Origin of the sequence: Nocardioides palaemonis, from assembly GCF_018275325.1 — a bacterium.
GTDB lineage: Bacteria > Actinomycetota > Actinomycetes > Propionibacteriales > Nocardioidaceae > Nocardioides > Nocardioides palaemonis.
In genome coordinates, this window is record NZ_JAGVQR010000001.1 from 281,274 (window position 1) to 335,847 (window position 54,574).

The 54,574-nt window shown below is 71.9% G+C and carries 56 protein-coding genes (2 of these 56 only partly in view); 29 read left to right on the top strand and 27 right to left on the bottom strand.

Annotated elements, in window-relative coordinates; all coding sequences use genetic code 11:
• The 4 genes from pstC to KDN32_RS01370 all read left to right on the top strand — a co-directional run.
• Positions 1-554: the 3' portion of a phosphate ABC transporter permease subunit PstC gene (gene pstC / locus KDN32_RS01355; protein WP_211730329.1), read on the top strand. It extends 385 nt beyond the left edge of the window; 554 of the gene's 939 nt are visible here — the last part of the coding sequence; its start codon lies off the left edge, out of view; its stop codon occupies positions 552-554.
• Positions 555-624: 70 nt separating this feature from the next.
• On the top strand, positions 625-1,713 hold the full coding sequence (pstA, locus tag KDN32_RS01360; protein ID WP_211730330.1) for a phosphate ABC transporter permease PstA: 1,089 nt from the start codon (positions 625-627) through the stop codon (positions 1,711-1,713).
• Positions 1,714-1,747: 34 nt separating this feature from the next.
• Positions 1,748-2,527, top strand: a complete 780-nt coding sequence (pstB, locus tag KDN32_RS01365) for a phosphate ABC transporter ATP-binding protein PstB (protein WP_211730331.1) — start codon at positions 1,748-1,750, stop codon at positions 2,525-2,527.
• Positions 2,528-2,885: 358 nt separating this feature from the next.
• Positions 2,886-3,971, top strand: a complete 1,086-nt coding sequence (locus KDN32_RS01370; protein WP_211730332.1) for a hypothetical protein — start codon at positions 2,886-2,888, stop codon at positions 3,969-3,971.
• 132 nt (positions 3,972-4,103) lie between these two features.
• Here KDN32_RS01370 and KDN32_RS01375 read toward each other — a convergent pair whose 3' ends face one another.
• From KDN32_RS01375 to KDN32_RS01390, 4 genes are all read right to left on the bottom strand, one after another.
• The gene (locus KDN32_RS01375) at positions 4,104-5,099 is read right to left on the bottom strand and encodes an inorganic phosphate transporter (RefSeq protein ID WP_211730333.1); all 996 of its coding nucleotides are present in this window, start codon (positions 5,097-5,099) and stop codon (positions 4,104-4,106) included.
• Between the two features lie 49 nt (positions 5,100-5,148).
• Positions 5,149-5,766 carry a DUF47 domain-containing protein gene (locus tag KDN32_RS01380; RefSeq protein WP_211730334.1) on the bottom strand — a complete coding sequence of 206 codons (618 nt, stop codon included), beginning with the start codon at positions 5,764-5,766 and terminating at the stop codon, positions 5,149-5,151.
• A 110-nt stretch (positions 5,767-5,876) separates the two neighbouring features.
• On the bottom strand, positions 5,877-8,054 hold the full coding sequence (locus KDN32_RS01385; protein WP_211730335.1) for an RNA degradosome polyphosphate kinase: 2,178 nt from the start codon (positions 8,052-8,054) through the stop codon (positions 5,877-5,879).
• Between the two features lie 45 nt (positions 8,055-8,099).
• Positions 8,100-8,462, bottom strand: coding sequence for a DsrE family protein (locus tag KDN32_RS01390; RefSeq protein ID WP_211730336.1), 363 nt, complete (start codon positions 8,460-8,462; stop codon positions 8,100-8,102).
• A gap of 23 nt (positions 8,463-8,485) precedes the next feature.
• On the opposite strand from KDN32_RS01390, the gene KDN32_RS01395 reads away from it, so the two are divergent.
• From KDN32_RS01395 to ygfZ, 3 genes are read left to right on the top strand one after another with little or no spacing between them, the layout of a single operon-like run.
• The gene (locus tag KDN32_RS01395; RefSeq protein WP_211730337.1) at positions 8,486-8,980 is read left to right on the top strand and encodes a heme-binding beta-barrel domain-containing protein; all 495 of its coding nucleotides are present in this window, start codon (positions 8,486-8,488) and stop codon (positions 8,978-8,980) included.
• The gene (locus KDN32_RS01400) at positions 8,980-9,414 is read left to right on the top strand and encodes a Fur family transcriptional regulator (RefSeq protein WP_211730338.1); all 435 of its coding nucleotides are present in this window, start codon (positions 8,980-8,982) and stop codon (positions 9,412-9,414) included. The genes KDN32_RS01395 and KDN32_RS01400 overlap by 1 nt, the downstream gene beginning before the upstream one ends.
• Before the next feature lie 9 nt (positions 9,415-9,423).
• Positions 9,424-10,377 carry a CAF17-like 4Fe-4S cluster assembly/insertion protein YgfZ gene (gene ygfZ / locus KDN32_RS01405; RefSeq protein ID WP_211730339.1) on the top strand — a complete coding sequence of 318 codons (954 nt, stop codon included), beginning with the start codon at positions 9,424-9,426 and terminating at the stop codon, positions 10,375-10,377.
• Between the two features lie 129 nt (positions 10,378-10,506).
• Here ygfZ and mshD read toward each other — a convergent pair whose 3' ends face one another.
• From mshD to KDN32_RS01420, 3 genes are all read right to left on the bottom strand, one after another.
• Complete coding sequence (mshD, locus tag KDN32_RS01410) at positions 10,507-11,313, bottom strand: mycothiol synthase (protein WP_211730340.1); 807 nt, start codon at positions 11,311-11,313, stop codon at positions 10,507-10,509.
• Positions 11,314-11,370: 57 nt separating this feature from the next.
• Complete coding sequence (locus tag KDN32_RS01415) at positions 11,371-12,333, bottom strand: hypothetical protein (RefSeq protein WP_211730341.1); 963 nt, start codon at positions 12,331-12,333, stop codon at positions 11,371-11,373.
• Positions 12,334-12,447: 114 nt separating this feature from the next.
• Positions 12,448-13,170 (bottom strand): winged helix-turn-helix transcriptional regulator, encoded by a 723-nt coding sequence (locus KDN32_RS01420; protein ID WP_211730342.1) that lies wholly within the window; start codon positions 13,168-13,170, stop codon positions 12,448-12,450.
• Positions 13,171-13,215: 45 nt separating this feature from the next.
• Here KDN32_RS01420 and KDN32_RS01425 point away from each other — a divergent pair, with 45 nt between their 5' ends.
• Entirely contained in the window at positions 13,216-13,512 is a 297-nt protein-coding gene (locus KDN32_RS01425; RefSeq protein ID WP_211730343.1) for a MoaD/ThiS family protein, read from the top strand.
• 226 nt (positions 13,513-13,738) lie between these two features.
• Complete coding sequence (locus tag KDN32_RS01430) at positions 13,739-15,895, top strand: carboxypeptidase-like regulatory domain-containing protein (protein WP_211730344.1); 2,157 nt, start codon at positions 13,739-13,741, stop codon at positions 15,893-15,895.
• 97 nt (positions 15,896-15,992) lie between these two features.
• Here the strand turns inward: KDN32_RS01430 and KDN32_RS01435 are convergent, their stop codons facing one another.
• Positions 15,993-16,418: an Hsp20/alpha crystallin family protein gene (locus KDN32_RS01435; RefSeq protein ID WP_211730345.1), complete on the bottom strand. Its 426-nt coding sequence runs from the start codon at positions 16,416-16,418 to the stop codon at positions 15,993-15,995.
• A gap of 134 nt (positions 16,419-16,552) precedes the next feature.
• On the opposite strand from KDN32_RS01435, the gene KDN32_RS01440 reads away from it, so the two are divergent.
• From KDN32_RS01440 to KDN32_RS01470, 7 genes are all read left to right on the top strand, one after another.
• Positions 16,553-16,831: a MerR family transcriptional regulator gene (locus KDN32_RS01440; RefSeq protein ID WP_307853608.1), complete on the top strand. Its 279-nt coding sequence runs from the start codon at positions 16,553-16,555 to the stop codon at positions 16,829-16,831.
• A 45-nt stretch (positions 16,832-16,876) separates the two neighbouring features.
• Positions 16,877-17,338, top strand: coding sequence for a TlpA family protein disulfide reductase (locus KDN32_RS01445; RefSeq protein WP_211730346.1), 462 nt, complete (start codon positions 16,877-16,879; stop codon positions 17,336-17,338).
• A 256-nt stretch (positions 17,339-17,594) separates the two neighbouring features.
• Positions 17,595-18,068 carry a DUF4395 domain-containing protein gene (locus KDN32_RS01450; RefSeq protein ID WP_211730347.1) on the top strand — a complete coding sequence of 158 codons (474 nt, stop codon included), beginning with the start codon at positions 17,595-17,597 and terminating at the stop codon, positions 18,066-18,068.
• A 70-nt stretch (positions 18,069-18,138) separates the two neighbouring features.
• Positions 18,139-18,987 carry a sulfurtransferase gene (locus KDN32_RS01455; protein ID WP_211730348.1) on the top strand — a complete coding sequence of 283 codons (849 nt, stop codon included), beginning with the start codon at positions 18,139-18,141 and terminating at the stop codon, positions 18,985-18,987.
• Positions 18,987-19,289, top strand: coding sequence for a DUF1416 domain-containing protein (locus KDN32_RS01460; RefSeq protein ID WP_211730349.1), 303 nt, complete (start codon positions 18,987-18,989; stop codon positions 19,287-19,289). Before KDN32_RS01455 ends, KDN32_RS01460 begins: the two co-directional genes overlap by 1 nt.
• A 154-nt stretch (positions 19,290-19,443) precedes the next feature.
• Entirely contained in the window at positions 19,444-20,916 is a 1,473-nt protein-coding gene (locus KDN32_RS01465; protein ID WP_211730350.1) for a sensor histidine kinase, read from the top strand.
• Positions 20,917-21,077: 161 nt separating this feature from the next.
• Entirely contained in the window at positions 21,078-22,541 is a 1,464-nt protein-coding gene (locus KDN32_RS01470) for a sensor histidine kinase (protein ID WP_211730351.1), read from the top strand.
• A 75-nt stretch (positions 22,542-22,616) separates the two neighbouring features.
• Here the strand turns inward: KDN32_RS01470 and KDN32_RS01475 are convergent, their stop codons facing one another.
• Both KDN32_RS01475 and cysD read right to left on the bottom strand, forming a co-directional pair.
• Entirely contained in the window at positions 22,617-23,888 is a 1,272-nt protein-coding gene (locus tag KDN32_RS01475) for a sulfate adenylyltransferase subunit 1 (RefSeq protein WP_249216330.1), read from the bottom strand.
• Entirely contained in the window at positions 23,888-24,802 is a 915-nt protein-coding gene (gene cysD, locus KDN32_RS01480; protein ID WP_211730352.1) for a sulfate adenylyltransferase subunit CysD, read from the bottom strand. Before cysD ends, KDN32_RS01475 begins: the two co-directional genes overlap by 1 nt.
• Positions 24,803-24,977: 175 nt before the next feature.
• On the opposite strand from cysD, the gene KDN32_RS01485 reads away from it, so the two are divergent.
• Positions 24,978-26,114, top strand: coding sequence for a glycoside hydrolase family 16 protein (locus KDN32_RS01485; protein ID WP_211730353.1), 1,137 nt, complete (start codon positions 24,978-24,980; stop codon positions 26,112-26,114).
• Here the strand turns inward: KDN32_RS01485 and dtd are convergent.
• Complete coding sequence (dtd, locus tag KDN32_RS01490; RefSeq protein WP_211730354.1) at positions 26,111-26,539, bottom strand: D-aminoacyl-tRNA deacylase; 429 nt, start codon at positions 26,537-26,539, stop codon at positions 26,111-26,113. The genes KDN32_RS01485 and dtd overlap by 4 nt on opposite strands.
• A gap of 17 nt (positions 26,540-26,556) precedes the next feature.
• Between dtd and KDN32_RS01495 the strand changes: the two genes are divergently transcribed.
• Entirely contained in the window at positions 26,557-27,381 is an 825-nt protein-coding gene (locus KDN32_RS01495; protein ID WP_211730355.1) for a beta-keto acid cleavage family enzyme, read from the top strand.
• A 210-nt stretch (positions 27,382-27,591) separates the two neighbouring features.
• On the opposite strand, the gene KDN32_RS01500 is transcribed toward KDN32_RS01495, so the two are convergent.
• Genes KDN32_RS01500 through cysC form a run of 3 tightly spaced genes read right to left on the bottom strand, consistent with a single transcriptional unit; the run spans position 27,592 to position 30,355 of the window.
• Entirely contained in the window at positions 27,592-28,599 is a 1,008-nt protein-coding gene (locus KDN32_RS01500; RefSeq protein WP_249216331.1) for a sulfite exporter TauE/SafE family protein, read from the bottom strand.
• Positions 28,599-29,135 carry an arsenate reductase/protein-tyrosine-phosphatase family protein gene (locus tag KDN32_RS01505; protein WP_211730356.1) on the bottom strand — a complete coding sequence of 179 codons (537 nt, stop codon included), beginning with the start codon at positions 29,133-29,135 and terminating at the stop codon, positions 28,599-28,601. The genes KDN32_RS01500 and KDN32_RS01505 overlap by 1 nt, the downstream gene beginning before the upstream one ends.
• The gene (gene cysC, locus KDN32_RS23125; RefSeq protein WP_211730357.1) at positions 29,132-30,355 is read right to left on the bottom strand and encodes an adenylyl-sulfate kinase; all 1,224 of its coding nucleotides are present in this window, start codon (positions 30,353-30,355) and stop codon (positions 29,132-29,134) included. Before cysC ends, KDN32_RS01505 begins: the two co-directional genes overlap by 4 nt.
• Positions 30,356-30,395: 40 nt before the next feature.
• On the opposite strand from cysC, the gene KDN32_RS01515 reads away from it, so the two are divergent.
• The 4 genes from KDN32_RS01515 to KDN32_RS01530 all read left to right on the top strand — a co-directional run bounded on the left by KDN32_RS01515 (position 30,396) and on the right by KDN32_RS01530 (position 33,084).
• The gene (locus KDN32_RS01515) at positions 30,396-31,376 is read left to right on the top strand and encodes an asparaginase (protein WP_211730358.1); all 981 of its coding nucleotides are present in this window, start codon (positions 30,396-30,398) and stop codon (positions 31,374-31,376) included.
• A 101-nt stretch (positions 31,377-31,477) separates the two neighbouring features.
• Positions 31,478-31,861 (top strand): helix-turn-helix domain-containing protein, encoded by a 384-nt coding sequence (locus tag KDN32_RS01520; RefSeq protein WP_211730359.1) that lies wholly within the window; start codon positions 31,478-31,480, stop codon positions 31,859-31,861.
• A 47-nt stretch (positions 31,862-31,908) separates the two neighbouring features.
• Positions 31,909-32,667 (top strand): hypothetical protein, encoded by a 759-nt coding sequence (locus tag KDN32_RS01525; RefSeq protein ID WP_211730360.1) that lies wholly within the window; start codon positions 31,909-31,911, stop codon positions 32,665-32,667.
• Positions 32,668-32,790: 123 nt separating this feature from the next.
• Positions 32,791-33,084, top strand: coding sequence for a DUF2516 family protein (locus KDN32_RS01530; RefSeq protein WP_211730361.1), 294 nt, complete (start codon positions 32,791-32,793; stop codon positions 33,082-33,084).
• Positions 33,085-33,208: 124 nt separating this feature from the next.
• Here KDN32_RS01530 and KDN32_RS01535 read toward each other — a convergent pair whose 3' ends face one another.
• Genes KDN32_RS01535 through KDN32_RS22075 form a run of 3 tightly spaced genes read right to left on the bottom strand, consistent with a single transcriptional unit; the run spans position 33,209 to position 37,572 of the window.
• Positions 33,209-34,609, bottom strand: coding sequence for a sugar nucleotide-binding protein (locus KDN32_RS01535; RefSeq protein WP_211730362.1), 1,401 nt, complete (start codon positions 34,607-34,609; stop codon positions 33,209-33,211).
• Positions 34,610-34,661: 52 nt separating this feature from the next.
• A complete protein-coding gene (gene rfbB, locus KDN32_RS01540) occupies positions 34,662-35,660 on the bottom strand; it encodes a dTDP-glucose 4,6-dehydratase (protein ID WP_211730363.1) in 999 nt (332 codons plus the stop codon).
• Positions 35,661-35,670: 10 nt separating this feature from the next.
• A complete protein-coding gene (locus KDN32_RS22075; protein WP_211730364.1) occupies positions 35,671-37,572 on the bottom strand; it encodes a DUF4012 domain-containing protein in 1,902 nt (633 codons plus the stop codon).
• Positions 37,573-37,635: 63 nt separating this feature from the next.
• On the opposite strand from KDN32_RS22075, the gene rfbA reads away from it, so the two are divergent.
• A complete protein-coding gene (gene rfbA / locus KDN32_RS01550; protein ID WP_211730365.1) occupies positions 37,636-38,502 on the top strand; it encodes a glucose-1-phosphate thymidylyltransferase RfbA in 867 nt (288 codons plus the stop codon).
• A 251-nt stretch (positions 38,503-38,753) separates the two neighbouring features.
• Here rfbA and KDN32_RS01555 read toward each other — a convergent pair whose 3' ends face one another.
• Both KDN32_RS01555 and gmd read right to left on the bottom strand, forming a co-directional pair.
• Entirely contained in the window at positions 38,754-39,704 is a 951-nt protein-coding gene (locus KDN32_RS01555; RefSeq protein ID WP_211730366.1) for a GDP-mannose 4,6-dehydratase, read from the bottom strand.
• Positions 39,701-40,681: a GDP-mannose 4,6-dehydratase gene (gene gmd, locus KDN32_RS01560; protein ID WP_211730367.1), complete on the bottom strand. Its 981-nt coding sequence runs from the start codon at positions 40,679-40,681 to the stop codon at positions 39,701-39,703. The genes KDN32_RS01555 and gmd overlap by 4 nt, the downstream gene beginning before the upstream one ends.
• Before the next feature lie 43 nt (positions 40,682-40,724).
• Between gmd and galE the strand changes: the two genes are divergently transcribed.
• The 3 genes from galE to KDN32_RS01575 all read left to right on the top strand — a co-directional run bounded on the left by galE (position 40,725) and on the right by KDN32_RS01575 (position 43,570).
• Positions 40,725-41,738, top strand: coding sequence for a UDP-glucose 4-epimerase GalE (galE, locus tag KDN32_RS01565; RefSeq protein ID WP_211730368.1), 1,014 nt, complete (start codon positions 40,725-40,727; stop codon positions 41,736-41,738).
• Entirely contained in the window at positions 41,738-42,556 is an 819-nt protein-coding gene (locus KDN32_RS01570) for an N-acetylmuramoyl-L-alanine amidase (protein ID WP_249216332.1), read from the top strand. Before galE ends, KDN32_RS01570 begins: the two co-directional genes overlap by 1 nt.
• 141 nt (positions 42,557-42,697) lie before the next feature.
• The gene (locus tag KDN32_RS01575; RefSeq protein WP_211730369.1) at positions 42,698-43,570 is read left to right on the top strand and encodes a hypothetical protein; all 873 of its coding nucleotides are present in this window, start codon (positions 42,698-42,700) and stop codon (positions 43,568-43,570) included.
• A gap of 60 nt (positions 43,571-43,630) precedes the next feature.
• Here the strand turns inward: KDN32_RS01575 and KDN32_RS01580 are convergent, their stop codons facing one another.
• Positions 43,631-44,533 (bottom strand): dihydropteroate synthase, encoded by a 903-nt coding sequence (locus tag KDN32_RS01580; RefSeq protein ID WP_211730370.1) that lies wholly within the window; start codon positions 44,531-44,533, stop codon positions 43,631-43,633.
• A gap of 30 nt (positions 44,534-44,563) precedes the next feature.
• On the opposite strand from KDN32_RS01580, the gene KDN32_RS01585 reads away from it, so the two are divergent.
• Positions 44,564-45,238 (top strand): dihydrofolate reductase family protein, encoded by a 675-nt coding sequence (locus tag KDN32_RS01585; protein WP_307853609.1) that lies wholly within the window; start codon positions 44,564-44,566, stop codon positions 45,236-45,238.
• 6 nt (positions 45,239-45,244) lie between these two features.
• Here KDN32_RS01585 and KDN32_RS01590 read toward each other — a convergent pair whose 3' ends face one another.
• From KDN32_RS01590 to KDN32_RS01605, 4 genes are all read right to left on the bottom strand, one after another.
• Positions 45,245-47,152 (bottom strand): pectate lyase-like domain-containing protein, encoded by a 1,908-nt coding sequence (locus KDN32_RS01590; protein ID WP_211730371.1) that lies wholly within the window; start codon positions 47,150-47,152, stop codon positions 45,245-45,247.
• A gap of 90 nt (positions 47,153-47,242) precedes the next feature.
• The gene (locus KDN32_RS01595; RefSeq protein ID WP_211730372.1) at positions 47,243-47,776 is read right to left on the bottom strand and encodes a type 1 glutamine amidotransferase domain-containing protein; all 534 of its coding nucleotides are present in this window, start codon (positions 47,774-47,776) and stop codon (positions 47,243-47,245) included.
• A 58-nt stretch (positions 47,777-47,834) separates the two neighbouring features.
• Positions 47,835-48,995 carry an acyl-CoA dehydrogenase family protein gene (locus tag KDN32_RS01600; protein ID WP_211730373.1) on the bottom strand — a complete coding sequence of 387 codons (1,161 nt, stop codon included), beginning with the start codon at positions 48,993-48,995 and terminating at the stop codon, positions 47,835-47,837.
• A 31-nt stretch (positions 48,996-49,026) separates the two neighbouring features.
• On the bottom strand, positions 49,027-50,088 hold the full coding sequence (locus tag KDN32_RS01605; RefSeq protein ID WP_211730374.1) for an ATP-binding cassette domain-containing protein: 1,062 nt from the start codon (positions 50,086-50,088) through the stop codon (positions 49,027-49,029).
• 23 nt (positions 50,089-50,111) lie between these two features.
• Between KDN32_RS01605 and KDN32_RS23130 the strand changes: the two genes are divergently transcribed.
• A complete protein-coding gene (locus tag KDN32_RS23130; RefSeq protein WP_211730375.1) occupies positions 50,112-50,558 on the top strand; it encodes a VanZ family protein in 447 nt (148 codons plus the stop codon).
• Here KDN32_RS23130 and KDN32_RS01615 read toward each other — a convergent pair.
• A complete protein-coding gene (locus KDN32_RS01615; protein ID WP_211730376.1) occupies positions 50,494-50,781 on the bottom strand; it encodes a PqqD family peptide modification chaperone in 288 nt (95 codons plus the stop codon). The genes KDN32_RS23130 and KDN32_RS01615 overlap by 65 nt on opposite strands.
• On the bottom strand, positions 50,778-51,638 hold the full coding sequence (locus KDN32_RS01620; protein ID WP_211730377.1) for a nucleotidyltransferase family protein: 861 nt from the start codon (positions 51,636-51,638) through the stop codon (positions 50,778-50,780). Before KDN32_RS01620 ends, KDN32_RS01615 begins: the two co-directional genes overlap by 4 nt.
• 80 nt (positions 51,639-51,718) lie before the next feature.
• On the opposite strand from KDN32_RS01620, the gene KDN32_RS01625 reads away from it, so the two are divergent.
• Positions 51,719-53,173, top strand: a complete 1,455-nt coding sequence (locus KDN32_RS01625) for a tyrosine-protein kinase domain-containing protein (protein ID WP_211730378.1) — start codon at positions 51,719-51,721, stop codon at positions 53,171-53,173.
• A gap of 268 nt (positions 53,174-53,441) precedes the next feature.
• On the opposite strand, the gene KDN32_RS01630 is transcribed toward KDN32_RS01625, so the two are convergent.
• Positions 53,442-54,574 carry the 3' portion of a sugar transferase gene (locus tag KDN32_RS01630; RefSeq protein WP_307853985.1) on the bottom strand. It continues 280 nt past the right edge of the window, so the window shows 1,133 of its 1,413 coding nt (coding positions 281-1,413); its start codon lies off the right edge, out of view — the gene reads right to left on this strand; its stop codon occupies positions 53,442-53,444.

Below are 54,574 nucleotides of genomic sequence, written 5' to 3' on the forward strand. Positions count from 1 at the left end.
TCACCGTGCTCGCCCGCAAGCTGCAGCCCGGCTACGCCTGGCTCGACGACAACATGGGCTGGCTGCCGTTCTTCGCGGGCCCCGCCTCGGGCACCGGTCGCACGATCCTGACCGCGGGCCTGGTGCTCGCGATCATGATCCTGCCGATCATCACCGCGATCTCCCGCGAGGTCTTCTCCCAGACACCGCGGCTGCACGAGGAGGCCGCGCTCGCGCTCGGCGCCACCCGCTGGGAGATGATCCGGATGGCCGTCTTCCCCTACGCCCGCTCCGGCATGGTCTCCGCCGTGATGCTCGGCCTCGGCCGCGCGCTCGGCGAGACGATGGCCGTCGCGATGGTGCTGTCGGCGGGCGGCGGGATCTCGTTCAACCTGATCTCGAGCTCCAACCCGGCCTCGATCGCCTCCAACATCGCCTCCAACTACAAGGAGGGGACCCCGGGCAAGATCCAGGTGTTGATCGCGACCGGCCTGGTGCTCTTCCTGGTCACCTTCCTGGTGAACTTCGCGGCCCGCTGGGTCGTGACCCGCTCGGAGAGGAAGCTCAACGCATGACTCACCCCACGAACTTCTCCGCCTCCCCCGCTGCGCTCCTCCAGCGGACAACTTCGAGGGGACCCCGAGCATGAGTGTCGCCACTCCCGTACGTCCGTCGTCCACGCCGGTGTCCTTCACCGCCGCCCGCCTGCCGCGCGTCGCGCCGCTGCTGAGCGCGGTCGTCGCGGCCGCCGCCGCCGGTCTCGTCGCGCTGCTCCTCGGGTGGGGGCTCGTCGCGTGGGTCGTCCTGTCCGGCGCCCTCCACGTCGTCCTGCTCCCGCTGTGGGCGCGGCTGGTCGAGGGCCGCCGCGGCGCCACCGACCGGCTGGTCACCGGTTTGGTCTGGTCGGCCTGCGCGATCGCGGTCGTCCCGCTGGTCTCGCTGCTGTGGACCGTGGTCGACCGCGGTCTGCCGCGGATCAGCTCCACCTTCCTGACGTTCTCGATGTACCGCACCGACCTCGACCAGGAGGTCGGCATCTACCACGCGCTGATGGGCACGCTGCTCATCACGCTGGGGGCGGCGATCATCTCGGTGCCGGTCGGCATCATGGCCGCGATCTACCTCATCGAGTACGGCAAGGGTAGCCGGCTGGCCGGCTGGATCACCTTCCTCGTCGACGTGATGACCGGGATCCCGTCGATCGTCGCCGGCCTGTTCGCGTTCGCGCTGTTCATCCTGCTCTTCGGGCCGAGCTACCGCTCGGGCATCGGCGGCTCGGTGGCGCTCTCGCTGCTGATGATCCCGGTGGTGGTCCGCGCGACCGAGGAGATGCTGCGGCTGGTGCCCGCCGACCTGCGCGAGGCGTCGTACGCCCTGGGCGTGCCGAAGTGGCGCACCATCGTCAAGGTGGTCCTCCCGACCGCGCTCGGCGGCATCGTCACCGGCGTCACGCTCGCGATCGCCCGCGTGGTCGGCGAGACCGCGCCGCTGCTGCTGATCGCCGGCCTGACGACCCGCACCAACTTCAACCTGTTCGACGGCCGGATGACGACCCTGCCCGTGCTGATCTACACCCAGAACGCCAACCCCGGCATCGCGGAGACCCCGGGCGGCACGCCGCCGGGCATCGAGATCGCGTGGGGCGGCGCGCTGGTGCTGATCGTGATCGTGATGGTGCTCAACCTCGTCGCGCGCGTCATCGGCAAGATCTTCGCCCCCAAGACCGGCCACTGAGCCCCACGACAGAGAACGAGAGAGACTCACCCCCATGGCCAAGAGCATCACCGTCGACGACCTGGACATCTACTACGGCGACTTCCTCGCCGTCCAGGGCGTCTCCATGACCATCAAGGCGCGCTCGGTCACCGCCTTCATCGGCCCCTCGGGCTGCGGCAAGTCGACCTTCCTCCGCTCGCTCAACCGCATGCACGAGGTGATCCCCGGCGCGCGCGTCGAGGGCAAGGTGATGGTCGACGGCCAGTCGCTCTACGACGCCGCCGTCGACCCGGTCGCCGTGCGCCGCCAGATCGGCATGGTCTTCCAGCGCCCGAACCCGTTCCCGACGATGTCGATCTACGAGAACGTGCTCGCCGGCAACCGGCTCAACGCCAAGAAGATGAAGAAGTCCGAGGCCGACGACGTCGTCGAGCGCTCGCTCAAGGGCGCGAACCTCTGGAACGAGGTCAAGGACCGCCTCTCCAAGCCCGGCATGGGCCTCTCCGGCGGCCAGCAGCAGCGGCTCTGCATCGCCCGCGCGATCGCCGTCGAGCCGCAGGTGCTGCTGATGGACGAGCCCTGCTCGGCGCTCGACCCGATCTCGACCTCGGCGATCGAGGACCTGATCCACGAGCTCAAGTCCGACTACACGATCGTGATCGTCACCCACAACATGCAGCAGGCCGCCCGCGTCTCCGACGAGACCGGCTTCTTCAACCTCAAGGCCGCCGGCCAGCCCGGCCACCTCGTCGAGTTCAACTCGACCCAGAAGATGTTCGCCAACCCCGACAACGAGGCCACCGAGGCCTACATCTCCGGCCGCTTCGGCTGAGCCCTCGACCGTCCGCCGGCGCCCGGCATCTGAGGACACCCTGCAGCTGGAGAAGGCCTTTCGGGTTGCACCACGTCCTCAGACGCCGGCCGGCCACGAGGTCTCGGGAGTGCCGGGGCCCGGACGGTGGACGGTGATGGGCGGCTCCGGGATCGGGGGTTCCTGGGGCCGTCCTTCACCGCCCGCCACCTTCGGTGCCCGTTCTTGTAGTCATCTGAGGACGCCCTGCATCCCGCGAAGGCCTATCGGGTTGCACCACGTCCTCAGATGCCCCGGCTCGACGTGAAGGTGGATGCCTGGAGCGAGGGCCTGTGGATGACGCCAGCGCGATCCGGCGACCGGGCAGCACCATGACCGGGTGGATGACGACGAGTGGACCGCCGGGGCGTGGCCGACGTGGGGGATCGGCCCGCGCGAGGGCGTACGTCGAGGGGTGTGGTGGCCGTCGCGCCGCGACGACAACGGCCAGGACGGCCCCACCCGCTCGGCCGCGCAGTCCTCGCGGTGGCGCCGTGCTGGGCACAACCTCTGGGTGCCGACGTCGATCGACCACACCGAACCCGAGCAGCGGATCGTCGAGGCCGCCGCCCAGCTGCCCGGACGAGGTGGGGTCACCGGGTGGGCTGGACTGCGCTGGCAGGGCGGGTCGTGGTTCGATGGTGTCGACCGCCACGGCGCCCTCATGCCTGTCCCGCTGGCTGTTGGAAGTGGTCACCGTCGCCGCGCACATCCGTCGCTCGCCGTCTCGCAGGAGGTCCTCGGGCCCGAGATGGTCGCCCGCCACGACGGCGTCCGGGTCACCGTGCCGCTGTGGAGCGTTGCGTACGAGATGCGCAAGGCGCAGTCGGACGAAGCCGCGGTCGTCGCCTTCGAGATGGCGGCCTACGACGACCTGGTGTCGATCGACGAGCTCGCGACGTTCGTGGACTCGTCACTGTGGCTGCGGTGGGGGGTGGAGCGGGTGCGGCGCGTGCTCCCGCTCTTGGAGGAGAACTCCTGGTCGCCGATGGAGCCGGTGATGCGGCTGACCTGGTTGGAGGCAGGCTTTCCGCGTCCCTTGGCCAACCGCCCGGTGTTCGACCTCGGCGGCCGGTTCGTCGGGACGCCGGACCTGGTCGACCCGGTGGCCGGCGTGTACGCGATGTACGACGGGGGCCTGCACCTCCCCGGTCACGTCCGCCTGGCCGACGTCGCCAAGGAGGCGGCGTACCGAAGGCTCGGACTGGAGGGCGCCACGATGATGGCTGGCGACCTCGCCGACCGCGATCCTTTCGTGCTCCGCCTGCGGGACGCGTACGCGCGAGCGGACCATCAGCGGCCGGAGGACCGCCGGTGGCTGCTCGAACCACCGACGTGGTGGGTGTCGACGGCCACCGTGGCGCAACGCCGCGCCCTGACGGCCTACGAGCGCTCGCGCTACCTGACGTACCGACACGCCGCGTGAGCGGGTGCGGTCGGGGTGCGTCAGTCCGGCCCCCGGTGACATCTGAGGACACCCTGCAGCCCACGACACCCTATGGGCCTGCAGAACGTCCTCAGATGCCGAGGGGGAGGCCAGGAGCGAGGCGGGCGGGCGTCAGGGGAGGAAGACGTGCGCCACCCAGTAGCAGATGGCGGCGGCGAGGCCAGCGGCCGGGAAGGTGAGCACCCAGGCGGTGAGGATCGACTTCGCCACGCCCCAGCGGACGGCGGAGAGGCGCTTGGTGGCGCCGACGCCCATGACCGCGGAGGTGATGGTGTGGGTGGTCGAGATCGGCGCCTCGAAGACGTACGAGGTGGTGTAGAGGACCGAGGCCGCGACCGACTCGGCGGCGAAGCCGCGGGCCGGGTCGAGGTGGATGATCCGGCGCCCGAGGGTGCGCATGATGCGCCAGCCGCCGGACCAGGTGCCGAGCGAGATCGCGGTGGCGGCGGCGAGGATCACCCACAGCGGCAGGCCGTCGGACTCCGCGACGTAGCCGCCGGTGAGCAGGGCCAGGAAGATCACGCCCATCGTCTTCTGGGCGTCCTGCAGGCCGTGGCCGAGCGCCATCGCGGCGGCGGAGACGGTCTGGGCCACCTTGAAGCCGCGGTGGGCCTTGCTCGGGTTGGCGCGCCGGAAGATCCACATGATCGCGATCATCAGCGCGAAGCCGAGGGTGAAGGCGACGACGGGGGAGAGGAACATCGGGATGACGACCTTCTCGACCACGAGCGCCCAGTTGGCCGAGGCGCCGGCGGCGACGGCGGCGCCGACGAGACCGCCGATGAGGGCGTGCGAGGACGACGACGGCAGGCCGTAGTACCAGGTGATGAGGTTCCACGTGATGGCGCCGAGCAGGCCGCACATCACGATCACCAGCCCGTGGCTGCCGGGTCCGGGGTCGATGGTGTCGGACACCGTGTGGGCGACCTTCTGGCCCAGGAAGGCGCCGACGAAGTTCATGACGGCGGCCATGGCGAGGGCCACGCGCGGCTTGAGGGCGCCCGTCGAGACGGACGTCGCGATCGCGTTGGCAGCGTCGTGGAAGCCGTTGGTGTAGTCGAACACCAGGGCGACGACGACCACCGCGATGATGATGCCGATCTCCATCAGGAGCTCCTCCGGGCACGCGCGGGCGAGGTGGTGGTGCTCATGCGGGTCAGGACTCCTTGACCGCGATCTGCTCCACGATGTTGGCGACCTTCTCGAACGCGTCGATCGCCCCCTCGAGGGACTCCACGATGTCCTTGAGCTTGAGGACCTCGAGCGCCTCGTACTCGCCGCCGAAGAGGTTGGCGAGGATCCGGCGGTAGGACTTGTCGCCGGTGTTCTCGAGCCGGTTGATCTCGATCCAGTACTCGTCGAGCGAGCTCATCGACTCCAGCGACGGCATCGCCGCGGAGGTGAGCTCGGCGCAGCGCTGCAGCACCTCGACCTGCTGGGTGGTCTCCGAGGGCAGCGAGGTGACCTCGTAGAGCAGGATCAGGTCGACGGCCTCGTCCATCATGTCCATGACGTCGTCGAGCGCCGACGCGAGGGAGTAGATGTCCTCGCGGTCGAACGGCGTGACGAACGTGCTGTTCACCCGTCGCACGATCGAGTGGGTGGTCTCGTCGGCGGCGTGCTCGGCCTCGCGCATGCGCTGGGCGATCTCGGCACGGGGCGCACCGTCGGCGAGCATCTCGCTGAGCAGCTGGGCGCCGACCACGAGGTGGCCGGCCGCCTCGGCGAAGAGGTCGTAGAACGAGCTGTCGACAGGGCGGAACTTCAAACGCACGGTGAACTCCGAACGGGGGGCGGATGAACCGGCATCATGCTAGGGGGTGATCCGCCCGCGGACGCAACCGCGAGGCCCTCGCGCGCCTGCGGTGTGACCGTCGCCGCAGGTCAGCGGCGCCGGTGCCGCTGCCGCGCGATGAGCTCGTCGTGCAGGTGGCGTACGCCGTGACGCTGGGTCCACTCCCCGTCGGGGCCGAGCTCCCACGCGCTGGTCTCCTCGTCGAGGGCGAGGTCGAGCAGGGCCGCGACGGACTCGACGACGTGGGGGTCGCGCAGCCGCACCAGCACCTCGACGCGGCGGTCGAGGTTGCGGTGCATCAGGTCGGCCGAGCCGATCCACACCGCCGGGTCGCCGTCGTTCTCGAACCAGAACACGCGGCTGTGCTCGAGGAACCGGCCGAGCACCGACCGAACGCGGATGGTCTCCGACAGGCCCGGCACGCCGGGGCGCAGCGCGCAGATGCCGCGCACCACCAGCTCGACCGGGACGCCGGCCTGCGAGGCGAGGTAGAGCGCGTCGATGATCGCCTCGTCGACGACCGAGTTGGCCTTGACCCGGATCCGGGCCATCCGGCCGGCCTGGTGGTGGGCGATCTCGGCGTGGATCTGGGCCACCAGCCCGTCGCGCACGCTGTCGGGCGCGACCAGGAGGTGGTCGTAGGTCGTGTTGCGGCTGATCCCCGAGAGATTGTTGAAGAGCAGCGCCACGTCCTCGCCGATCTCCGGGTCGGAGGTGAGCAGGCCGAGGTCCTCGTAGAGCCGGGCGGTCTTCGGGTTGTAGTTGCCGGTGCCGAGGTGGACGTAGCGCTTGATCCCGTCGGGCTCGTCGCGCACGACCATCGACAGCTTGCAGTGGGTCTTGAGGCCGACCAGGCCGTAGACGACGTGGCAGCCGGCGTGCTCGAGCTTGCGCGCCCAGCGGATGTTGGCCTGCTCGTCGAACCGCGCCTTGATCTCCACGATCACCAGCACCTGCTTGCCGGCCTCGGCGGCGTCGATCAGGGCCTCGATGATCGGGCTGTCGCCGGACGTGCGGTAGAGGGTCTGCTTGATCGCCAGCACGTGCGGGTCGGCGGCCGCCTGCTCGAGGAAGCGCTGCACGGACGTCGCGAACGAGTCGTACGGGTGGTGCAGCAGCACGTCGTGTCGTGCCACCGAGTCGAACACGTCGACCGGCGAGGCGGACTCGACCTCGGCGAGGCTGGTGTGGGTCGTCGGCAGGAACGCGGCGTACTTGAGGTCGTCGCGCGGGAGGTCGGCGATCGAGTGCAGGCCGGTCAGGTCGAGCGGTCCGGGCAGCGAGACGACCTCGTCGCGCCCGACACCGAGCTCGGAGACCAGCAGGTCGAGCACCTTGGGGTCGATCGACTCCTCGACCTCGAGGCGGACCGGCGGGCCGAACCGTCGGCGCAGCAGCTCCTTCTCGAGCGCCTTGAGGAGGTTCTCGGCGTCGTCCTCCTCGACCTCGAGGTCCTCGTTGCGGGTGACGCGGAAGGTGTGGGCGCCCAGCACCTCCATGCCCGGGAAGAGCTTCTTGAGGTGCTCGCCGATGACGTCCTCGATCGGCACGAACCGCTGGTTGCCCAGGCCGACGAAGCGACCGAAGGTCGGCGGCACCTTGACCCGCGCGAAGTGCTCGGTGCCGGTCTTGGGGTGGCGCACGACGACGGCGAGGTTGAGCGACAGGCCGGAGATGTAGGGGAACGGGTGGGCCGGGTCGACGGCCAGCGGGGTGAGGACCGGGAAGATCCGCTCCTTGAAGAGCTTCTTGCAGACCTTCTGCTCCTCGCGGTCGAGGTCGGCCCAGCGGACGATCTCGATGCCCTGGGCGCCGAGCTCGGGCAGCAGCCCGGCGAGCGCGCGGGCGTGACGCTCCATCAGCTCGCGGCAGGCGGTCCACAGCACCTCGAGCTGCTCGCGCGGCATCATGCCGCTCGCGGCGCGCTGCGCGACGCCGGCGGCGATGCGGCGCTTGAGGCCGGCCACGCGGACCATGAAGAACTCGTCGAGGTTGCTGGCGAAGATCGCGAGGAAGCGTGCCCGCTCGAGCAGTGGCAGCCCCTCGTCCTCCGCGAGCTCGAGCACCCGCTGGTTGAACCGCACCCACGACAGCTCGCGGTCGATGAACCGGTCCTCGAACTTCTCGACCGCCTCGATCTCCGCGGCGTCCGGGGTATACGGCGGCTCGACGTCGAACGTGTCGGTCGGGTGGCCGAAGGGCTCGGTGACCGGGCCCTCGTCGACCGACGGCGAGGCGGCGCTGGTCAGGGTGGCCGGGTCGTTCATGGGCGAAGTCTGTCACCGTCCGGTGAACGGCAGGTGACGTTCGTTTCAGTAGACGAGCGCCTGCACGCCGTCACCGAGGACCTGCTCGGCGAAGACCGCCGCCCCCGCGATGCGTACGCCCGCGCGCAGGTCGCCCTCGCCGATGCCGCGCCGCGCGGCGCACTGCGAGCAGACGGTCACCGAGCCGGAGTCGACGACGACCGACAGCAGCTGGTCGAGGGGCGTCGCGAGCCGGAGGTCGAAGGCCTCGGCGCGGCCAGGGACGCCGAACCACGCGGCCTCGCCGGTCAGCCACAGCGACACCTCCGCGCCCGACGCGGCGGCGGCCGCGGCGACGGTGAACGCCTGGTTGCAGCGCTCGGCGTCCTCGGCGCCGCAGGTGACCTTGACGACCAGTGAGCGAGCCATGCGCCCAACACTAGAGTGGCGCCATGCCCTTCGAGCTCCCCGACAACCTGCACCCCAACTGCGGCCCCGTCGCGTGGCTGCTCGGCACCTGGCGCGGCAACGGCCACGGCGACTACCCCACTACGAGTAAGTTCCAGTTCGGCCAGGAGCTGATCTTCACCCACGACGGCCGCCCGTTCTTCCACTACATGTCGCGCTCGTGGATCGTCGACGAGGAGGGCCAGCACGTCCGCGACGCCGCGATGGAGACCGGCTTCCTGCGCTGCCCCGAGCCCGGCAAGGTCGAGTTCCTCCTCTCGCACAACATCGGCTTCTCGGAGGTCTGGTACGGCGCGGCCGAGGGCGGCAAGCTCGAGATGCACACCGCCGGCGTCTCCTTCACCGAGACCGCCAAGGAGGTCACGGCCGGGTCGCGGATGTACGGCAACGTCGAGGGCGACCTGCTCTACGCCTACGACATGGCCGCTGTCGGCCAGGAGCTCCAGCCGCACACCTGGGCCCGCCTGCAGAGGGCCTGATGTCGGACGACCTCGCCGCCCGGCTGCGGGAGCAGGGACTGCGGCTCACGCCGCAGCGCCAGCTGATCCTGCGGGCCGTCGAGGAGCTCGCGCACGCCACGCCCGACGAGGTCCTCGCCCACGTCCGCAGCCAGGTCAGCTCGGTCAACGCCTCCACCGTCTACCGCACCCTCGAGGTCCTCGAGGAGCTCGGCCTGGTGCGCCACACGCACCTGAGCGACCGCGCCCCGACCTACCACTCGACCCGCGAGCACGAGCACGTCCACGCGGTCTGCCGCCGCTGCCAGGCGGTGACGTCGTACGACCCCGGGCTGGTGGCGCCGGTCGTCGAGCGGCTCGCGGCTGACGGGTTCACCGTCGACGTCGGCCACCTCGCGATCTTCGGGGTGTGCGGCGACTGCGCCCGCGCGGAGTCCGCGCCACCCCCGACCTAGACTCGAGGCATGGCCAGCCCCCTCCTGTCCCTGCCCGGGGCCGTCGCCGGCGACGGCATCGACGCCCCGGTGGCCGCCCACTACGGCTCGTTCAACACCGAGCAGCGCACGCTCGCGCAGGGCGACGGGTTCGTCGACCTGTCGCACCGCGACGTCCTGCGGGTCTCCGGGCCGGAGCGGCTGTCGTGGCTGCACAACCTCACCACGCAGTACTTCGACGGCCTCGCCCCCGGCACCTGGGTGCAGGCGCTGGTGCTGAGCCCGCAGGGCCACGTCGAGCACGCCTTCGCGGGCGTCGACGACGGCGAGGCGTTCACCGCCCACACCGAGCCCGGCGCCGGGGCGGCGCTCGTCGAGTGGCTGGAGCGGATGAAGTTCATGACCCGGGTCGAGGTCACGCTCGTCGACGACCTCGCCGTGATGTGGCGCCCGGGCGACGCTCCGTCACAGGGGGGTGGCCGCTACGACCTGGTCCCGCGCGAGCGGCTCGAGGCCTACGCCGAGGCGGCCGGTCCGGCCTGTGGGCTGTGGGCGTTCGAGGCGCTGCGCATCGAGCGGGGCGAGCCCCGCTTCGGGATCGACACCGACCACCGCACCATCCCCAACGAGGTCGGGTGGATCGGCTCTGCGGTCCACCTCGACAAGGGCTGCTACCGCGGCCAGGAGACCGTCGCCCGCGTCCACACCCTCGGCCGACCGCCGCGGCGGCTGGTGCTGCTGCACCTCGACGGCTCGGAGAACCGGCTGCCAGCCGCCGGCTCGACGCTCACCTACGAGGGCCGCGAGGTCGGGTTCGTCGGCTCGAGCGCCCGCCACCACGAGCTCGGCCCGATCGCGCTCGGGCTGCTCAAGCGCAACGTCCCGGTCGACGGCCAGCTCGTCGTCGACGGAATGCCGGCCGCCCAGGAGGTCGTCGTCGACCCCGAGGTCGGGCTGCACGTACGCCCCAACCTGCGCGGCTGACCCGGCGCTCTCGCCCCGCCAAGCGGCCCTCCGCCCGCCCTCGCTGGGTATCTGGGGACGTTTTGGTGGGTCGGGATCCCGATTTTCCCACCAAGACGTCCCCAGATACCGGGGGCGGGGGCGTGCTCGTCAGCGGCGGCGGTACTGCACGTGGGTGTCGGCGTCGGCGTGGGTGAACCCGAGCCGCGAGTAGACCGCGACGGCGGGCGCGTTGTCGGCCTCGACGTAGAGCAGCACCTCGGAGACGCCGAGGCCGTGCAGGTGGTGCAGGCCGGCGAGAGTGAGCACCTTCCCGAGCCCACGACCCTGGGCCGCGGGGGAGACGCCGACGACGTAGACCTCGCCGAGCGACGCGTCGTGCTGCTTGGTCCAGTGGAAGCCGAGCACGCCGGTGGCGTCCTCGGCGACGAGCAGGCCCGCGGGGTCGAACCACGGTTCGGCCATCCGCCGGGCGAGGTTGTCGAGGTCCATCGACCCCTGCTCGGGGTGGTGGGCGAACGCAGCCGCGTTGACCGCCACGACGGCCTCGGCGTCGGAGTCGACGTACGCCCGCACGCGCACGCCGCCGGGCACGAGCAGCGGCGGCAGGTCGAGGGCCGCGTCGCGTCGCATCACCCACAGGTCGCGGACCCGGTCCCACCCGTGCTGCTCGGCGAGCCGGGCCGCGGCGGGGTGGTCACCGTGCGACCAGGCGGCCAGGTCGCCGTCGTGCGCAACCCGCGCGAGCAGCCCGGCGCCGGCGCCCCGGCCGCGGTGGTCGGGGTGGACGGCGAGGCTCAGGTCGCCGTCGTGCAGCAGCGCGAAGCCGTGCGGCTCGGTGACGACGGTCGCGGTGCCGTCGGCGAGCGCCATGTGTGCCGCCTCGTCCAGCGGGTCGGTCCCGTCGGCGGCCGCGCACGCCCGCGCGACCTCCTCCACCTGCGTGCGTTCTCCCATGCCGCCGAGACTAGCCAGCGCCCACGGCGGACAGTGGGGACGATCGCTCGCGCTATGTCACGAGGATCCTCCCCGCAGGTCGCAGGCGGGGGAGGAGCACGGGCGCGCCGTCCCCTCCCAGCCCCGCGCCCGGAAGATGGTGTCGAGCCGGGCCGCCGTCCGGCACGGCGTCGTGAACACCTGTCGGTAGCGCAGGCGGAGCGTGGCGCTGCCCCGCGCCAGGTCGTCGAGATCCCTGTCCGCGTCGTCGTCGCGGGCCTCGCTCCCGTCGTGCTGGCTCCCGTCGAGCTCGACGAAGCCGCCGTCGAGGTCGAGGTGGCCCACGTCCCGGTACTGCCGCCCGGTCGCGCTCCTCACCGGGACCTGACGCGACGTGGGCTCGGGCAGACCGTGCGGGCGCAGCACCCGGACGAGGTAGCCGTGCTCGAGCACGCTGTGGGTGCCGCGCTCGAGGTCGGCGAGCAGGTCGTTCAGCAGGCCACGCCGCCGCAACCGCGAGCGTCGCTCGACCTCGACCCGCAGTCGCGAGGCGACCGTGCGTCGCCCACCCACGACCGAGGCGAGCGCGGAGATCGCCGCCAGGTCGTCGGTCGCACGGTGCGCCACCTCCACGGCCGCCACCTCGAGGCGTACGCGCGGCGGTGAGGCGTTCCACTGCACGAGGTGCTCGAGCCCGCGCACCCGGTGCACGTGGATGCCCGGCTGGGGAGCCACCCGGCGTGACCAGTCGACTGCGACGTGGACCGGTCCGGCGGGAGGCGGCTCCCGGCCGGGGCGGTGCAGGGCGGACCCGAGGTGGAGCGCCGACAGGCCGGAGTGGAGCACTGCGGCCCAGGACCGCTCGTCCCAGGTGGGCCTCCCGGTGTGGGTGAGGTAGGTGCCGGGATGGAGCAGGACCAGGTCGCGGCGCCGCAGCAGCGTGTCGATGCGGGTCTGGGTGAGCCCGCGTGCGAGCAGCTGGCGGCGGCTGATGACCCCACGCTGCGTGAGGAGCAGGTCGACGACGGTGTCGAGGTCCACGACGTACGTCTGCCCGCCGGCCCGGACGCCGAAGCGGGAGTCGTGTGGGCTGTGGACAACACAGTGGGGACGATCGCTCGCGCTATGTCACGAGGATCCTCCCCGCTGGTGCCGTCAGCCCGCCGTGGAGCGGGCGGTGCTGTCCTCGGAGTCCTTGTCGCGGGTCGGGACGACGAAGCGGTAGCCGACGTTGCGGACGGTGCCGATGTGGTGCTCGTGCTCGGGGCCGAGCTTGGCGCGCAGGCGCCGGACGTGGACGTCGACGGTACGGGTGCCGCCGAAGTAGTCGTAGCCCCAGACCTCCTGGAGCAGCTGCTCGCGGCTGAAGACCCGGCCCGGGTGCTGGGCGAGGTACTTCAGGAGCTCGAACTCCTTGTAGGTCAGGTCGAGCGGGCGGCCGCTGATCCGCGCCGTGTAGGTGGCGTCGTCGACGACGACCTCGCCGCGGTGGATGACGTGGGCCGCGGGGTCGTCGGGCGCGGCGGCGGTCGTACGCCCGATGGCGAGGCGGATGCGCGCGTCGAGCTCGGCGGGACCGCAGGTGTGGAGCACCACGTCGTCCATGCCCCAGTCGTGGGCGACGACGGCGAGCCCGCCCTCGGTGACGACGAGCAGGACCGGCGCGTCGGCGCCGGTCGTGCGGATCAGTCGGCAGAGGTCGCGCGCGGCGGCGAGGTCCTGGCGGCCGTCGACCAGGACGAGGTCGGCATCGGGCGCGTCGAGCAGGGCGCTGCCCTGGGCGGGGAGGATCTTCACGCTGTGCGCCAGCAGGGCCAGGCCGGGCAGCACCTCGGCGGAGGGCTGCAGGGCACCCGTGAGCAGCAGCAGGTCGCTCATGACGGTGGCCTCCTCGTCTGCCGGGGACAAGGCAGGATATCCCGCATGGGCAGTGACATCGTGCGGGATCAGGGACGTGAGACGGTCACCGTGCGCTACTGGGCGGGGGCGCGGGCCGCCGCGGGGACCGCCGAGGACACCTTCGACCTGCCGACCGGAGCCAGCCTCGCCGACCTCGTCGCGCTGGTCCTCGAGCGGCACCCGGACGACCGGATGGCGCGCACCGTGGGGGTCTGCTCGGTGCTGCTGGGCGAGCAGCCGGTGGGGTCCCGCGACCCCTCCGCGGTCGTCGTCCCGGGCGGCTCGGTGGTCGAGCTGCTGCCGCCTTTCGCCGGGGGCTGAGCAGAACTTTTCCGCCCCCGGGTGTTTGCGGATGGGCCCGGATGGGCCATGATGCACCCGTTCGGAGTCCCATGGCTCCGCACGGGGGACGAGCTCGCACAACGCCTGCACGCATCACGCGCGCGGGGCGTCTGGCTCGCGCGGCCTCATGGCAGACATTCGAATACAGGGGGAACCAAGCATGCTTGCTGGGTCTGGTGGGGCGCGCACGCGCCTCCTTTCCGTCGTGGCAGCGGGTGCGCTCGCCACGGCAGCACTGACGGCGGGTACGGCTCTGCCGGCCAACGCCGCTCCGGTGGGGGTCACGACGACCGTCACCGACTCGGCCGGAAACCCGGTCGAGGGTTTCGTCTCGGCCTACCTCGGCCAGGCCGACGGCAGCTACACCTACAGCGAGGGCCAGTACCTCGCCGACGGCCGGATGAACCTGCCGCTCGAGCCCGGCACCTACAAGTTCGAGTTCCAGAGCGTCGACGGCACCCTGGCGCCCGAGTTCTACGTCGACAAGCCCGACCTGGCCTCCGCCGACCCGATCGCCGTGACCGGCCCGACGGCCCTCGCGCCGGTCGCCCTCGCGGCCGCCCCGACTGCCACCGGTCGCGTCATCAACGCCGCCGGCCGTCCGGTCCGCGGCGGCTCCGTCGAGCTGCACGCCGGCGGTAGCTTCGTCTCCTCGGCGCGCATCGAGCGCGACGGCACCTTCACGGTCGGCGCCCCGCTGGCCGGGTCCTACAAGCTCTTCGTCGACGCCGACGGCTACGCCGAGGAGTGGTACACCGACAAGACCACCGAGGAGACCGCCGACGCGATCACCCTCGGCGCGGCTCCGCTCGCCCTCGGCGACATCGGCGTCGTGCGCGGCGGCGTGATGACCGGCCGCCTCACCAACACCGACGGCACCCCGCTCGAGCGGGTCCAGGTCCGCGCCGTCGGCACCGGCAACACGTTCAACCAGTACACCGACTACACCGACGCGAGCGGCGTGTTCCGCATCGACCGCGCGGCGACGGGTGTCTACAAGGTCGAGTTCCGCGACCCGGTCGGCCAGTTCCTCGGCGAGTGGTTCGCCGACAAGCCCGACCAGGCCTCGGCGACCGAGCTGGTCGTCAACCCCGGCGCCACCGTCGCCGGCATCGACGCGGCCCTCGCCAACGACCCGTCGTTCGCCGTCGACCCGGCGACGATCGACCTCAGCGGCACCGTCACGGACTCCTCCGGCGCACCGGTCATCGGCGCGAGCGTCGTCGCCTACGACACCCCCGCGACCGCGGGTGCGCAGCAGAGCTACGAGTTCGCCGTCACCAACCGTGCCGGTCAGTACGCCTTCACCGACCTCGACCCGGCCAGCTCGGGCTCCTCGGAGAACCAGTTCAAGATCTCGGTGAGCGACGAGCTCCCGGACGAGGACGGCCAGTTCGCCCGTGAGGCCCGCTGGTACGGCGGGGCGCAGTCCTACGCCGCCGCCACCCCGGCGCCGGTCCCGGCTGCGGGCGTCAACGTCGTACTCCCGCTCGCGGGTGGCATCTCCGGCACCGTGAGCACCGACTCGTCCATCTCCCTCGACGGCGTGTCCGTGCGCCTGGTCGACGCCCAGGACGGCCCCGTGTCGACCGGCGGAACGGTCATCGGCATCGAGGACGACGGCACCTACAGCGCGCAGTACCTCAAGCCCGGCACCTACAAGGTGCTGTTCGCCGACGCCAACTTCGACAAGGTCTTCGGTCCGCAGTGGTACCGCAACACCAACTACGCGACCGCCAAGACCGTGAAGGTCACCAGCGGCAAGACCGCGACCGGCATCGACGCCGAGCTCGAGGAGGGCATGCGTGCCCTCCGTGCGCCGGAGATCAAGGGCAACCCCTACCTCGGCGGCAAGATCCGCGCGACCCCCGGCACGTGGGTCCTCGACGGCGGCACGACCTACCAGTACGCCTGGCTGGTCGACGACCAGGTCGTGGGCCAGGGCCGGACGCTGAAGGTCTCCAAGAAGTACAAGGGCGACCGGATCACCCTGCAGGTGACGGCCAGCAACAACGGCACCACCGGCACCGCGCTGGCCACCACCCAGAAGATCGCCAAGAAGCCGAAGGTGAAGATCTCGGTGAAGGGCTCGACCGCGACCGTCAAGGTCTCGGACAAGAAGGTCAAGGCCAAGAAGTTCACGGGCAAGGTCGTGGTCAGGAAGATCGTGCGCACCGACGAGTTCGGCGCCCCGGTCTACAAGAAGGTCGGCCAGGCCAAGATCGTCAACGGCCAGGCCCGCCTGACGGTGAAGAAGCTCGTCAAGGGCAAGAACAAGCTGGTCTTCTCCATCGACCTCAAGGGCAAGAAGTACGGCGACGCGGAGATCGCGAAGACCGTCAAGGTGAAGAAGAAGGGCTGACGCCCTCCAGCAGCACAGCGCCACACGACAGCGGGGCCCCGGGACAACTCCCGGGGCCCCGCTCCGTGTCTGCCCATTCGAGCGGCAGGCGCCGCGCTCAGGCCTCGATGGCCGTGGGCGCCTCGGAATCGGTGCGGACCTCGATCCGGCGCGGCTTGGCCTTCTCCGCCACCGGGACGACGAGGCGCAGCACGCCGTCGCGGTAGGAGGCGTCGATGCGCTCGAGGTCGAGGTTGTCACCGAGCACGAGCTGGCGGCTGAACGCCCCGCGCGGACGCTCGCTGGCGAGCATCTGCCAGTCGCCGTTCCCGGCGACGCGCTCGGCGCGGATGGTCAGGACGTTGCGCTCGACGTCGAGGTCGACCGACTCCGGGCTCACGCCCGGGAGGTCGAACTCGAGGACGAACCGGTCACCCTCGCGCCAGGCGTCCATCGGCATCGCGACGGGCCGGTTGGTGGTGCCCATGAGCTGCTGGGTGAGGCGGTCGAGCTCGCGGAACGGGTCGGCGCTGCGGATCAACATGGTGGCTTCCTCCTCTGCGGTGGTCGGGGGTGTCCCGATATCTATAACAACGGATACAGGTTTGTTGTATTCCATGGATCAGGCAGAATCAAGTCCTCCCCAGTGGTTCGAGTCGGGGGATCGAGGAGGACGAGGTGGGGCGGGACGTCGGGGTGTTCGCGATCTCGGTCGCGGCGGAGATGACCTCCCTGCAGGTGCAGAACCTGCGGGTCTACGAGCGGCGGGGCCTGCTCGAGCCCGACCGCACGTCGGGCGGCACGCGCCTCTACAGCCCCGACGACATCGACCGGCTGCACCGGATCCGGGAGCTGCTGGCCGCCGGGCTCAACCTGGCCGGCATCGCCGCAGTGCTCGCCCTGGAGGAGGAGAACGCCGTGCTCCGCGCGCGGCTGGAGCGGTTCGAGCGAGGGTGAGCAGGCGTCGGGAACACCGCACCTGCGCGGGGTGTTGAGCCCCGCATGACCACCGGAGCCTGGATCGTCGTCGCGGCCGTCGTGCTCGCCCTCGGCTTCGGGTTGTGGCGCGCGGCGACCGACGGCCGGTTCACCGGCACCCACCGGGTGCGGTCGGCGAGCGGGCCCGACGCGGAGACCGCGATCGCCGCCGAGACGCCCGCGGGCGCCGAGCTGGTCGCGACCGTCGGCCGTGCGCTGGGCGAGCGCGCCACGCTGCTCCAGTTCTCCAGCGCGTTCTGCGCCCCCTGCCGGGCGACACGTCGCGTGCTCGAGGAGGTGGTCGGTCTGGTCGAGGGCGTCGCCCACGTCGAGGTCGACGCCGAGCACCACCTCGACGCGACCCGTGCCTTCGGCATCCTCCGCACGCCCACCACGGTCGTCCTCGACGCCGACGGGCGCGAGGTCACCCGGGCGTCGGGCGCGCCGACCCGTGACCAGGTGCTGACCGCCCTGGCGCAGGTCTGATCTCAGGATATGGATGCATGGACCACATCGTGAGATCTCTCGAGGAGGGGCTGCGGGCGACGCCTACAGTCGTCCGCATGTCCTCGACCATGCTCACCCGGCGACGCGCAGTGGACCACTGCCGCGTGCGCTCGGCGCTGTGTCGAATGTCCTGACGGGCCACCCGTTCCAGGTGCTTCAAGTCTACTGACTTGGTGGACTAACCTGCGGGTGAGCCCGTGCCGTCATGGCCCGACCACCCGTCCGCAGGAGAGACATGTCCAGCACCACTGCACGCCCGAGCGCCGGCACCCGTGTGCCGCCGCGCGACGCGATCGATCCCCGCGGCCCGCAGCTGACGGCCGCCCTGACCGCGGTCGTCCTGGCCGCCGTCCTGCTGCTGCCGGCCTCGTGGTCGGTCGCACTCCTGGCCGTGCAGGCCGGGTTGTTCGGCCTCGGCGCCGCCCGCGGTGTCCAGCACACCCCGCACGCCTGGCTGTTCCGGACGTTCCTACGCCCGCGGCTCGGGCCGCCCTCGGAGTGGGAGGCGCCGGAGCCACCCCGCTTCGCCCAGGCGGTCGGGCTGGCCTTCTCGCTGGTCGGGCTCGTCGCCCTGCTCGCGGGGGCCACGCTCGTCGGCCAGGTCGCGGTCGGGTTCGCCCTCGCCGCCGCCCTGCTCAACGCGGTCTTCGCCTTCTGCCTCGGCTGCGAGATGTACCTGCTGATCCGCCGCTTCACCGCCACCGCTTGACCAACCGGGTCTCGTGACAGGCGCAGAGCGCCTTCCTCGACCAACGAATCCATCAAGGAGCACACCACCCATGAGCCGCGAGAACTCGCTCGTCACCGCCCAGTGGGTCGAGGACAACCTCGACACCGACGGCATCGTCCTCGTCGAGGTCGACGAGGACACCACCGCCTACGACAAGGGTCACATCCGGGGAGCCATCAAGCTCGACTGGACCACCGACCTGCAGGACCAGGTCCGTCGCGACTTCGTCAGCAAGGAGCAGTTCGAGGCGCTGCTCTCCGAGCGCGGCGTGTCCAACGACGACACCGTCGTCCTCTACGGCGGCAACAACAACTGGTTCGCCGCCTACGCCTACTGGTACTTCAAGCTCTACGGCCACCAGGACGTCAAGCTGCTCGACGGCGGTCGCAAGAAGTGGGAGCTCGACTCGCGCGAGCTGACCGACGAGAAGACCGAGCGCGCGACCACGTCCTACACCGCCACCGAGCAGGACGCCTCGATCCGCGCCTTCCGCGACGAGGTCGTCGCCGCGATCGGCACCCAGAACCTCGTCGACGTGCGCAGCCCCGACGAGTACGCCGGCCGGCTGCTCGCGCCGGCCCACCTCCCGCAGGAGCAGGCCCAGCGCGCCGGCCACATCCCGACCGCCGCGAGCGTGCCGTGGAGCAAGGCGGCCAACGACGACGGCACCTTCAAGTCCGACGACGAGCTCAAGGCCATCTACACCGAGGCCGGCGTCGACTGGAGCAAGGACACCATCGCCTACTGCCGCATCGGCGAGCGCTCGTCGCACACGTGGTTCGTGCTCAAGGAGCTGCTCGGCCAGGACAACGTGAAGAACTACGACGGCTCGTGGACCGAGTACGGCTCCCTCGTGGGCGTGCCGGTCGCGCTCGGTGACGAGAAGGGTGACGCCTGATGTGCGGCGCGACCGAGGGCGGTCTGTCGCTCGACGGCGTCAACGTGGCCAAGGAGGCCGTGATCCAGGGCCAGGTCCTGCGCGCCTCCGAGCCCGTGGCGAACGCGTACGTCCGGCTGCTCGACCGCAGCGGCGAGTTCACCGCGGAGGTCCCGACCTCGGCGACCGGGCACTTCCGGTTCTTCGCCGGTGACGGCGAGTGGACCCTGCGCACCCTGGCCCCCAAGGCCGACCCGGTCGACACCCGCGTGGTCGCGGCCGTCGGCTCGGTGGCCGAGGTGCAGGTGCTCGTCGGAGCCTGATCCGCCGTCCGCGTGGCCGGTCCCGTCCCGGGGCCGGCCACCGGCGCGTTTCAGCACCCGCGTCGACCAATCGACTCCACGACCTGGATCGGCGACCTAGGCTGGGGCTGCCGCTCCCGGCTCGGCGGGTGTTCGGCCTGGAGCGGGGGTTCGGATGGCGAAGCGGCTGACGGCGGAGGACCACGAGCTGTGGCGCCTCACGATGGAGCACTCGCCCGTCGGCATGGCGCTGCTCTCACCGGAGGGGCGCTACCTCCGGGTCAACCCCGCGCTCTGCGCCATGATCGGCTACACCGAGGAGGAGCTGACCCAGCTCAGCTTCCACCACGTCACCCACCCCGACGACCTGATCGACGGCGTGCAGATCCACCGCGAGATGGTGGGCAGCGCCGAGGCGCGCCACACGCGCAAGCGCTACGTGCGCCCGGACGGCACCGTCGTCCCGGTCGACCTGTCGATGGTGCTCCAGCACAACGCAGACGGGACGCCGCGCTGCTTCATCACGCAGGTCGTCGACCTCAGCGGTCAGCGCGACGCCGAGGCGCGCCTCGGCGTCGCCGAGCGGCAGGTGATCGACGAGCAGCTGCGCACCCGCGCGATCCTCGACACGGACGCGGTCGGGCTGGCCCTGATCGACCTCGACGGGCGCTTCCAGGCGGTCAACGCGACCCAGCAGGGCTTCTTCGACCTCGCGTTCCCCGACGGGCACAGCGGCCGGGTGGGCGGCCGCGGCTTCATCTACGACGCCGACCAGAGCGCCCTGATCCCCGTCGACGACATCCCGTCGTCCCGCGCTGCGCGCGGCGAGGAGTTCGACAACTTCCTCTGCTGGGCCGGGCCCGACGCGGCGACCCGCAGGGCGCTGGTCATCTCCGCGCGCAACGTGCCCGACAGCGAGGGCAACCGGTCGGGCTCGGCGATGGTGTTCCACGACGTCACCGAGATGATGCGCGCGGTCCGGGCCAAGGACGCGTTCGTGCAGTCGGTGTCGCACGAGCTGCGCACCCCGCTGACCTCGGCGCTCGGCCACCTCGAGCTGCTCAACCTCTCCGGCGACCTGACCCCCGAGTGCCGCCACCACGTCGACGCGGCGTTCCGCAACGTGCTGCGGCTCTCCCACCTCGTCGCCGACGTGCTCTACGCGACCCGCGCCATGTCGGGGTCGGCGCTGGTCGACCCCCACCCGGTCGACCTCGCCCACCTCGTCCGCGACGCGGTCTCCGGGATCGCGCCGGAGGCGGCGGCCAGGGAGGTCGACGTGGTGACCGACCTGCCCGGCCACCTCGACGTCGTCGCCGACGGGCTCACCGTCCGGCAGGCGCTCGACAACGTGCTCGCCAACGCCGTGACCTACAGCCCCGGTGGTCGGGTCTCCGTGCGGCTGGAGGAGACCGACGCGGAGGTGGTCGTCACCGTCGAGGACACCGGCGAGGGGATCGACGAGGCCGACCTGCCGCACGTCTTCGAGCGCTTCCACCGCGGCGCCAACGCCCTCCGCACGCGCCTGCCGGGGGCAGGTCTCGGGCTCAACATCGCGCGCACCGTCATCGAGGCGCACGGTGGCACCGCGAGTGCGACCAGCACGCCGGGACGGGGCACGACCGTGCGTCTGGCGCTGCCGCGCTGACGGCCGGACGGATCAGACCAGTTCGTACAGTTTCCCCGTACTTTTGCTCAGGGCTCGCCACACCTCGCTCGCGTTCCCTACCGTGAAAGCGCACTCGTGTCCTGGGAGGGACGCCGAGTCTGCGACGACGGGGAGGCGACGTGGTGGTCCAGCGTGCGCGCGTGCCCGACACCGACGGGCTCTGGCGCCTGACCATGGAGCACTCGCCGGTCGGCATGGCGCTGCTGTCGCCCGACGGTCGGTTCCTCACCGCCAACATCGCGCTCTGCGACATGCTCGGGCACGGCTGCGACGAGCTCCAGCGGCTCACCTTCCAGGCGATCACCCACGCCGACGACCGCGCGTCCGACGCGCGCCTGCACGCCCGGATGATGGCAGGTGAGATCGATTCGTTCCGCACCACCAAGCGCTACGTCCGGGCTGACGGCACGCTCCTCCTCGGCGACGTCTCGGTGGCACTCGTGCGCGACGAGGCCGGCAGCCCGCTCCACGTCATCGCCCAGATCGTCGACCTCACCGAGCGGCAGGCGTTCGTCGAGCGCCTCGACGCCGCCGAGGCCGAGGTGGCGTCCGAGCAGGCGTGGACCGGCGCGATCCTCGACACCGTGCCCCTGGGGCTGGTGCTCCTCGCCACCGACGGCGCCTTCGCGGCCTACAACCGCGTCCACCAGAAGTTCCTCGACCTGGCCTACCCGCAGGGTCATGCCGGCCGCGCCGGCCAGGACGGGTTCCTCTATGACGCCGAGCAGACCCGGCGGCTGGACCGCGACGAGCTGCCCTCGGTCCGCGCGGCCGCGGGGGAGGAGTTCGACGACCAGCTGCTCTGGGTCGGCGAGGACCCGCTCGCGCGGCGCGCCGTGGCGGTCTCCGCCCGGACGGTGCGCGACCGCTCCGGCGTCTTCACCGGCGCGGTGCTGGCCTACCACGACGTCACCGACCTGCTGCGGGCCAGGAAGGTCAAGGACGAGTTCGTCGCCTCGGTCTCCCACGAGCTGCGCACGCCGCTCACGGCTGCCCTGGCCTACCTCGAGCTCCTCGACTACTCCTCCGGCCTGCCCGACGACGTCCACCAGCACGTCGGTGCCGCGCGCCGCAACATGCTGCGGCTGTCGCACCTCGTGGCCGACCTGCTCTACGCCGCCCGCGCCACCTCCGGCTCCCCCCTCGTCGACCCCTACCGCGTCGACCTCGCCACCGTGGTCTCCGAGGCGGTCGAGGCCGCGCGCGTCGACGCGGACGGGCGCGGGGTGTCGATCGAGGCCGACCTCGACGCGCCGGTCGTCGCGGTCGTCGACGGGCTGCGCCTGCGTCAGGCGCTCGACAACCTGCTCGCCAACGCCGTCACCTACGCCCGGCGCGACGGCGTCGTGCGGGTCGGGCTGGTCGGGGGCGAGCACGACGTCGAGATCACCGTCACCGACGACGGCGAAGGACTCGACGAGACCGAGCTGGCCCAGATGTTCACCCAGTTCTTCCGCGGGTCCAACGCCCGCGAGGGCCAGGTGCCGGGCACCGGGCTGGGCCTCAGCATCGTGCGCCGGATCGTCGAGGCCCACGGCGGCGAGGTGACCGCGACCAGCGCACCCGGCCAGGGGACGTCGGTGCGGGTGGTCCTGCCGCGCTGACCGCTGCCCGTCCCCCGAGACCGAGGAGGCCCCGACCGGGGAACCGGTCGGGGCCTCGCTGCGCAGCGGGCCGGGTCAGCTGCCGCTGTTGATCATGCCGGCGCCGACGGTGACGCCGGTCGCCTCGTCGATCAGGATGAACGAGCCGGTGGTGCGGTTCTTCGAGTACGGGTCGCACAGCAGCGGCACGGTGGTGCGCAGCTGGACGCGGCCGATCTCGTTGAGGCCGAGCTCGCCGGCCTCCTGGTCGCGGTGCAGCGAGTTCACGTCGAGGCGGTACTGGATGTCCTTGACCATCGTGCGGCCCGTGCGGGTCGTGTGCTTGATGGCGAGCTTCTGGCGCGGACGCAGCGGCTCGTTGGTCATCCAGCAGACCATCGCGTCGATGTCCTGGCTGGGCTTCGGCGCGTTCTTCACGCGGGCGATCATGTCGCCGCGCGAGACGTCGACGTCGTCCTCGAGGCGGACGGTGACCGACATCGGCGGGAACGCCTCGTCGACCTCCTGGTCGAACAGGTCGATGGCCTCGATCTTCGACGTCATGCCGGAGGGGAGGACGATGACCTCGTCACCCTTCTTCAGCACGCCGCCGGCGATCTGGCCGGCGTAGCCGCGGTAGTCGTGGTGCTCGTCCGACTTCGGCCGCACGACGTACTGCACGGGGAAGCGGGTGTCGACGAGGTCGCGGTCGGAGGCCACGTGCACGTGCTCGAGGTGGTGCATGAGCGTCGGCCCGTGGTACCACGGCGTGTTCTCCGAGCGGTCCACGACGTTGTCGCCGTTGAGCGCCGAGATCGGGATGACCTCGAGGTCGGGGATGTTGAGCTTGGTCGCGAACTGGGTGAACTCCGCGTGGATCTTCTCGTAGGTCTCCTCCGACCAGTCGACGAGATCCATCTTGTTGATGCACAGCACCAGGTGCGGCACGCGCAGCAGCGACAGCAGCACCGCGTGGCGGCGCGACTGCTCGGTCAGCCCGTGGCGGGCGTCGACCAGCACCAGGCCGAGGTCGGCGGTCGAGGCGCCGGTGACCATGTTGCGGGTGTACTGCACGTGGCCCGGGGTGTCCGCGATGATGAACTTGCGGGTCGGGGTCGCGAAGTAGCGGTACGCCACGTCGATCGTGATGCCCTGCTCGCGCTCCGAGCGCAGGCCGTCGGTCAGCAGCGAGAGGTCGACGTAGCCGTGGCCCTTGTCGGTGGAGGTCTTCTCCACCGCCTCGAGCTGGTCGGCGAAGATCGACTTGGAGTCGAAGAGCAGGCGACCGATCAGGGTCGACTTGCCGTCGTCGACGGAGCCTGCGGTCGCGAAGCGGAGCAGGTCCATCTGGCCATCGGTGGCGCCCATCAGAAGTAGCCTTCCTTCTTGCGGTCTTCCATGGCCGCCTCGGAGAATCGGTCGTCACCGCGGGTCGCGCCGCGCTCGGTCACCCGGGCGGCCGCGACCTCGTCGATGATCTCGTCGATCGTGCTGGCGGTGGACTCCACGCAGCCGGTCAGGGTGATGTCGCCGCAGGTGCGGAAGCGGACCGTGCGCTCCTCGGCGACCTCGCCGTCGCGCATCGGGTTGAGCGGCGTCTCGGTCATCAGCATGCCGTCGCGCTCGAAGACGCGGCGCTGGTGGCTGAAGTAGATCGAGGGGATCTCGATGCCCTCGCGGCCGATGTAGTCCCAGATGTCCAGCTCGGTCCAGTTGGAGATCGGGAAGATGCGCATGTGCTCGCCGGCGTGCAGGCGGCCGTTGTAGAGGCTCCACAGCTCGGGCCGCTGCATCTTCGGGTCCCACTGGCCGAACTCGTCGCGGTGGGAGTAGACGCGCTCCTTGGCGCGGGCCTTCTCCTCGTCGCGCCGACCGCCACCGAAGGCGGCGGTGAAGCCGTTCTCCTCGATCGCGTCGAGCAGCGTCGCGGTCTGCATCCGGTTGCGGGAGGTCTTGCCGTCGTCGACGACCACGCCGCGCGCGATCGCGTCGTCGATGGACGCGACCACCAGGCGCACGCCGAGGCGGTTGACCCAGTTGTCGCGGGTCTCCATGACCTCGGGGAAGTCGAGACCCGTGTCGACCTGCATGATCGGGAACGGGATCTTGGCCGGGTAGAACGCCTTCTCCGCCAGGCGGAGCATGACGATGGAGTCCTTGCCACCGGAGAACATCAGGACCGGCTTCTCGAACTCGGCGGCGACCTCACGGAAGATGTGGATCGACTCCGCCTCGAGCTGGTCGAGCTGACTCAGCTGGTAGTCGGCGTGGGTGTTGGTCATGTCGCAGCAGGGACCTCTCTTGGGACAGCAGCCCACATCGTAGCGACGCGGGGGGCCTCGGAGAATTCGTGTCTGCCGCGCGACCCCCACGCGCGTGGTCCCCGCACCGTACGTGGCGCACGTCGCGTCGCGGACGATTTGCCCCGGGCTCCCCGAAGTTGGTCACACTGGGCGGATGCGACCCCGTCCTCCCGTGCTGATCGCCGGCCTCGCCTGCTCGCTCGCCCTCGCCGGGTGCAGCGGGTCGGGCACGTCCTCGGAGCCGCCGGCCTACGACGCCAGTGACGCCGTCGCCGTGCGCGTGCTGCCGCAGCTCGCCGCGAACGGGGAGGACACCGAGTCCGCCGACGACGCCGACTGGGTCGTCGATGCCCGGGTCGACGACGTCGACGCCGGCACCGAGGTCGCGCTGTGGGCGAAGGGCGAGGACGGCTGGGAGGACGTGGACGACGCCGAGACCGACGACGAGGGCCGCGTCTCGCTCACCACCCCGCTCGACGGGACCCTCCACGTCGTGGTCGGCGACGGGGACGACGCGATCGGCGCGGAGGCGTCCACGAAGGACGCGCCCGAGGCGACGTTCACCGACGACTTCGAGTCCGACACCGTCGACGAGCCCGGCGGCTTCTGGCACACCCGCGACCAGGGCTTCACCGGCGTCCGCACCTGCTCGCGCGCCGACGAGTCGGCCGCGGAGGTGGACGACGGGGTGCTGCGGCTGAGCGTGCTCGACGCCGACCGGGGCCAGTGCCAGCCCTCGGGCAAGCGCAAGAGGTTCGACGTCCGCCTCAACGGCCACGTCGGCACCGAGGCGACCTACACCTTCACCTACGGCTACGCCGCCGCCCGCATCAGGACGCAGTCGGCGCGCGGCCAGCACTCCGCGTTCTGGCTGCAGGCCGCCGGCGGCCAGCTGCCCGGGGGAGCGAAGAAGGGCGGCGCCGAGATCGACGTCATGGAGTACTTCGGCGACGACCACCCCGAGGGCGGCCTGACCAGCTTCACGTACTTCCTCGACAAGGCCGGCAAGAAGCAGACCGTCGGCGGCTGGCTGCCCGACGTCGAGGACCTCGGCGACGACTGGGCCGAGAAGTACCACGTGTTCTCCGTCGAGTGGACCCCGAAGGAGTACGTCTTCCGCATCGACGGTCAGGTCACCCAGCGGCTGAAGGGCGAGACGTCCGGCAAGCCGGAGTTCCTCATCCTCAGCCTGCTCTCGTCCGACTACGAGCTGCCGCGCTTCAACGGCGAGCTGCCCGAGCACATGGACGTCGACTGGGCGCGCGTGTGGGAGACGGGTCCGAAGGGCTAGGGACTGTCCAGGACGAGGGTGATCGGGCCGTCGTTGACGCTCGCCACCTGCATGTCCGCGCCGAAGCGCCCACGCGCCACCTCCGCGCCGAGGCGTACGAGCTCGTCGCACACCGCGTCGTAGAGCGGCTCGCTCACGGGTCCCGGCGCCGCCGCCTGCCACGTCGGGCGGCGGCCCTTGCGCGCGTCGCCGTAGAGCGTGAACTGGCTGACCACCAGCACCGGCGCGGCGGCGTCGCTCGCGCTCTGCTCGTCGCGCAACAACCTCAGGTCCCAGACCTTGCGGGCCGTCCACGCCACCTGCGCGGGGCCGTCGTCGTGCGTGACGCCGAGGTAGACCAGCAGGCCGGGCGCGTCGATCGCCCCGACCACCTCCCCGTCGACGGTGACGCTGGCGGAGAGGACCCGCTGGATGACCGCGCGCATGGTGCAAGGATGCCGCCATGCCTGATGCGTTGCTGATCACGGTCGCCCCCACCGGGGCCGAGACCGCGAAGTCCGACTGCCCGCAGCTCCCCACCACCCCGGAGGAGATCGCCCGCACGGCCGCCGAGTGCGAGGCCGCCGGCGCGGCGATGATCCACCTCCACGTCCGCGACGGCGAGCACGCCCCGACCCTCGACCAGGCGCTGCTGCGCGAGTGGGTCGCCGCCGTGCGGGAGAGCTCGTCGCTCGTCGTCCAGCTCTCCACCGGCGGCTCGGTCCACGACCCGCTCGACGAGCGGCTGAAGGTGCTCGACGCCGAGCCCGACTCGTGCTCGCTCACCATGGGCACCACCAACTTCGGCGACGACGTCTTCCTCAACCCGTGGCCGTTCGTGAAGGACCTCTACCAGCTCGCGCTCTCGCGCGGCGTCGCGCCGGAGTTCGAGCTGTTCGACCTCGGCCAGGTCCACGCCCTCGGCCGGCTGATCCGCGAGTACGGCACCCCGGCAGGCGGCAAGGTGCACGTCGACTTCGTGATGGGCGTCCCCGGCGGCATGCCCGGGACTGCCCCCGCGCTGGTCGCCGGCGTCCACGCGCTGCCGCCGGAGGTCACCTCGTGGTCGGCCACCGGCATCGGCCGCTCCACCCTCGCCGTCGCGATGGCCTCGCTCTCCATGGGCGGCCACCTCCGCGTCGGGATGGAGGACGTGCTCACCATCAGCCGCGGCGTACCGGTGGAGTCCAACGCCCAGCTCGTCTCCCGCGCCGTCGACCTCGGCCGGATCGCGCAGCGTACGCCGATGACGCCCGCGCAGTGCCGGGAGCTGCTCGGGCTGGGGTGAGGGCCGCTTCGGGCGCCTCGCCGCCGGAGCGGTGTCACACCGACATTCCGGCGGCCAGGAGTGTGGCTCAGACACCGCCCACCGGCGCGCCGCGCACGACGTGCCGACGCGTCGGTGCGCCACCCACGATCGAGTCACCGCGAACGTGGGTGGGGCACCGCTCGTCGAGCGCAAGGCGCGGTGTCCGCGGCGCGGCAGCCGGGGATCAGTTCAGGCCCCGTCGACCTTCTTCATCCCGACCACCCCGGGGCGGTAGGACGGGTCCTCGAGCTGGGCGATCGTCGGCGAGCCGAACATCGGCAGGCCCTGGGTCTTGCGGATGAAGCCCCACACGACCGGCAGGACGAGCAGCACGACCAGGCCGATCCCGGCGATCAGCATCGGGTGGGTCTCGTCCTTGCCGAGCGGTGCCCAGCCGGACTTGTCGAGCAGCGCGACGCCGCTCATCGTCAGCACCACGACGATGCCGCGGCGGATGAACGACTGCGGGACGCGCGGGGCGAGCATCGAGCCGAGGATCGTGCCGGGCACCGAGCCGATGACCAGCGGCACGAGGATCGACCAGTCGATGCCGTGCAGCGCGATGTTGGAGATCGCCGCGGCCAGGACCAGCGGCACGGCCTGGACGAGGTCGGTGCCGACGAGCCTCACTGCGGAGAGGCCGGGGTAGAGCATGAGCAGGGCGATCATGATGACCGAGCCGGAGCCGACGCTCGTGACGCCGACGAGCAGGCCGCCCAGCATGCCGACGAGCAGGGTCGGGACCACGCGGACGGCCGGGTTGTCGTCGGTGGCGTGGCGTCCGGACCGGACGCGGACCAGGTTGACGTAGAGCCGCAGCGCGTAGGTCGCCGCGGCGAGCAGCAGCGCGAAGCCGATGCAGATGATCAGGACGTGGTTGAGCTCGTCGATGTCGTCGGTGAACCACGACACCAGGTGGGGTCCCAGCAGCGCCATCGGGATCGAGCCGATCATCAGCCACTTGGCGAGCTGCATGTTGGGCGAGCCCTCGCGCTTGTGCACGATCGCGCCGCCGGTCTTGTAGACCGCCGCCGCGGTGAGGTCCGCGGTGACCACTGTGGCGGCCTCGCCGACGCCGAGGAAGAGCAGTGCGGGCGTCATCAGGGCGCCGCCGCCCATGCCGGTGAGCCCGACCACGATGCCGACGAAGAAGCCGGCGGCGAGGATCGAGAAGAAGGTGGCGGTGATCCAGTCCATCAGCCCTCCTGCGGCTGCGACGCGGTCAGGCGGGGGACGATCGCGCTGAGCATGTGGGTGATTGTGCCGGTCGCCGCCTCGGCCGCGGCCGTGCCCCGCCGGTAGGGGTCGGCCACGTCGTGCTCGGGTGCGGGCGCGGCGCGGCGCCGCCCGGCGGCCTCGACGAGCTCGCGGCCGTCGAGGTCGGGCAGCTCGGCGATGGTCGCGGCGAACTGCCCCAGCGTGAACACCTTGCGGTGCAGCTGGGGGTGGTCGTCGAGCAGGTGGCGGCGGTGGACGTCCTCGGCGGTGAGGACCAGGTCGACGTCGGCCAGCACCTCCCGGGTGGCGCGACGGCTGCGGAAGTCGTCGCCGATGCCCTGTCGCAGGGTCGCGGCCATGTCGGGGTTGATCGGGTCGCCGTCACGGGCGTGGGTGCCGGCGCTGCTGAACTCGACGGCGGCGTCACCGGCGAGGTCGCGCGCGAGCAGCTCCATCGTGGGGGAGCGGCAGATGTTCGCGGTGCACACGAACAGGACCCGCAGGGGCTCGCTCATGCGGTCGGTGCCTCCGCGAGGAGATGCAGGTGGCCGGACTCGTCGAGGGCGACGAGCACGTCGTGCAGCGCGTCCTCGATGGAGCGGCCGGTGGTGTCGACGCGGACCGCCGGGTCCTCGGGCTCCTCGTAGGGGGAGGAGATGCCGGTGAACTCCGGGATCTCGCCGGCGCGCGCCTTGGCGTAGAGCCCCTTGCGGTCGCGGCGCTCGCACTCCTCGAGCGGGGTGGCGACGTGGACGAGGAAGAACGCGCCGCCGGCGTCCTCGACCATCTGCCGGACCTGCTCGCGGGTCTCGGCGAAGGGAGCGATCGGCGAGCAGACCGCGACGCCGCCGTGGCGGGCGATCTCGGCGGCCACCCAGCCGATCCGGCGGATGTTGGTCTCGCGGTCGGCCTTGGAGAAGGTGAGGCCTGCGGAGAGGTGGCGGCGTACGACGTCGCCGTCGAGGCTGGTGACGCTGCGCCCGCCCTGCTCGAGCAGGAGGTCCATCAGTGCACGGGCCAGGGTCGACTTGCCGCTGCCGGACAGGCCGGTGAAGAACAGCACGAGGCCCTGGTCCTCGGGCTCGGGGCGGTCCTCCGCGACGATCGCAGCGATGGGGGCGGGGAAGGCGGCCGGGTCTCGTGACGGGCGCTGAGCGCCCTCCTCGACCGGCGGTGCGTCGGCGAGGGCGTGGACCGGGTCCTGTCCCGCGTAGGTCGCCACGACCTGCGCGCCGAGCGCATGGTCGGCCTCCGCGTCGCCGTGGGACGGCATCGGTACGGCCACCACGCTCGCGTCGTCGAGCAGGTCGGCCGCGGCGAGGGTGGCGCGCACCAGCGCGACGGGGGAGAGCGAGGAGGTGCCGGTGCCCATCAGCGCGACCAGCACGACGCGGCCCAGGCCGCGCAGGGCGTCGAGGTCGGCCTCGGTCAGCGCGTCGGCGACCGGGACGAAGGTGGCGCCGGCGTGCTGCTCGCGGGCCTGCGCGGGGGTGAGGTGCAGCCGGCGGAAGGGGCCGTACTGCGCGTGGGTCAGCGGCTCGAGGGACCCGTCGGCGGTGACGCGGGCCAGCGGCAGGCCCTCGGGGTCGACCAGCTCCGCCTCGTCGGCGCCCTCGGGGAGCGCCAGGGTCACCGGGCTGCCGGGCTCGTTGAAGCGGGTCAGCGGGGCGTAGGCCCCGGAGACGAGGAGCTCCAGGTCGTCGAGCTCGGTCGGCGTGGGGCAGTGCTGGATCACCCGCGCATCCTCTCAGACCGGTGATCGGTAGCCTGCCCGCATGTCTGCCGCTGGTCCGTCCGCCGCCGCCCGCCCCGTCGTCGCGGAGATCGTCCGCTCCGGGTTCGTCGAGGGCCACCACTACGGCTCGCTGGTCGCCCTCGCCGCCGACGGCTCGGTCGACTGGTCGGTCGGCGCCGTCGACGTGCCGGTGCTGCCGCGCTCGAGCAACAAGCCGGTCCAGGCGCTGGCGATGGTCGAGCTCGGCCTCGACCTCCCCGACGACCTGCTCGCGCTGGCCTGCGCGTCCCACTCGGGCGAGGCGTTCCACGTCGAGGGCGTACGCCGGATCCTCGCGGGCGCCAGCCTCGACGAGTCGGCGCTGCAGACCCCGGCCGACTACCCGCTCGACGACGACGCCCGCGAGGCGGTCGTCCGCGCCGGAGGCGCCCGCGCGCCCGTGCTGATGAACTGCTCGGGCAAGCACGCCGCGATGCTCGCGACCTGCGTCCTCAACGGCTGGGACACCGCGACCTACCTCGACCCGCAGCACCCGCTCCAGCAGGCGATCACTGCGACCTTCGCCCGGCTCACCGGCGAGCCGGTGACCACGACCGCGGTCGACGGTTGCGGCGCGCCCCTGCTGTCCACCTCGCTCGTCGGCCTCGCGCGCGCCTTCGCGACGCTCGCGACCGCGACGTCCGGGTCCGAGCAGCGCGTCGCCGAGGCGATCCGCCGGCACCCGGAGTTCGTCAGCGGCACCACCCGCGACGAGCTGGCGCTGCACCGTGCCGTGCCGGGCCTGATCGGCAAGGCGGGGGCCGAGTCGGTCTACGCCGTCGCCGTCCCGGACGGTCGCGCCTGGGCGCTCAAGACCGACGACGGGGCCGCCCGCGTACGCCCGGTCCTGATGGCCGAGGCGCTGCGCCGCTCCGGCCTGCTCGACGAGGACGGCGTCGACGCCGACGCCGTCCGCTCCACCGGGCGGCTGGACCTGCTCGGCGGCGGCGTGCCGGTCGGGGAGATCCGCGCGACGTTCTGAGCGCGTCCAGCTAGCACCAGAACGCAAGCAGGTTGGGAAGAGTGAGGCTACTCACGTCCCGGCTGTTTGCGATCTGCTAACTCAGTTAGCACACTGGAGGCATGGCGAAGAACAAGGACGACAAGACCGCCAAGTCGGTCGTCGACTCCCTGGGCGACTACCTCAAGGAGCAGCGGCTCGCCTCCCGCCTCTCGCTGCGCCAGCTCGCCGACCAGGTCGGCGTGAGCAACCCCTACCTCAGCCAGATCGAGCGCGGCCTGCGCCGTCCGTCCGCCGAGGTGCTCCAGCAGCTGGCCAAGGCGCTGCGCGTCTCCGCCGAGCAGCTCTACGTCCGCGCCGGCATCGTCCACCCGGACCCCGGCCACGCGGGCTCCGTCGAGCTCGCCGTGCTTTCCGATGCCGGCCTCAGCGAGCGGCAGAAGCAGTCGCTGCTCGACGTCTACGCCTCGTTCCTCGCGCTCAACGAGCGCGACAGCCAGTCCTGACCCACCCAGTCCTGATGCCACACCCGCACACACAAGGAGAATCCGACATGGCCACCGCCAAGTTCGACATCAAGTCCGAGGCCCTCAAGCCCGTCCTCGCGGGGGTCGGCGTCACCGACCTCGCCGTCGAGGTCGTCCGCGAGGCCGTCGCCGACGTGCAGAAGCGCGTCGCCGGCCTGCAGAAGTCCGCGAAGTCGGCCACCAGCACCGACCCGAAGGCCCTGCGCGACCAGGCCGTCACCGCCGTCAGCGCACGCGTCGACGCCCTCGCCAAGGACGCCCAGGCCCGCCGCGCCGCCGTCGAGGCCCGCGTCGCCGAGCTGCAGTCCGAGGCCCGCGCGTACCCCGGCAAGGTCACCTCGCAGGTGTCCGGCCTGGTCGACGAGAACGTGGCCGCCGCCAACGCCGCCTACGCCGACCTGGTCAAGCGTGGCGAGACCCTCGTCGACCGGATCCGCCGCCAGGAGTCGACCCAGGCCACGGTGAAGTCCGCGAAGACCACCGTCGCCAAGGCGAAGACCACCAAGACCCAGGCCGAGAAGGCCGTCAAGGCCGAGGCCACCGCCACCAAGAAGGTCGAGACCGCCAGCAAGACCGCGGCCAAGAAGTCGACCGCCAAGAAGAGCACCGCCAAGAAGGCGCCGGCCACGAAGTCGACCGCCAAGAAGGCGCCGGCCCGCAAGGCCCCGACCAAGAAGACCGCTGCCGCCCAGAGCAGCGCCAAGGCCACCGCGACCGCCGCCCAGACCACCGCGTCCAACGCGGTGCAGGCCGTCACCGAGGCCGCCGAGAAGGTCGGCGACTGAAGGGACGAGGAGCAGCTCGCGCTGTTCTGACGTCGTCACGACGCTGATCGAGGGCCCCGTCCGCCACGGACGGGGCCCTCGTGCGTCCGGACCCGGTGTGCGCGGAGCGTCTACGCTGGGCGCGTGTACTTCTACGCCGTGCAGAGCACGACCATGCTGGTCGTCCTCGTCGTGCTGCTCGCGATCAAGGGCTTCGCGTTCGTCAACGCCCTGACCTACAGCGCCGAGGCCTACGAGGCCGCCGGCAAGCTCACCAAGCCGGCGTGGTGCCTGATCACCGGCCTCGGCTTCGCCGCCCAGCTGATCCTCATCGGCAGCTCACCGCTCGGGATCATCCACCTGGTCTTCACCATCGCCTCGCTGGTCTACCTCGCCGACGTACGCCCCGCGCTGCGCGAGGTCACCTCCCGCCGCTGACCCTCCCCCGCCCGCCCGCTGCCTCGCGCGCTGTAACGCCGGGTTAGAGGCTGTACTCACCGTGATGCATGGGGGTGGGTAGTTGCAGTAACCCGGCGTTACAGCTCCGCCGGGGCGCGGTCGGTCAGGAGAGGTAGCGGTCCAGTGCGGCCATCGCGTCCTCGGGCTCGAAGCCGGTGGCGCGGATCTTCGCCAGCGACATCGCCGAGCCGAGGGGGCGCGGCGCGAACGGCTTGCCCTGGTCGAGCACGCCGGCGGCGTAGGCCTCGGTCGTGGTGCCGCTGACGTCGTCGCGGCCGCGACCGGAGCGCTCGAAGACCGCCTGCGCGACCTCGCGCCACGACATCGCGGGACCACCGTTGGACACGTGGTACGTCCCGTAGTCGGCGCCGGAGTCGAGCAGGTGGCGGGTGGCGCGCACCAGCTCGTCGGTGAAGGTCAGCCGGCCGACCTGGTCGTCGACGACGCTGGGGGAGACGCCGCGGGCGGCGAGGTCCTGCATGGTGCGGACGAAGTTCTTCCCGTCGCCGATCACCCACGAGGTGCGCAGCACGTAGTGACGCGGCGCGAGGCCGACCGCGACGTCGCCGGCAGCCTTCGTCTGGGCGTAGACGCCGAGCGGCGACAGGGGCTCGTCCTCGACGTGGCCCGGGTCGGAGGGCGCGGTGCCGTCGAAGACGTACTCCGAGGAGTAGTGGACGAGCGTGAGGCCGTGGTCGCGGGCGATCCGCGCGAGGGTGGCGGGGGCGCTGGCGTTGGCCGCCCACGCGGCGACCCGGCCCTCGGGGGTCTCGGCGGCGTCGACGGCGGTGTAGGCCGCGGCGTTGAGCACGGTGCCGTACTCGTGCCACGGCCACGCGGCGACCGCCGCGGCGTCGGTGACGTCGAGCTCGGCGCGGGTCACGCCGTGGGCGTCGGGCAGCGCGGCGCACAGCGCGCGACCGAGCTGGCCGCCGGCGCCGAGGACCAGGGTGCGCTTGGGCTGCATCGGCACCACGTCGCCCAGGCGCGGGTTGCGGTGGTCCTTCTCGGAGATCTCTGCCTCCTCGAGCGGGATCGGCCACGGGATCGCCGCGGTCTCGTCGCCGAGGTGGAGCGCGGGGTAGGCGACGCCGGGACGCCAGTGGTCGTTGACCAGGTAGGTGTAGGCCGTGCCGTCCTCGAGCGCCTGGTAGGAGTTGCCGACGCCGCGGGGCACGAAGACCGCGACCGAGGTGTCCATCTCGAGGTGGAAGGTCGTGCCGAAGCTCTCACCCGCGCGCATGTCGACCCAGGCGCCGAAGATCCGCCCGGTCGCCAGCGAGACGAACTTGTCCCACGGCTCGGTGTGGATGCCGCGCGTCGCGCCGCGCGAGCCGTTGAAGGAGATGTTGTTCTGCACCGGCCCGAAGTCGGGCAGGCCCAGCGCGACCATCTTCTCGCGCTGCCAGTTCTCCTTGAACCAGCCGCGGGCGTCGCCGTGCACCGGCAGGTGCACCACGAGCAGCCCGGGGATCGGCGTGGTCTCGACGCTCAGATCGGTCATCGGGGGTCCTCTGCCTCGTGACGGGACTTCGTCCCTCCTCGACCAGCGGGGCTCACTGGCCCTGCTGGGCGTACTTCGCCTCGGTGGCCTGCTTGTGGGGGCGCCACCAGTTCTCGTGCTCCTGGTACCAGGTGATCGTGTTGGCCAGGCCGGACTCGAAGTCCTGGAACTGCGGCTGCCAGCCGAGCTCCTGGCGCAGCTTGCCCGACTCGATGGCGTAGCGCAGGTCGTGGCCGGCGCGGTCGTTGACGTGGTCGAAGTCGTCGGCGTCCTTGCCCATCAGCGTGAGGATGAGCCGGACGACCTCGAGGTTGTTCTTCTCGCCGTCGGCGCCGATGAGGTACGTCTCGCCGATCCGGCCCCTCTCCAGGATCGCGAGCACCGCGGAGGAGTGGTCCTCGGCGTGGATCCAGTCGCGGACGTTCTCGCCGGAGCCGTAGAGCTTGGGGCGGATGCCGTCGATCACGTTGGTGATCTGGCGCGGGATGAACTTCTCGATGTGCTGCCAGGGGCCGTAGTTGTTGGAGCAGTTCGACACCGTCGCGCGCAGGCCGAAGCTGCGGACCCAGGCGCGCACGAGGTGGTCGGAGCCGGCCTTGGAGGCGGAGTAGGGCGAGGACGGGTTGTAGGGGGTGTCCTCGGTGAAGCGCTTCGGGTCGTCGAGCTCGAGGTCGCCGTAGACCTCGTCGGTCGAGACGTGGTGGAGGCGCTTGTCGTGCTTCCGGACGCCCTCGAGGATCGTGTAGGTGCCGAGGATGTTGGTCCGGATGAACGGGCTCGGGTCGTTGAGCGAGTTGTCGTTGTGCGACTCGGCCGCGTAGTGGACCACCGCGTCGTGGGCGGCGACCAGGGGGTCGACGACGTCCTCGTCGGCGATGTCGCCGACGACGAGCTGGACCCGGTCCTCGGGCAGGCCCGCCAGCGACTCCTTCGAGGCGGCGTAGGTCAGCTTGTCGAGCACCGTGACCCGCAGGTCGGTGTTGGCGACGATGTGGTGCACGAAGTTCGAGCCGATGAACCCCGCGCCCCCGGTCACGAGAAGGCGTTCCATGCGCGGGAGTCTAGGGCGCGGTCGTGCCGGGGACCGAGCCGGTGACGGTGAAGCTCGGCTGGGTCGCCAGCGCGGGGTCCTCCCACGACGCCACGCCGGCGCCGGTGCGGGTCCAGCCGTCGGGCACGTCGGTGACGTCGTAGCCCTCGGGCCAGTGCACCGTGACCGACACCTGCTCGGGCACGACCAGGCCCTGCGGGGTCGCGTCGAGGTGGTAGGTGATGGTGCCGTCGCCGGGCGCCGTGGCGGCCTCCGGGACGACGTACTCCAGCACGGCGGTGCGCGACTCGCCCGGCGGGAGCGTCATCCGCAGCAGCTTGTAGGGGCGGCCGTAGTAGTCGAAGGTGTCGCTGCCCTGGGTCTTGTCGGCGACGGTGGCGCTGGTGACGTCCGCTCCGGTCGGCAGGAAGACGCCGAGGGTCATGCCGTTCCAGCGGGTCACGCTGGTGCCGCCGCGGGGGTCGGCGAAGGACTGCGTGTAGGGCGGGGAGTCGTTGTCGACGGTGATGGTCATCCGCACCTTCGCCGAGCCGTCCTCGCGCAGCCGGACGTCGGTCTCGACCGAGCGGCGCTGCCAGTAGTCGGCCTTGCTGGCGTTGGTGTTCTGGTTGAGGACCGCGAGGTAGTCGTGGTCGGTGTCGGACAGCTCGCCGGCCAGGCCGACGTCGGTGACCGCGGCCTGCACGTCGGGGTCGCGCATCCACATCGCGAAGTGCCGCCCGCGGGCGGAGTCACGCAGCGACTCGATCTTCTCGCGGCCCTGGCCCGCTGCGAGCAGGCGCTCGGAGAACACCGGCAGGAGGGCGAGGTTGAGGTCGTGGCGGGCCTCGTTGGAGGGGAAGGAGTCGTAGTCGCCGACCATCTTCTGGGTGAAGTTGGCCGCGTCGACGCGGCCGTAGACCGGTACGTCGACCGGGCCGGTGATCCGCAGCAGGTCGGCGAGCGCGACCACGTCGACCGCGATCAGGCCGTCCTGCGGGTCGCCGCCGCGCCGCTCCCAGCCGCGCAGCAGCTCCTCGCCGGAGACCGACCAGTCCGGGGCGTAGGTCGCGGTCGAGATCCGCAGCTTGCCGGTGTGGAACGGGTTGCCCTCGACCCGCTCCCACCGGCCCACCTGGTAGAGGTCGCGGTCGGTGGTGTCGCGGGCCTCGCCGACGGTGAGGCGGCCGTCCTGGACCGTCAGCGGGGCGAGCGTGAGCGGTGCTCCGCCGGAGAAGCGCTGCTCGGCCGGGTTGAGCAGCGCGAGGAGGTACGACTTCCGGCCGGTCGCGCCGAACAGGTCGGGCAGCGCGTCGGTCAGCGGCTTCGTGCTGCGGGCCGCCGACGCGAGCGGGGTCACGACCTCCGCTGCCTGGTCGCGCGCGTCGGCGAGGCGGGTGCCGACGAGGAGCGCCGAGTCGTCGACCTGGCCGAGCTCGAGCTGGGCGGCGTCGAGGTCGGCGCTGGCGGTGGAGACGGCACCGACCAGGGTGCGCAGCGCGTCGACGTCGACCGCGTCGCCCTGCAGCAGCGTCGCGTCCTTGCCCACCACCGTCGGCCAGGCCTCGACCGCGACCTCTGCGGTCGAGGTGAGCCGGTCGAGGGCGTTGCCGAGGTGCCGCACGTCGGAGACCGGTCCGCCGACGACCGGGACCAGGCTCCAGATGTCGCCGCCGATGCCCTGCACGGCGCCCTGCACCTCGTCGGCGTGCTGCCGGGCGCTCGCCACGCTCGCGGACGCGGCGTCGAGGTCGCCGGCCTGCAGGGCCGTGCGCGCCGCCTCGAGGTCGGCCTTCGCGCTCTCCGCGCTGGCAGGGGCGTTGCGGAACGGCAGCGCCAGCAGGACCAGCACGACGAGCAGCAGGAACAGGCCGGCGACGACGGTGGCCGGCCGGAGGAGTCGTCGCGATGTCTTGCGGCGGGAGGACGGCACCGGGCCATGGTGCCAAACGGTGTCGAGCCGCGCGGGCGGAAGCCAACCTCTAGGGTGGCGCCCATGCGTGGAATCATCCTGGCCGGCGGGACCGGCTCGCGGCTGCACCCGATCACCCAGGGAATCAGCAAGCAGCTGGTCCCGGTCTACGACAAGCCGATGATCTACTACCCGCTGTCGACGCTGATGCTCGCGGGCATCCGTGACGTCCTCATCATCACCACGCCCCACGAGGCCGAGGGCTTCCACCGTCTGCTCGGTGACGGCTCGCAGTTCGGGATCAACCTGACGTTCGCGGTCCAGCCGTCACCCGACGGGCTCGCCCAGGCGTTCATCATCGGCGCCGACCACATCGGCGGCGAGCGCTCTGCGCTGGTGCTGGGCGACAACATCTTCTACGGCTCGGGCCTCGGCCAGCAGCTGCTGCGGTTCAAGGACCTCGACGGCGCGGCGGTCTTCGGCTACCACGTCGCCGACCCCCGGGCCTACGGAGTGGTCGAGTTCGACGAGCACGGCCGCGCGCTGTCGCTGGAGGAGAAGCCGGAGCACCCGAAGAGCGACTTCGCCGTGCCGGGGCTCTACTTCTACGACAACGACGTCGTGCAGTACGCCGCCGAGCTCGAGCCGTCCGCGCGCGGCGAGCTCGAGATCACCGACCTCAACCGGCGCTACCTCGAGGAGGGGCGCCTCCACGTCGAGGTCCTGCCCCGCGGCACCGCCTGGCTCGACACCGGCACCTTCGACTCGCTCAACGACGCCTCCAACTTCGTGCGCACCATCGAGGGCCGCCAGGGCTTCAAGGTCGGCGCGCCGGAGGAGGTCGCCTGGCGGATGGGCTGGCTCTCCGACGACGAGCTGGTCGCCCGCGCCGAGCCGCTGCGCAAGTCGGGCTACGGCGAGTACCTGCTGGGGCTGCTCCAGCACGGCTGAGCCCCCTCGGTGGTCGAGGTGCGAGCGCCGGCCCTCGGTGGTCGAGGTGCGAGCGCCGGCCTTCGGTGGTCGAGGTGCGAGCGTCGGCCCTCGGTGGTTGAGGTGCGAGCGGAGCGAGCCTCGAAACCACGCCTGTGATCGCAGGTTTCGAGGCTCGTCGCTGGCGCTCCTCGCACCTCAACCAGCGAGTGGCGGGGCTGGCGCTCCTCGCACCTCAACCAGCGAGTGGCGGGGCTGGCGCTCCTCGCACCTCAGCCAGCGAGTGTCGGGCCGAGGTCGGCGGCCACCATCCGGCGCACGACCTCCTCGAAGGCGACCGTCGGCGCCCAGCCGAGCACCTCGCGTGCCCGCGAGGCGTCACCGACCAGCTCGGTCGGGTCGGCGGGGCGGAAGAACGCGGGGTCGACCCGGACCAGCGGCTCCCAGTCGGCGATCCCGGCGGCGGTGAAGGCGGCGGCGACGAACTCGCGGACCGAGTGCGAGCGACCGGTCGCGACGACGTAGTCGCCCGGCTCGTCGGCGCGCGCCGCCCGGACCATGGCGTCGACGTAGTCGGGTGCCCAGCCCCAGTCGCGGCGCGCGTCGAGGTTGCCGAGCGCGAGACCGTCGGCCTCGCCGCGCGCGATGGCGGCGACCGTCGAGGTGATCTTGCGGGTGACGAACCGGTCGGGGCGCCGAGGCGACTCGTGGTTGTAGAGCACGACGCTCGACACGTGCTGGTCCCGCCGGCGGCAGACGCCGGCGGCGAGGTGGGCGTACGCCTTCGCCGCGCCGTAGGGGTTCACCGGCCGCAGCGCGGTGTCCTCGGTCTGCGGCGACTCCGCCGGCTCGCCGAAGATCTCGGCGCTGGAGGCCTGCACGAAGCGGGTGTCGCCCGCCAGCCGTGCCGACTCCATCAGCGCGACGGCGGCCTGGCCGTTGACGTGGGCCGTGCGGTCGGGCTCCTCCCACGACTGGGCGACCGAGCTGATCGCGGCGAGGTTGTAGAGCTCGGTCGGTGCGACGTCGCGCACCACCCGCCGGGTCGCCTCGACGTCGCCGAGGTCGCCCTCGTGGAGGACCACCTCGGTCGGACAGTGGGCGGGGTGGCCGTCGGCGGCCAGCACGAGCGCGTGGACCTCGAGGCCGTCGGCCACCAGCCGCTCGGCGAGGTAGCTGCCGTCCTGGCCGCCGATCCCGGTGATGAGGGCCCGAGCGGTCACCAGCCGGCCTTGGCGGCGGCGATGTCGGCGTCGACCATCATCGCCACGAGGTCGGCGAACGGCACGGTCGGCGTCCAGCCCAGCTTGTCCTGCGCCTTCGACGCGTCCCCGATCAGCAGCTCGACCTCGGCCGGCCGCATGAACCGCGGGTCCTGCTTGACGTAGGGCGCCCAGTCGTCGATGCCGACGTGGCGGAAGGCGATCTCGAGGAAGTCGCGGATCGACCAGGTCTCGCCGGTGGCGATGACGTAGTCGTCACCCTCGTCCTGCTGGAGCATCCGCCACATCGCCTCGACGTAGTCGCCGGCGTAGCCCCAGTCGCGCCGCGAGTCGAGGTTGCCGAGGGTGACGTCCTCCTGCTGCCCGAGGTGGATCCGGGCGACGGCCTGGCTGATCTTGCGGGTCACGAACTCCGGCCCGCGCCGCGGCGACTCGTGGTTGAAGAGGATCCCCGACGAGGCGTGCATGCCGTAGGACTCGCGGTAGTTGATGGTCATGTAGTGGCCGTAGACCTTGCTGACGCCGTAGGGCGAGCGCGGCCAGAGCAGCGTGCTCTCGGACTGCGGGACCTCCTGCACCTTGCCGAACATCTCCGAGCTCGACGCCTGGTAGAACCGGATGCTCGCCGGGTCGTCGCCCGCGTGGAGGCGTACGGCCTCGAGCACGTTGAGCACGCCCATGCCGGTCACGTCGCTGGTGACGAAGGCGTTCTCCCACGAGTACGCGACGAACGAGATCGCGCCGAGGTTGTAGACCTCGTCGGGCTGCGAGTCGCGCATCGCCCGCATCAGGCTGGAGAGGTCGGTGAGGTCGCCGTTGTGGAGCGTGACGTCGGGGACGACCTTCTGCACCAGCTCGCGGCGCGGGTTGTTCTGCCCGCGGATCAGGCCGTGGACGTCGTAGCCCTTCTCCAGCAGCAGCTCGGCGAGGTAGAGCCCGTCCTGACCCGTGATTCCCGTGATGAGTGCACTCGGCATGCGGGCCAGTCTGTCAGGCGCGCTGCTGGTTAGGGTGTGGCTCATGAAGATCCTCGTCAGCGGCGGTGCCGGCTACATCGGCTCGCACACCGTCATCCAGCTCGTCGCCGCCGGCCACGACGTGATCATCGTCGACAACTTCAGCAACTCGCACCCCGTCGTGAAGGGCCGGATGGAGGCGCTGACCGGGACCAGCCTGCCGCTGCACTCCTTCGACCTGTGCGACTACGACAAGACCGAGCACCTGTTCGCTGCCGAGGGCTTCGACGCGGTCATCCACTTCGCCGGCTTCAAGGCCGTCGGCGAGAGCGTGGCCAAGCCGCTGGAGTACTACGAGAACAACCTCGGCTCGACCTTCTCGCTGGTGCGCGCGATGCAGAAGCACGACGTCGACAAGCTGGTCTTCTCCTCCAGCGCCACGGTCTACGGCACCGACCAGGCCGGCGCCACCGAGGACCAGCCGACCTTCGCCACCAACCCGTACGGCTGGACCAAGGTGATGCAGGAGCAGATCCTGCGCGACGTCGCCGTCGCCTCGCCGGAGATGCGCATCGCGCTGCTGCGCTACTTCAACCCGGTCGGCGCGCACCCGTCCGGCACCATCGGCGAGGACCCGTCCGGCATCCCGAACAACCTGACGCCCTTCATCGCCCAGGTCGCGGTCGGCAAGCGCGACAAGCTCGCGGTCTTCGGTGACGACTACGACACCGTCGACGGCACCGGCGTGCGCGACTACATCCACGTCGAGGACCTCGCCGCCGGCCACGTCGCCGCCCTCGAGGAGCTCACCCGCACCGACAAGTCTGTCAACACCTGGAACCTCGGCTCCGGTCGCGGCACCAGCGTGCTGGAGATGCTCCACGCCTTCGAGCGCGCGGTCGGGCGCGAGCTGCCCTACGAGGTCGTCCCGCGCCGCCCCGGCGACGTCGCGACGTCGTACGCCGACCCGTCGCGCGCCAACGCCGAGCTCGGCTGGAGCACCCAGAAGTCCATCGACGACATGGCCGCCGACGCCTGGCGCTGGCAGTCGCAGAACCCGCAGGGGTTCGCGGGCTGATGCGCCGGCTCGCGCCCGTCCTCGCCCTGGTGCTGTCGCTGGCGGTGGGGTCCGGGGGCGCCGTCGCCGGCGCGACTCGAGCGGAGACATCTCCGCTCGACGCACGCAACAGCGTGCGCCCAGCGTCGATGGCGGTCGACAAGTCGGCCGATCCGCTGGCCGGTCGGGTGGTCGTGATCGACCCCGGCCACCAGCTCGGCAACCACAACTTCCCGGCCGAGATCAACCGGCCGGTGCCGGCCGGCGGCTTCACCAAGCCCTGCAACACGACCGGCACGGCGACCAACCGCGGCTTCCCGGAGGCGACCTTCACCTGGCAGGTCTCCCGGCTGCTCGCGAAGCGGCTGCGCGCGCTCGGTGCGACCGTGCGGATGACGCGGCACAGCAACCGCCAGGACCGCTGGGGCCCGTGCGTCGACGTCCGTGGCCGGGCCGGCAACGCGATCGACGCCGACCTCAAGGTCTCGGTGCACGCGGACGGGTCGTACGCCCGGGGAGCCCGCGGCTTCCACGTGATCGTGCCGCCGGACCGGGCGCCCTGGACCGACGACATCGCCGCGCCGTCGATGCGGCTCGCCCAGGCGCTGAAGGAGGGGCTGCTCGGCAAGCGGTTCGTGGTCGCCAACTACGTCGCCGGCGGCGACGGCCTCGACGTCCGCTCCGACCTCGGCACCCTCAACCTCTCCGACGTCCCGACCGCGATGGTCGAGCTCGGCAACATGCGCTCAGCCGCCGAAGCCCGCGTGATGACCTCGCCGCGCGGGCGGGCGCGCTACGCGCGGGGGCTGGTCGTCGGTATCCGGGAGTTCCTGGGCTGACCGGCCGCCGACGAAAGTAGGCAGCTCGAGCGGCGCCCCGAGCCGGCGAGCGTACGGCCGGTGATCCGCGGCGCGAACTGCCTGCCGAAGGTCTGTGGATGACCGGGTGCGGGGCGGCCGGCGGTCGGACACGCTGCCCGGATGACGCACATGACGTCCTCCTACGTGGTGCGGATCTTCGGCGGTGTCGCTCGCTGGGGTGAGCTGGCGCCCCTCGTCACCCGCGCCCAGCTCGACGCCGAGCTCGCGGCCGGGACGATCACCCGGCTCCAGCGCGGGACGTACGCCCTGGGTGACCTCGCCGACGTCAGGGCGAGCGCCGCCGCGGTGTCGGGGACCGTCTCCCACCTGTGCGCCGCCATCGAGCACGGGCGGAAGGTGAAGCACCCGCCGGACCGGCCGACAGTCACGCTGCCGCGCAACCGGTCGCACCCCGGGGACGGCCTGGAGGTCCACTGGCGCGACCTGAGGGCGACGCAGGTGCAGCGCGGTGTGACGCACCCCGTCGTGACGGTGATCGACTGCGCGCGGGCGTACGACTTCGACGTCGCGCTCAGCGTCGCCGACTCGGCGTTGCGAGCGGGGTCAGTGAGTCGGCGGAGCCTCGTCGCAGCGGCGGAGGCCAGTCCGCGGACCGGAAGGGCGAAGGCGTTGCGGGTGGCGCGAGCAGCCGATGGCCGAGCCGCCAAACCCTTCGAGTCCTGTGCCCGCGCCATCGCGTCCGAGGTCCGCGGGCTGCGCGTCGAGCCGCAGGTGTCCATCCGCGGTGTCGGTCGGGTCGACCTCGCCGACCTCGCGCTGGGGATCGTGGTCGAGTGCGAGTCGTTCGAGTTCCACAGCGACGCGGCGTCGCTGGAGAAGGACGTCAGGCGCTACACGGCGTGCGCGCGCCGCGGTCTGGTCGTCGTGCGCTTCACGTGGAAGGAGGTGATGTTCGACCCCGACTACTGCCGGGCGGCCCTCCAGGACGTGGTCGACCTCCGACTCCAGCAGGCAGTTCGCCGGACCTGGTGACCGATCCACGCTCAGCCGCGCGCGGCCGCAGCTGAACTGCCTATTCCCGGCGGTGCTGGCTCAGCGCACCCCGAGCTCGGCCAACCCGCGCAGGACGACGCGCAGGTGCGCGACCTCGTGGGTGCGGATCAGGTGGGTGCCGCCGAGCGCGGCGAAGACGGCGTAGAAGCCCTCGCCCTTGCGGAACTCGTCGCCGAAGACGTCGAAGCTGTGGGGGACGGCGTTGCAGACCGGGACGCCGAGCGGGCGCAGCCGGAAGCCCTGGGCGAGGACCTTGGTCTGGTGGCGGGCGCGGGTCAGCGGGTCGACGAGGTTGCCGTAGAAGAACCCCATGCCAGGGTCGATGACGACCTTGTCCACGCCGAGCGACCGGGCGTGCGCGATGCGGGGCGCGAAGTGGTCGAGCAGCACCGGTACGGGGTCGGCGTCGGGCGGCACGTCGGAGATCTCGCGGACGTTGGCGGTCTCGCCGAAGCAGAGCACCACGGCGGCGTCGTACTCCGCGGCGAGCGCCAGCATCTCGTCCTCGTGCTCGCGGCCGGTCATGTTGAGGACCCGGGCGCCGGCGTCGAGGCAGGCGCGCACGACCTCGGGCTCGTAGGTCTCCACCGAGACCACTGCCTCCTCCGCCAGGCCCTTCACGGCCGGGACCAGGCGCGCGACCTGGTCGTCGGCGCCCACGCGGGCGGCGGTGGCGTTGCTGGACTCGGCGCCGAGGTCGATGATCGCGGCGCCCTGGGCGGCCTGCACGCGCCCCATCCGCACGGCATCGGAGGGGCTGGTGGCCACGCTCTCGCGGTAGGTCGAGTCACGGGACAGGTTGACGCAGCCCATGAGGGTCACCGGCCCGTCGCCGATCGTCACCGGGCCGCGCGGCCCCGGCAGCACGACCGGGGCCACGGGGGAGTCCCAGGCCTCTCCGTGGGCGTGCTGGAGGTGGGCCAGGTCCGCAAGGGTGATCACGGCGGAAATCGTAGAGGGGAGGATGGAACGGTGACCGAGTCCTTCGAGCTGCAGCGCCTGTCCGACCTGTCCGACGAGCAGCTCCAGGAGGCGTACGCCCCGCGCGGCGAGCCGTGGATGCGGGTCAACTTCGTGAGCACCGTCGACGGCTCCGCGACCGGCGCCGACGGCCTGAGCACGAGCATCAACGACGACGCCGACAAGCGGGTCTTCGACACCCTCCGCAAGCACGCCGACTGCCTCGTGGTCGGCGCCGGCACGATCCGCGACGAGGAGTACGACGTCCCGAAGATCCCGGTCGTCGTGGTCAGCCGCCGCGCCGACGTGCCCCCGACGCTGCGCGAGGCACCCCGCGAGCGCGTGCTGGTGGCGACCGTCGCGAGCGCCGAGGGGCTCGACGAGGCGCGCGAGCTGCTCGGCCACGAGCAGGTGCTGGTGCTGGGCGAGGACGAGATCGACCTGGTCGCGCTGAAGGCCGAGCTGCTGAGCCGCGGCTGGCGCGACCAGCTCTGCGAGGGCGGGCCCTCGCTGTTCGGCGATCTGCTCGCCGCCGGCGTGGTCGACGAGCTGTGCTGGACGATCTCGCCGCGCCTGGTCGCCGGCGACGGCCCGCGGATCGCCGGCGGTCCGGACGTCGACGTGGCCGTGCGCCCCGCCCTGCTGCTGGAGCAGGACGGGACGCTGCTGGGCCGCTGGCTGGTCTGAGCCGGCCTACGGCACCGCGGGGTAGTCCGCGACGTAGCTCGGGACTCCCGGTGCGGTGGCGTCGACGCGCGCGCCGACCCCGTTGACGACGTGCTCGATGCTGCCCGCGTCGAGGTTGACCGTCATCACGTGGTGCAGCCGGACGCCGGCGCGGTCGGGCACCTCGAACCCGTTGTCGGTCGTGATGGTCGGGTCGTTGCGGTTGAAGACGTAGACACCGCCGCCGAACAGCTGGTGGCGCTGCACCCGGTCGGAGACCTTGTAGCCGGTCCAGCCGAGGGTGCCGTCCGGGCGGGTCCAGTCGGCCTGCGACGGCGGGTCGTAGGGCAGCTCGTTCTGGTAGAGCACGACGTGGCCGTCCTCGCCGTTCCAGATGGTGTTGTGCTGCTGGAAGTGCTCGACGAAGAGGCCGGTCGCGCGGACCCGATCACCGTTGACCACGACGCCGACCGGCGCGGTGTTGGTGTGCCACCGGTCGGTGTCGCCACTGACCCCGGCGGTGAAGCCCTCGATGCCGTGGTCGGCGCGCCAGACCCAGGTGTGGTCGATCAGCACGTCGTCGGCGTCCACGACCAGCGCGGTGCGGGTGCGACCGACGTGCGGTCCGCCGACGCGGAAGTAGACGTCGTTGAGCGTGGTGCTCGGCACGGACGTGCGGTGACCGCGACCGTGCCCGCGGCGACCCTCGATGTGCATGAGGGCCCTCGACTCGCGCAGCCCGGCGTCGATCGTCACGCCCGCGACGACCACGTCGGAGGCCTTGGCGTCGACGACGACGGGGGTCGCGCCGCGTACGGACGTCAGCGTCGCCTGGCCGAGGCCGAGGACGACCGTGCCGCTGCGGCGGATCTCCAGGCTGCGGTCGACGTCGTAGACGCCCGGGGTGAGCAGGAGGTTCTTGCCGCGGGCGAGGGCGGTGGCCAGCACGCGCGCGGGCTGGTCGGGCGAGGCGACGTGGAACGACGACAGCGGGAGGTCGCGACCGCTGGTCCCACCGGTCGTCCAGTCGGGGCCGAGCGAGTCGGTGCGGGGCGCGGGGACCCGGACCCGCCAGGCGCCGTCGGTGACGTGGAGGTAGGGCTTCTCGCGGCTGAGCGGGGTGCGCTCGAGGGTGGTGTAGGGCTCGGTCGGGAAGGTGGCCTCGGACGGCGCGCCGACGGTGCCGGCGAAGACCTGGTTCCAGACGCCGTTGGACCAGGAGGCGACCTCGGAGTTGCGGGTCAACCACTGCTGCTGCGAGCCGTTGACGACGGTCCCGGCGCGGGAGTCGGCGAGATAGCCGCCGCTGGCGAACTGCGGGCCGTCGGTGCAGTAGTCCATCAGCGAGAGGGTGCCGCCGCGGACGTCGACGCGTCGCAGCGCCGAGGCCTGCGAGGCCGCCCAGAAGTTGGCCGAGGCGCGGCAGCCGTCCTGCCCGGTGCCGTTGACGTCGATCGTCAGGTTCGACATCGAGCGCCAGAAGTTGTTGAGCGCGACGCAGTAGGGCTGGGTCGGGCCGTCGCTGAGGCAGCGGTTGTAGACCTCGACCTTGCCGTTGATGACGACGTCGGACGGGGAGGCGCCGAGCCCGGCGACCTCGGTGTAGTAGCCGACCTTGATCTGCAGCGGGTCGTCGGCGGTGCCGTAGGTGCCGGGCAGGAAGAGCAGGCTCCAGCGACCTTCGGACATCTCGGCGTCGACCTGCTGCTGCCAGATCTCGTCGGCGCGCTGCTCGATCTCGGCGGTCGGCATGGAGGGGTCGACCACGACGACCTGGTCACCGAGGTCGGGGGCGGCGGGGGCCGGCGCCGGCCGCGGCGCGGCATCGGCGGTGGGCGTGAGGGCGGCCGGCACGAGGGCGCCGACGGCGAGGACGAGGGCCGCGGTGACCGTGCGCAGCGGCGTACGACGGGGGTGGGGGTGCGGAGCGTTCATGGAGGCCTTCCCGAAGAGTGAGAGCGCTTCCACACAACATGCCGCACCTGACGTGACGGGCGCCACACCCCCGTCCCCGCCGTGGACGGATCAGTCGTCGAGCGCCGCCAGCAGCTCGCGGTTGAAGGCGGGGAGGTCGTCGGGGTTGCGGCTGGTGATCAGGTTGTCGTCGACGACGACCTCCTCGTCGACCCACTCGCCGCCCGCGTTGCGGACGTCGGTCTGCAGGCTGGGCCAGCTCGTCATCCGGCGGCCGCGGACGGCGTCGGCCTCGACGAGCGTCCAGGGCGCGTGGCAGATCGCGGCGACCGGGCGGCCGGAGCCGACGAAGTCGCGGACGAACGCGACGGCCTGCTCATCGGTGCGCAGGGCGTCGGGGTTGGCGACGCCGCCGGGCAGGACGAGGGCGTCGTAGTCGCCGATCGACGCGTCGGAGACGAGCTTGTCGACCGACTGGGTGGAGGACTTGTCGAGGTGCTGGAAGAGCTGGACCTCTCCCTCCTCGAGAGAGAGCAGCTCGGCGGTGTGGCCGGCGTCGGTGACGGCCTTCCAGGGCTCGGTCAGCTCGACCTCCTCGATGCCCTCGCCGGCGGTCAGGAACGCGATGCGCTTGGTGGTGGTCATGGCTCCACGGTCGCTCGCGAGTCCTGCCGCGCACACCCTCGGAGGGGTGGGCGCGACCTCAGCCGATCGCGCCGGTGTCGTCCTTCGCCAGCGAGCGGGAGATCACCATCCGCTGGATCTGGTTGGTGCCCTCGAAGATCTGCATCACCTTGGCCTCGCGCATGTAGCGCTCGACCGGGAAGTCGCGGGTGTAGCCGTAGCCGCCGAGGACCTGCACGGCGTCGGTGGTCACCTTCATCGCGTTGTCGGTGGCGACCAGCTTGGCGATCGAGGCCTCGCGACCGAACGGCAGCCCGGCGTCCTTGAGGCGTGCCGCGTGGAGCAGCGTCGCGCGGGCGGCGACGACGGCGGCCTCCATGTCGGCGAGCACGAAGGCGAGGCCCTGGTGGTCGATGATCTTCTTGCCGAAGGTCTCCCGCTCGCGGGCGTAGGCCACCGCCGAGTCGAGGGCGCCCTGCGCGAGGCCGGTGGCGACGGCGGCGATGCCGAGGCGACCGGAGTCGAGGCCGGCGAGGGCGATCTTCAGGCCGTCGCCCTCGGCGCCGAGCCGGCGCTCGACCGGCACCCGGACGCCGTCGAAGCGCATCGTCGCGGTCGCCGAGCCGGTGAGGCCCATCTTGCGCTCCGGCGGGTCGGCGGAGAGGCCCTCGGAGTCAGCCGGGACGAGGAAGCAGGAGATGCCGTTGCGGTCGTCGGAGGTCCGCGCCATCACCTTGTAGAAGTCGGCGTGGCCGCCGTGGGTGGTCCAGGCCTTCGCGCCGTTGAGGACGTACGCGTCGCCGTCGCGCTTCGCCGTGGTCCGCATCGCCGCGGGGTCCGAGCCGGCGTGCGGCTCGGAGAGGCAGTACGCCCCGAGCAGGTCGCCGCCGAGCATGTCCGGCAGCCACTGCGCCTTCTGCTCCTCGGTGCCGAACTCGGCGAGGCCGAAGCAGGACAGCGCGTGCACGGAGACGCCGACGCCGACCGACGACCAGACCGCGCCGATCTCCTCGAGGACCTGGAGGTAGACCTCGTAGGGCTGGTCGCCACCGCCGTGCTCCTCCGGGTAGGGCAGGGACAGCAGCCCGGCCTGGCCGAGCATCGCGAAGACGTCGCGCGGGAAGGTCTCGGTCGCCTCGGCCTCGGCCGAGCGCGGCGCGAGCTCCTTGGTGGCGATCTCGCGGGTGAGGGCGAGCAGGTCGCGGGCCTCGTCGGTGGGGAGGGTGCGGCGTGCGGTCATGACCGCGAGGTTACCGGCGTCACACCGTCCCTCAGGCCGGGGGCCGGACCAACCCCTGCTCGGCCAGCACGGCCAGCGCGTCGGCCACGAGGGCGTCGGCGTCGGGGTGCTCGCCCCACTCCTCCTGCACGTGCGCGGCCAGCTCGGCGGGGGTGCGCGGGCGCTCCAGCGCGAGCCACAGGAGCGGGCCGAGCCCGGCCAGCACCCGCACCTGGTCGTCGACCATCACGACCAGCTCCTCGGCGTACTCCACCGCGTCGCGCCACGGCACGCGGGACCACGCGCCGGGGGCGTCCGGGACGGCCGTGGGTCCGCCGGGGTGGTGGATCCACGGCTCCGCGGGCTGCGGCTCGTGGTCGAGCAGCGCGGCGACCTCGTCGGCCCACCGCTCGAACTCGCGGTAGTTCAGCCCCCACACGCCGCCGCACTCCTCGACGGCCGCGGCCAGGCGTCGCATCGGGTGGTCGAGGTGGACCAGCGACGAGGTCTGGTCGACGATCTCCGCGATGGCCCGCGACGCCGGGACGGGGGCCAGGCCGCTGTCGTCGTCGCCGCGGTGGAGCAGCACGATCCGGTGCAGGCGGGACCCTGCCGCGCCGACGCGGAGGCCGAGGTCATCGGGGGAGACGGAGTCCTTGCGCCGTGGGGCGGCGGGGTCGAGGACGACGGAGAGCGGCTTGGCGTGGGCGTGGACGACGAGCCGGTGGTCCAGCGACACGGTCTCGTCGGAGAGGTAGCCCAGGTCGCGCGCCAGCCGCGACACCGCGGTGGTCTTGCCGGCGCCGGACGGGCCGACGAAGGCCAGCACGCGACCGGCGTCGTCGGCGAGCGCCCCGGCGTGCACGTTGACCCGGCGTCCGGCGGTGGCCTGGAGCGCGGCCAGGGTCACGCGGGTCGTGACGGCGTAGTCGTGGTCGGCGGCGTCGAGCGTCTCGAGGCCCTCGAGGTCGACGACCGCCTCGGGCGTCCGGTCGGTGAGCGCCCGGCTCCACTGCTGCCGCAGCCGCTCCGCGACGTCGCCCTCGGCGCGGATCCCGACGGGCACCCCCATCGCCTCCACGATCACTGCGTGCGTCACGTCGTCACCAGCCACGCGGCCAACTCTAGGGTGGGGTCGTGGGGAGGTCGCGCGGCACGGTCGCGGCGTGGGTGCTGGTCGGCGCCTACGCCGTGGGCACGATCGTGCTCCTGGTCGGGCCGTGGGGGCTGGCCCTCAACCGGCTGACCGTGGGCCTCTACACGTTCTTCCGCTACACGTGGCCGGTCGCGCCCGACTGGGCGCTGCCGCACCACTACGGGTTCGTGCTCAACGTCATCCTCTTCGTCCCGGCCGGTGTCGCCCTCGTCCTGCTGACCGGGCGGTCGTGGTGGGTGGTGACCCTGGCCGCGCTCGCCGCTTCGACGAGCGTCGAGGTCGCCCAGGCGCTCTGGCTGGACCGCGTCGGCTCGGTCGCCGACGTCGTTGCCAACACCCTCGGCGCGTTCCTCGGGGCGGTGCTCACTCCTCGTCGACGACGCGGATCACGACCAGCTGGTCGACCAGCGCCGCGACGTCGTCGCTGATGGCGTCGGCGTCGGCGTCCGACATCGCGGCCGCCGCGGCCGTGACCTCCTCCAGCGTGCCGCCCTCGGCGAGCGCCAGCCAGACCAGGCAGGCCGACCCCTCGAGCATGATCGGCAGCCCCTGGGGCACGCGCGTGAGGTAGGCGGTCGGCACGTTGTCGACGTCGAGGTCCTCGAGGCTGACCCACGCGACGTCGTCGGCGATGCGGTACTGGTGCGTCATCCGCGTCGCACCCGCCGGGTGAGCTCGTCGGCGGCCCGGCGCACGCGCAGCCGCTGGCGCGCGCGTACCTCGTCGCGGGTGGGCGGCCGCCCGAGCTCCATGCGGAGGTGGTCCTGGTTGACCCGGAGCGCGGCGGTCACCAGCTCGGCCTTGGCGCGCAGCGTGGGGGCGGCCGCCATCCGGGCGCGCCACTCGTCGAGGCGGCTCCCGCCCTCGGTGAAGTGCTTCCAGAGGCGGTACGACGGGTGGTGGCGGTGGAGCTCGAGCTCGCCGATCCCGGCGGCCAGCGCCACCTCGGCGTCGAGCTCGACCGCCAGCGCGCGCACGGCCGCCTGCTCGTCGGGCTCCGCGGCGGTCCACGCCCGGTCGACGTCACGGTTGCCGCGCGAGCGCGCGGCGTGCAGGACGAGGATCAGCCGCTGGGCGACGCGGTCGGGCACGGGGCAGCCCCAGTGCGCGATCTCGCGCCACACCCGGTCGCGCAGGAACACGTCGAAGGCGGCCTCGGGGTCGATCCCGACGCCCGGCCACATGGTGTGGACGTCGATCCACCCCCAGTCGTCGTGCCACCAGTTCGCGGCGTGCGCGAACACCGACCCGGTCGCGAAGTCGGTGCGCTTCTCCCAGCCCACCGACTCGAGCACCTCGACGAGGCGGGCGAGGTGGCTGGGGCGCACCAGCACGTCGACGTCGCTCGACTGCTTGCCCTCGGGGCGGAGCCCGGGGAGCACCGCGGGCCCCTTGAGGTGGAGCAGGTCGATGCCGTGGTCCTCGGCCAGCTTCTGCACGATCGCGTGGGCGAGGTGGACCCGGGCCGCGATGGGCGCATCGCGCTGGCCGCCCGCGTCCTCGGTCATGCGCCCCATCGTGCCAGCCGGTGTGGCGGCGTGTCGCGAAACCGGACGTCCGGCGAGGCGTACGTCCTAGACTCGCAGGCATGACTTTCGGGGACTTCGTCCGGCTGAGCCGTGCCTACGTGTGGGTGCTCATCGGCTGCACCGTCCTCGGCGCCCTGCTGATGATGGCGAAGACGACGCGGGACCCGGTGCTCTACTCCGCGACCGCGTCGGGCCTGGTGCGGGTCGGCAACGCCGCCACCGCGGGCGAGGAGCAGGGCAACGCACAGCTCGCCGAGGACAAGGCCAACCTCTACGCGTTCCTCGTCTCCAAGACGCCGGTCGCGGAGCGGGTGGTCGACGACCTGGGCCTCGACGTGCCGCCCAGCGCGATCGCCGGTCGCTTCTCCGCCTCGGTCGACGCGACCGTCAACGCGCTGACGGTCACCGCGATCGGCGCGACTCCGGAGGAGGCGCGTGACCTCGCCAACGCCGTGGTCGACGCGGTGGTCGTGGTCGCGCAGGAGGTCGAGACCGGCGAGTCGACGCCGAAGGGCGAGCCCCTGACGCGGATCGTCCCGCTCGAGGAGGCGCAGCTGCCGGGCGCCCCGTTCACCCCGGACTACCGCAAGGCGGCGATGAAGGGGGCCGCCGGCGGACTCGCGCTGGCCTACGCCGTGCTCATCGCCCGCCGGCTGATCGACCGCCGGATCCGCTCGGTCAAGCACGTCGAGGACGCCACCGGGGCCTCCGTGCTCGGCATCATCCCCAAGGAGGACGCGCTGGACCGCGGCCACCGCGGGGTGCGCGGCGACCTCGGGCGCGCGGCCGAGTCGTTCCGCCAGCTGCGCACCAACCTGCGCTTCGTCGACGTCGACAACGAGCCGCGCAGGATCGTCGTGACGTCCGCGCTCGCCGGCGAGGGCAAGTCGACCGTGTCGTCCAACATCGCGCGCCTCGTCGCCCAGGCCGGCACGCCGGTGCTGCTGGTCGACGCCGACCTGCGCCGCCCGATGATCGCCAGCACGTTCGAGATCGACGGCACGGTCGGCCTCACCCAGGCGCTCGCTGGCGACGTCGAGGTCCGCGACGTGATCGTCGAGTCGGGCCTGGCCAACCTCAGCCTGCTGCCCGCCGGGCGGATCCCGCCCAACCCCAGCGAGCTGCTCGGCTCGCTGCGGATGAAGCAGTTCATCGACGAGCTGTCGCACGACTACCTCGTCATCCTCGACGCCCCGCCGCTGCTCCCCGTCACCGACGCCGGCCTGCTGTCGGCCTTCTGCGACGGCGCGCTGCTCGTGCAGGCCGCCGGCAAGACCCAGATCGAGCAGAGCGAGCACTGCCGCCGGATCCTCGACCAGGTCGGCAGCCGGCTGCTCGGCGTCGTGCTCAACAAGGCGCCGGTCAAGGGCGCCAGCGCGATCGCCTACAGCAGCGGCTACGGCGGCTACGGCTACGGGAGCTACGGCGGCTACAAGGCCGAGCAGGAGACGCTCGAGAAGTACTCGACGGCTGGCAAGGGCCGGCGCCGCCTGGCTCGCTCCGGCAAGGACTGAACGCCCGGGTCAGTACGCCCGCGGCTGACTGGACGTACGTCGTTGTCGCTTGTCGCCCGCCGTGGTCGCTTGTCGCCCGCCATGGCGGGCGTCGAGCGGAGGTAGGTCCGCTCGAGTCACTCAATAGTCCGGAGAGCCGGTCCCGCGGCGGACTGGTCGACCGCCGTGGTCGCTTGTCGCCCGCCATGACGGGCGTCAAGCGAACGTAGGTCCGCTCGAGTCGACCCGTGGCGGCCGGCCCACCCCCCCAACGCCCCAACCCCGCCCGTCAGTACGCCCCGCGGCTGGCGAGGACGGCGGTGACGGTGCGGGCGAGGATCAGCAGGTCCTGCACCATCGACCAGTTGTCCACGTAGTAGAGGTCGAGGCGGACCGTGTCCTCCCACGACAGGTCCGAGCGACCGGACACCTGCCACAGGCCGGTCATGCCGGGCAGCACGTTGAGCCGGCGCAGCATGTCGTCCTCGTACTGCTCGACCTCGCTCGGCAGCGGCGGGCGGGGGCCGACCAGGCTCATGTCGCCGCGCAGCACGTTGACCAGCTGGGGCAGCTCGTCGAGGGAGAAGCGCCGGATGAAGCGGCCGGGGCGGGTGATGCGCGGGTCCTCGGTGCTCTTGAAGAGGACGTGGTCGCGCGCCTCCAGGTCCGCCAGCCGCGCCTCGGCGTCGACCGCCATCGAGCGCAGCTTCAGGCAGGTGAACTCCCGGCCCTCGCGGCCCACGCGGGTCTGCCGGAAGAGCGCCGGACCGCCGTCGGTCCGGCGGATCCAGACCATCAGGCCGAGCAGCACCGGCCAGACGACCAGCAGCACGAGCAGCGCCCCGACGACGTCGAAGGCACGCTTGGCGTCGTTGGACGCGAGCTGGGAGCGCGACCGGCCGAGGTGCATGAGCGGCAGGCCGGCGACCGGCCGGATCCGCACCCGCTCGCTCGAGACGTCCGTGACGTTGGGCGCGACGATGATCTGGACGTGGTTGTGGTCCTCGAGGTCCCACGCCAGCCGGCGCAGCTGCGTGGAGGACCGCACGGCGCCGGCGGTGAAGAAGACGATGTCGACGTCGTGCTCGTCGACGACGGCGCGTACGTCCTCGATCAGCCCGAGGACCGGGACGCCGCCGGTGGTCGGCTCCGACGCGGCGTGCACGGCAGGCACCAGCGAGCCCACCACCTGGTAGCCGAGCCAGGACTCGCGCGCCAGCACCTGGTGGATCTCGGCGATGTAGATCGGGCTGCCGACGAGCAGCACCTTCTCGTTGAAGTGACCGGCCCGGCGCAGGCGCTGGATCACCCGCCGCGAGCCCAGTCGCCCGAGGAGCAGCAGCAGCACGCCGATCGGGAAGAGCAGGACGAAGAAGCCGCGGGACAGCGGGTACTGCATGAGGAACGCGGTGGTGGCGACGA

Excerpts from the sequence above, each read along its gene's own strand:
- pstA (WP_211730330.1), top strand. The coding sequence starts at position 625 with ATGAGTGTCGCCACTCCCGTACGTCCGTCGTCCACGCCGGTGTCCTTC.
- pstB (WP_211730331.1), top strand. The coding sequence starts at position 1,748 with ATGGCCAAGAGCATCACCGTCGACGACCTGGACATCTACTACGGCGAC.
- KDN32_RS01375 (WP_211730333.1), bottom strand. The coding sequence starts at position 5,099 with ATGGAGATCGGCATCATCATCGCGGTGGTCGTCGTCGCCCTGGTGTTC.
- KDN32_RS01385 (WP_211730335.1), bottom strand. The coding sequence starts at position 8,054 with ATGAACGACCCGGCCACCCTGACCAGCGCCGCCTCGCCGTCGGTCGAC.
- KDN32_RS01390 (WP_211730336.1), bottom strand. The coding sequence starts at position 8,462 with ATGGCTCGCTCACTGGTCGTCAAGGTCACCTGCGGCGCCGAGGACGCC.
- KDN32_RS01395 (WP_211730337.1), top strand. The coding sequence starts at position 8,486 with ATGCCCTTCGAGCTCCCCGACAACCTGCACCCCAACTGCGGCCCCGTC.
- KDN32_RS01400 (WP_211730338.1), top strand. The coding sequence starts at position 8,980 with ATGTCGGACGACCTCGCCGCCCGGCTGCGGGAGCAGGGACTGCGGCTC.
- ygfZ (WP_211730339.1), top strand. The coding sequence starts at position 9,424 with ATGGCCAGCCCCCTCCTGTCCCTGCCCGGGGCCGTCGCCGGCGACGGC.
- mshD (WP_211730340.1), bottom strand. The coding sequence starts at position 11,313 with ATGGGAGAACGCACGCAGGTGGAGGAGGTCGCGCGGGCGTGCGCGGCC.
- KDN32_RS01420 (WP_211730342.1), bottom strand. The coding sequence starts at position 13,170 with ATGAGCGACCTGCTGCTGCTCACGGGTGCCCTGCAGCCCTCCGCCGAG.
- KDN32_RS01425 (WP_211730343.1), top strand. The coding sequence starts at position 13,216 with ATGGGCAGTGACATCGTGCGGGATCAGGGACGTGAGACGGTCACCGTG.
- KDN32_RS01435 (WP_211730345.1), bottom strand. The coding sequence starts at position 16,418 with ATGTTGATCCGCAGCGCCGACCCGTTCCGCGAGCTCGACCGCCTCACC.
- KDN32_RS01445 (WP_211730346.1), top strand. The coding sequence starts at position 16,877 with ATGACCACCGGAGCCTGGATCGTCGTCGCGGCCGTCGTGCTCGCCCTC.
- KDN32_RS01450 (WP_211730347.1), top strand. The coding sequence starts at position 17,595 with ATGTCCAGCACCACTGCACGCCCGAGCGCCGGCACCCGTGTGCCGCCG.
- KDN32_RS01455 (WP_211730348.1), top strand. The coding sequence starts at position 18,139 with ATGAGCCGCGAGAACTCGCTCGTCACCGCCCAGTGGGTCGAGGACAAC.
- KDN32_RS01460 (WP_211730349.1), top strand. The coding sequence starts at position 18,987 with ATGTGCGGCGCGACCGAGGGCGGTCTGTCGCTCGACGGCGTCAACGTG.
- KDN32_RS01465 (WP_211730350.1), top strand. The coding sequence starts at position 19,444 with ATGGCGAAGCGGCTGACGGCGGAGGACCACGAGCTGTGGCGCCTCACG.
- KDN32_RS01475 (WP_249216330.1), bottom strand. The coding sequence starts at position 23,888 with ATGGGCGCCACCGATGGCCAGATGGACCTGCTCCGCTTCGCGACCGCA.
- cysD (WP_211730352.1), bottom strand. The coding sequence starts at position 24,802 with ATGACCAACACCCACGCCGACTACCAGCTGAGTCAGCTCGACCAGCTC.
- KDN32_RS01485 (WP_211730353.1), top strand. The coding sequence starts at position 24,978 with ATGCGACCCCGTCCTCCCGTGCTGATCGCCGGCCTCGCCTGCTCGCTC.
- dtd (WP_211730354.1), bottom strand. The coding sequence starts at position 26,539 with ATGCGCGCGGTCATCCAGCGGGTCCTCTCCGCCAGCGTCACCGTCGAC.
- KDN32_RS01495 (WP_211730355.1), top strand. The coding sequence starts at position 26,557 with ATGCCTGATGCGTTGCTGATCACGGTCGCCCCCACCGGGGCCGAGACC.
- KDN32_RS01500 (WP_249216331.1), bottom strand. The coding sequence starts at position 28,599 with ATGGACTGGATCACCGCCACCTTCTTCTCGATCCTCGCCGCCGGCTTC.
- KDN32_RS01505 (WP_211730356.1), bottom strand. The coding sequence starts at position 29,135 with ATGAGCGAGCCCCTGCGGGTCCTGTTCGTGTGCACCGCGAACATCTGC.
- KDN32_RS01515 (WP_211730358.1), top strand. The coding sequence starts at position 30,396 with ATGTCTGCCGCTGGTCCGTCCGCCGCCGCCCGCCCCGTCGTCGCGGAG.
- KDN32_RS01520 (WP_211730359.1), top strand. The coding sequence starts at position 31,478 with ATGGCGAAGAACAAGGACGACAAGACCGCCAAGTCGGTCGTCGACTCC.
- KDN32_RS01525 (WP_211730360.1), top strand. The coding sequence starts at position 31,909 with ATGGCCACCGCCAAGTTCGACATCAAGTCCGAGGCCCTCAAGCCCGTC.
- KDN32_RS01535 (WP_211730362.1), bottom strand. The coding sequence starts at position 34,609 with ATGACCGATCTGAGCGTCGAGACCACGCCGATCCCCGGGCTGCTCGTG.
- rfbB (WP_211730363.1), bottom strand. The coding sequence starts at position 35,660 with ATGGAACGCCTTCTCGTGACCGGGGGCGCGGGGTTCATCGGCTCGAAC.
- rfbA (WP_211730365.1), top strand. The coding sequence starts at position 37,636 with ATGCGTGGAATCATCCTGGCCGGCGGGACCGGCTCGCGGCTGCACCCG.
- gmd (WP_211730367.1), bottom strand. The coding sequence starts at position 40,681 with ATGCCGAGTGCACTCATCACGGGAATCACGGGTCAGGACGGGCTCTAC.
- galE (WP_211730368.1), top strand. The coding sequence starts at position 40,725 with ATGAAGATCCTCGTCAGCGGCGGTGCCGGCTACATCGGCTCGCACACC.
- KDN32_RS01570 (WP_249216332.1), top strand. The coding sequence starts at position 41,738 with ATGCGCCGGCTCGCGCCCGTCCTCGCCCTGGTGCTGTCGCTGGCGGTG.
- KDN32_RS01575 (WP_211730369.1), top strand. The coding sequence starts at position 42,698 with ATGACGCACATGACGTCCTCCTACGTGGTGCGGATCTTCGGCGGTGTC.
- KDN32_RS01590 (WP_211730371.1), bottom strand. The coding sequence starts at position 47,152 with ATGAACGCTCCGCACCCCCACCCCCGTCGTACGCCGCTGCGCACGGTC.
- KDN32_RS01595 (WP_211730372.1), bottom strand. The coding sequence starts at position 47,776 with ATGACCACCACCAAGCGCATCGCGTTCCTGACCGCCGGCGAGGGCATC.
- KDN32_RS01600 (WP_211730373.1), bottom strand. The coding sequence starts at position 48,995 with ATGACCGCACGCCGCACCCTCCCCACCGACGAGGCCCGCGACCTGCTC.
- KDN32_RS01615 (WP_211730376.1), bottom strand. The coding sequence starts at position 50,781 with ATGACGCACCAGTACCGCATCGCCGACGACGTCGCGTGGGTCAGCCTC.
- KDN32_RS01620 (WP_211730377.1), bottom strand. The coding sequence starts at position 51,638 with ATGACCGAGGACGCGGGCGGCCAGCGCGATGCGCCCATCGCGGCCCGG.
- KDN32_RS01625 (WP_211730378.1), top strand. The coding sequence starts at position 51,719 with ATGACTTTCGGGGACTTCGTCCGGCTGAGCCGTGCCTACGTGTGGGTG.